63 protein-coding genes, 1 tRNA gene, 1 pseudogene and 1 riboswitch (2 of these 66 only partly in view) are annotated in these 57671 nt (G+C 40.8%); of the genes and pseudogenes, 49 read left to right on the forward strand and 16 right to left on the reverse strand.

The window, feature by feature from the left end:
* A protein-coding gene (locus tag ES017_RS05405) for a Nif3-like dinuclear metal center hexameric protein (RefSeq protein WP_042894008.1) crosses the window boundary here: on the forward strand, positions 1-615 show its 3' portion. 504 nt of this gene lie to the left of the window's left edge; 615 of the gene's 1119 nt are visible here — the last part of the coding sequence; its start codon lies off the left edge, out of view; it ends in the stop codon at positions 613-615.
* Positions 616-624: 9 nt separating this feature from the next.
* Here the strand turns inward: ES017_RS05405 and ES017_RS05410 are convergent, their stop codons facing one another.
* Both ES017_RS05410 and vrrA read right to left on the reverse strand, forming a co-directional pair.
* A complete protein-coding gene (locus ES017_RS05410) occupies positions 625-1572 on the reverse strand; it encodes a 4-hydroxy-3-methylbut-2-enyl diphosphate reductase (protein ID WP_009374006.1) in 948 nt (315 codons plus the stop codon).
* A gap of 67 nt (positions 1573-1639) precedes the next feature.
* Positions 1640-2095: a VrrA/YqfQ family protein gene (gene vrrA, locus ES017_RS05415; RefSeq protein WP_021095178.1), complete on the reverse strand. Its 456-nt coding sequence runs from the start codon at positions 2093-2095 to the stop codon at positions 1640-1642.
* 157 nt (positions 2096-2252) lie between these two features.
* On the opposite strand from vrrA, the gene ES017_RS05420 reads away from it, so the two are divergent.
* Both ES017_RS05420 and ES017_RS05425 read left to right on the forward strand, forming a co-directional pair.
* Positions 2253-3530, forward strand: coding sequence for a DEAD/DEAH box helicase (locus tag ES017_RS05420; RefSeq protein ID WP_042534264.1), 1278 nt, complete (start codon positions 2253-2255; stop codon positions 3528-3530).
* Between the two features lie 13 nt (positions 3531-3543).
* Positions 3544-4431, forward strand: a complete 888-nt coding sequence (locus ES017_RS05425) for a deoxyribonuclease IV (RefSeq protein ID WP_021095180.1) — start codon at positions 3544-3546, stop codon at positions 4429-4431.
* Positions 4432-4454: 23 nt separating this feature from the next.
* Here ES017_RS05425 and ES017_RS15900 read toward each other — a convergent pair whose 3' ends face one another.
* Positions 4455-4709, reverse strand: coding sequence for a DUF2624 domain-containing protein (locus tag ES017_RS15900; RefSeq protein WP_021095181.1), 255 nt, complete (start codon positions 4707-4709; stop codon positions 4455-4457).
* A gap of 66 nt (positions 4710-4775) precedes the next feature.
* Between ES017_RS15900 and ES017_RS05435 the strand changes: the two genes are divergently transcribed.
* From ES017_RS05435 to ES017_RS05450, 4 genes are read left to right on the forward strand one after another with little or no spacing between them, the layout of a single operon-like run.
* The gene (locus ES017_RS05435) at positions 4776-5669 is read left to right on the forward strand and encodes a YitT family protein (protein WP_035063293.1); all 894 of its coding nucleotides are present in this window, start codon (positions 4776-4778) and stop codon (positions 5667-5669) included.
* Positions 5670-5727: 58 nt separating this feature from the next.
* On the forward strand, positions 5728-6483 hold the full coding sequence (locus tag ES017_RS05440; RefSeq protein WP_021095183.1) for a metal ABC transporter ATP-binding protein: 756 nt from the start codon (positions 5728-5730) through the stop codon (positions 6481-6483).
* A gap of 14 nt (positions 6484-6497) precedes the next feature.
* Positions 6498-7331: a metal ABC transporter permease gene (locus tag ES017_RS05445; protein ID WP_021095184.1), complete on the forward strand. Its 834-nt coding sequence runs from the start codon at positions 6498-6500 to the stop codon at positions 7329-7331.
* Between the two features lie 6 nt (positions 7332-7337).
* Positions 7338-7763: a Fur family transcriptional regulator gene (locus ES017_RS05450; protein WP_009373996.1), complete on the forward strand. Its 426-nt coding sequence runs from the start codon at positions 7338-7340 to the stop codon at positions 7761-7763.
* A 2-nt stretch (positions 7764-7765) separates the two neighbouring features.
* Here ES017_RS05450 and ES017_RS05455 read toward each other — a convergent pair whose 3' ends face one another.
* A complete protein-coding gene (locus ES017_RS05455) occupies positions 7766-8341 on the reverse strand; it encodes a haloacid dehalogenase (RefSeq protein WP_021095185.1) in 576 nt (191 codons plus the stop codon).
* Between the two features lie 130 nt (positions 8342-8471).
* Between ES017_RS05455 and ES017_RS05460 the strand changes: the two genes are divergently transcribed.
* Positions 8472-8831 (forward strand): MFS transporter, encoded by a 360-nt coding sequence (locus ES017_RS05460; RefSeq protein ID WP_021095186.1) that lies wholly within the window; start codon positions 8472-8474, stop codon positions 8829-8831.
* Positions 8832-8853: 22 nt separating this feature from the next.
* On the opposite strand, the gene ispG is transcribed toward ES017_RS05460, so the two are convergent.
* Together ispG and ES017_RS05470 are read right to left on the reverse strand one after the other, a co-directional pair.
* Positions 8854-9948, reverse strand: coding sequence for a flavodoxin-dependent (E)-4-hydroxy-3-methylbut-2-enyl-diphosphate synthase (ispG, locus tag ES017_RS05465; protein WP_021095187.1), 1095 nt, complete (start codon positions 9946-9948; stop codon positions 8854-8856).
* 79 nt (positions 9949-10027) lie between these two features.
* On the reverse strand, positions 10028-10339 hold the full coding sequence (locus ES017_RS05470) for a type IV pilus assembly protein FimV (protein ID WP_021095188.1): 312 nt from the start codon (positions 10337-10339) through the stop codon (positions 10028-10030).
* Between the two features lie 157 nt (positions 10340-10496).
* On the opposite strand from ES017_RS05470, the gene ES017_RS05475 reads away from it, so the two are divergent.
* Positions 10497-12230: a methyl-accepting chemotaxis protein gene (locus ES017_RS05475; protein WP_021095189.1), complete on the forward strand. Its 1734-nt coding sequence runs from the start codon at positions 10497-10499 to the stop codon at positions 12228-12230.
* A gap of 8 nt (positions 12231-12238) precedes the next feature.
* On the opposite strand, the gene ES017_RS05480 is transcribed toward ES017_RS05475, so the two are convergent.
* Positions 12239-13015: a DUF1189 domain-containing protein gene (locus ES017_RS05480; RefSeq protein WP_021095190.1), complete on the reverse strand. Its 777-nt coding sequence runs from the start codon at positions 13013-13015 to the stop codon at positions 12239-12241.
* Positions 13016-13144: 129 nt separating this feature from the next.
* Here ES017_RS05480 and ES017_RS05485 point away from each other — a divergent pair.
* The 9 genes from ES017_RS05485 to phoU all read left to right on the forward strand — a co-directional run bounded on the left by ES017_RS05485 (position 13145) and on the right by phoU (position 22069).
* Positions 13145-13218: transfer RNA gene (locus ES017_RS05485), tRNA-Ile, on the forward strand.
* Between the two features lie 167 nt (positions 13219-13385).
* Positions 13386-13994: a superoxide dismutase SodA gene (gene sodA, locus ES017_RS05490; RefSeq protein WP_009373988.1), complete on the forward strand. Its 609-nt coding sequence runs from the start codon at positions 13386-13388 to the stop codon at positions 13992-13994.
* Between the two features lie 89 nt (positions 13995-14083).
* Complete coding sequence (locus ES017_RS05495; RefSeq protein ID WP_021095192.1) at positions 14084-15298, forward strand: MFS transporter; 1215 nt, start codon at positions 14084-14086, stop codon at positions 15296-15298.
* 61 nt (positions 15299-15359) lie between these two features.
* Complete coding sequence (locus tag ES017_RS05500; RefSeq protein ID WP_021095193.1) at positions 15360-17513, forward strand: peptidoglycan D,D-transpeptidase FtsI family protein; 2154 nt, start codon at positions 15360-15362, stop codon at positions 17511-17513.
* Between the two features lie 120 nt (positions 17514-17633).
* Positions 17634-18605, forward strand: a complete 972-nt coding sequence (locus tag ES017_RS05505; RefSeq protein WP_021095194.1) for a PstS family phosphate ABC transporter substrate-binding protein — start codon at positions 17634-17636, stop codon at positions 18603-18605.
* Positions 18606-18680: 75 nt separating this feature from the next.
* The gene (gene pstC / locus ES017_RS05510; protein WP_021095195.1) at positions 18681-19631 is read left to right on the forward strand and encodes a phosphate ABC transporter permease subunit PstC; all 951 of its coding nucleotides are present in this window, start codon (positions 18681-18683) and stop codon (positions 19629-19631) included.
* Positions 19632-19633: 2 nt separating this feature from the next.
* Positions 19634-20515 carry a phosphate ABC transporter permease PstA gene (gene pstA / locus ES017_RS05515; RefSeq protein ID WP_021095196.1) on the forward strand — a complete coding sequence of 294 codons (882 nt, stop codon included), beginning with the start codon at positions 19634-19636 and terminating at the stop codon, positions 20513-20515.
* A 26-nt stretch (positions 20516-20541) separates the two neighbouring features.
* Positions 20542-21354: a phosphate ABC transporter ATP-binding protein PstB gene (pstB, locus tag ES017_RS05520; protein WP_021095197.1), complete on the forward strand. Its 813-nt coding sequence runs from the start codon at positions 20542-20544 to the stop codon at positions 21352-21354.
* A gap of 55 nt (positions 21355-21409) precedes the next feature.
* The gene (phoU, locus tag ES017_RS05525) at positions 21410-22069 is read left to right on the forward strand and encodes a phosphate signaling complex protein PhoU (RefSeq protein ID WP_021095198.1); all 660 of its coding nucleotides are present in this window, start codon (positions 21410-21412) and stop codon (positions 22067-22069) included.
* A gap of 30 nt (positions 22070-22099) precedes the next feature.
* Here the strand turns inward: phoU and ES017_RS05530 are convergent, their stop codons facing one another.
* Complete coding sequence (locus tag ES017_RS05530; protein WP_021095199.1) at positions 22100-22516, reverse strand: endolytic transglycosylase MltG; 417 nt, start codon at positions 22514-22516, stop codon at positions 22100-22102.
* A complete protein-coding gene (locus tag ES017_RS05535) occupies positions 22513-22830 on the reverse strand; it encodes a hypothetical protein (protein WP_021095200.1) in 318 nt (105 codons plus the stop codon). Before ES017_RS05535 ends, ES017_RS05530 begins: the two co-directional genes overlap by 4 nt.
* Before the next feature lie 144 nt (positions 22831-22974).
* On the opposite strand from ES017_RS05535, the gene ES017_RS05540 reads away from it, so the two are divergent.
* The 6 genes from ES017_RS05540 (at position 22975) to ES017_RS05565 (ending at position 29181) form a co-directional block, all read left to right on the forward strand.
* Positions 22975-25365, forward strand: a complete 2391-nt coding sequence (locus ES017_RS05540; RefSeq protein WP_021095201.1) for a sugar phosphate nucleotidyltransferase — start codon at positions 22975-22977, stop codon at positions 25363-25365.
* Positions 25366-25445: 80 nt separating this feature from the next.
* Positions 25446-25595, forward strand: a complete 150-nt coding sequence (gene rpmG / locus ES017_RS05545; protein ID WP_021095202.1) for a 50S ribosomal protein L33 — start codon at positions 25446-25448, stop codon at positions 25593-25595.
* Positions 25596-25649: 54 nt separating this feature from the next.
* The gene (locus ES017_RS05550; RefSeq protein ID WP_021095203.1) at positions 25650-26222 is read left to right on the forward strand and encodes a 5-formyltetrahydrofolate cyclo-ligase; all 573 of its coding nucleotides are present in this window, start codon (positions 25650-25652) and stop codon (positions 26220-26222) included.
* 157 nt (positions 26223-26379) lie between these two features.
* Positions 26380-27330, forward strand: a complete 951-nt coding sequence (locus tag ES017_RS05555; protein ID WP_021095204.1) for an L-lactate dehydrogenase — start codon at positions 26380-26382, stop codon at positions 27328-27330.
* Between the two features lie 76 nt (positions 27331-27406).
* Entirely contained in the window at positions 27407-27592 is a 186-nt protein-coding gene (locus ES017_RS05560; protein WP_035063295.1) for a hypothetical protein, read from the forward strand.
* Positions 27593-27627: 35 nt separating this feature from the next.
* On the forward strand, positions 27628-29181 hold the full coding sequence (locus ES017_RS05565; protein ID WP_051157493.1) for a rhomboid family protein: 1554 nt from the start codon (positions 27628-27630) through the stop codon (positions 29179-29181).
* On the opposite strand, the gene ES017_RS05570 is transcribed toward ES017_RS05565, so the two are convergent.
* Positions 29152-30012: a hypothetical protein gene (locus ES017_RS05570; RefSeq protein ID WP_021095207.1), complete on the reverse strand. Its 861-nt coding sequence runs from the start codon at positions 30010-30012 to the stop codon at positions 29152-29154. The genes ES017_RS05565 and ES017_RS05570 overlap by 30 nt on opposite strands.
* Positions 30013-30127: 115 nt before the next feature.
* Between ES017_RS05570 and ES017_RS05575 the strand changes: the two genes are divergently transcribed.
* From ES017_RS05575 to ES017_RS05595, 5 genes and pseudogenes are all read left to right on the forward strand, one after another.
* Entirely contained in the window at positions 30128-31579 is a 1452-nt protein-coding gene (locus tag ES017_RS05575) for a spore germination protein (protein ID WP_021095208.1), read from the forward strand.
* Positions 31580-31688: 109 nt separating this feature from the next.
* Entirely contained in the window at positions 31689-31922 is a 234-nt protein-coding gene (locus ES017_RS05580) for a YqgQ family protein (RefSeq protein WP_009373964.1), read from the forward strand.
* On the forward strand, positions 31907-32872 hold the full coding sequence (locus tag ES017_RS05585) for an ROK family glucokinase (RefSeq protein ID WP_021095209.1): 966 nt from the start codon (positions 31907-31909) through the stop codon (positions 32870-32872). The genes ES017_RS05580 and ES017_RS05585 overlap by 16 nt, the downstream gene beginning before the upstream one ends.
* 266 nt (positions 32873-33138) lie before the next feature.
* Entirely contained in the window at positions 33139-35001 is a 1863-nt protein-coding gene (locus ES017_RS05590; RefSeq protein ID WP_021095210.1) for an LTA synthase family protein, read from the forward strand.
* A gap of 73 nt (positions 35002-35074) precedes the next feature.
* Positions 35075-35966: pseudogene (locus tag ES017_RS05595) on the forward strand (M14 family metallopeptidase).
* A 26-nt stretch (positions 35967-35992) separates the two neighbouring features.
* Here ES017_RS05595 and ES017_RS05600 read toward each other — a convergent pair.
* Entirely contained in the window at positions 35993-36178 is a 186-nt protein-coding gene (locus ES017_RS05600) for a DUF2759 domain-containing protein (protein ID WP_021095212.1), read from the reverse strand.
* 130 nt (positions 36179-36308) lie between these two features.
* Between ES017_RS05600 and ES017_RS05605 the strand changes: the two genes are divergently transcribed.
* Together ES017_RS05605 and ES017_RS05610 are read left to right on the forward strand one after the other, a co-directional pair.
* Complete coding sequence (locus ES017_RS05605; RefSeq protein WP_021095213.1) at positions 36309-36941, forward strand: MBL fold metallo-hydrolase; 633 nt, start codon at positions 36309-36311, stop codon at positions 36939-36941.
* A gap of 114 nt (positions 36942-37055) precedes the next feature.
* Complete coding sequence (locus ES017_RS05610) at positions 37056-38159, forward strand: class I SAM-dependent methyltransferase (RefSeq protein ID WP_051157495.1); 1104 nt, start codon at positions 37056-37058, stop codon at positions 38157-38159.
* 27 nt (positions 38160-38186) lie between these two features.
* On the opposite strand, the gene ES017_RS05615 is transcribed toward ES017_RS05610, so the two are convergent.
* Both ES017_RS05615 and ES017_RS05620 read right to left on the reverse strand, forming a co-directional pair.
* Entirely contained in the window at positions 38187-38429 is a 243-nt protein-coding gene (locus tag ES017_RS05615) for a DUF2626 domain-containing protein (protein ID WP_003394032.1), read from the reverse strand.
* 69 nt (positions 38430-38498) lie between these two features.
* Positions 38499-39197 (reverse strand): helix-turn-helix transcriptional regulator, encoded by a 699-nt coding sequence (locus ES017_RS05620; protein ID WP_021095215.1) that lies wholly within the window; start codon positions 39195-39197, stop codon positions 38499-38501.
* 189 nt (positions 39198-39386) lie between these two features.
* On the opposite strand from ES017_RS05620, the gene ES017_RS05625 reads away from it, so the two are divergent.
* The 10 genes from ES017_RS05625 (at position 39387) to ES017_RS05670 (ending at position 44530) form a co-directional block, all read left to right on the forward strand.
* On the forward strand, positions 39387-39758 hold the full coding sequence (locus ES017_RS05625) for a Spx/MgsR family RNA polymerase-binding regulatory protein (RefSeq protein ID WP_021095216.1): 372 nt from the start codon (positions 39387-39389) through the stop codon (positions 39756-39758).
* 113 nt (positions 39759-39871) lie between these two features.
* Positions 39872-40942: a competence type IV pilus ATPase ComGA gene (comGA, locus tag ES017_RS05630; protein ID WP_021095217.1), complete on the forward strand. Its 1071-nt coding sequence runs from the start codon at positions 39872-39874 to the stop codon at positions 40940-40942.
* The gene (comGB, locus tag ES017_RS05635; RefSeq protein ID WP_035063299.1) at positions 40926-41957 is read left to right on the forward strand and encodes a competence type IV pilus assembly protein ComGB; all 1032 of its coding nucleotides are present in this window, start codon (positions 40926-40928) and stop codon (positions 41955-41957) included. Before comGA ends, comGB begins: the two co-directional genes overlap by 17 nt.
* A 6-nt stretch (positions 41958-41963) precedes the next feature.
* A complete protein-coding gene (gene comGC, locus ES017_RS05640) occupies positions 41964-42266 on the forward strand; it encodes a competence type IV pilus major pilin ComGC (RefSeq protein ID WP_042893999.1) in 303 nt (100 codons plus the stop codon).
* Complete coding sequence (comGD, locus tag ES017_RS05645; protein ID WP_021095220.1) at positions 42259-42696, forward strand: competence type IV pilus minor pilin ComGD; 438 nt, start codon at positions 42259-42261, stop codon at positions 42694-42696. The genes comGC and comGD overlap by 8 nt, the downstream gene beginning before the upstream one ends.
* On the forward strand, positions 42680-42988 hold the full coding sequence (comGE, locus tag ES017_RS05650; protein ID WP_021095221.1) for a competence type IV pilus minor pilin ComGE: 309 nt from the start codon (positions 42680-42682) through the stop codon (positions 42986-42988). The genes comGD and comGE overlap by 17 nt, the downstream gene beginning before the upstream one ends.
* Entirely contained in the window at positions 42985-43419 is a 435-nt protein-coding gene (gene comGF, locus ES017_RS05655) for a competence type IV pilus minor pilin ComGF (RefSeq protein WP_021095222.1), read from the forward strand. The genes comGE and comGF overlap by 4 nt, the downstream gene beginning before the upstream one ends.
* A complete protein-coding gene (gene comGG / locus ES017_RS05660) occupies positions 43379-43795 on the forward strand; it encodes a competence type IV pilus minor pilin ComGG (protein ID WP_021095223.1) in 417 nt (138 codons plus the stop codon). Before comGF ends, comGG begins: the two co-directional genes overlap by 41 nt.
* 13 nt (positions 43796-43808) lie before the next feature.
* Positions 43809-44315, forward strand: a complete 507-nt coding sequence (locus ES017_RS05665; RefSeq protein WP_021095224.1) for a shikimate kinase — start codon at positions 43809-43811, stop codon at positions 44313-44315.
* 26 nt (positions 44316-44341) lie between these two features.
* A complete protein-coding gene (locus tag ES017_RS05670) occupies positions 44342-44530 on the forward strand; it encodes a YqzE family protein (protein WP_019416934.1) in 189 nt (62 codons plus the stop codon).
* A gap of 14 nt (positions 44531-44544) precedes the next feature.
* Here ES017_RS05670 and ES017_RS05675 read toward each other — a convergent pair whose 3' ends face one another.
* Positions 44545-45315: a YqhG family protein gene (locus ES017_RS05675; RefSeq protein WP_021095225.1), complete on the reverse strand. Its 771-nt coding sequence runs from the start codon at positions 45313-45315 to the stop codon at positions 44545-44547.
* The gene (locus tag ES017_RS05680; protein WP_021095226.1) at positions 45302-46945 is read right to left on the reverse strand and encodes a DEAD/DEAH box helicase; all 1644 of its coding nucleotides are present in this window, start codon (positions 46943-46945) and stop codon (positions 45302-45304) included. Before ES017_RS05680 ends, ES017_RS05675 begins: the two co-directional genes overlap by 14 nt.
* Positions 46946-47131: 186 nt before the next feature.
* A riboswitch (glycine riboswitch) is annotated at positions 47132-47220 on the forward strand.
* Positions 47221-47358: 138 nt separating this feature from the next.
* Between ES017_RS05680 and gcvT the strand changes: the two genes are divergently transcribed.
* The 3 genes from gcvT to gcvPB are packed head-to-tail and all read left to right on the forward strand — an operon-like array spanning position 47359 to position 51264.
* Positions 47359-48453 (forward strand): glycine cleavage system aminomethyltransferase GcvT, encoded by a 1095-nt coding sequence (gcvT, locus tag ES017_RS05685; protein WP_075038971.1) that lies wholly within the window; start codon positions 47359-47361, stop codon positions 48451-48453.
* 17 nt (positions 48454-48470) lie between these two features.
* Positions 48471-49817, forward strand: a complete 1347-nt coding sequence (gcvPA, locus tag ES017_RS05690; protein WP_021095228.1) for an aminomethyl-transferring glycine dehydrogenase subunit GcvPA — start codon at positions 48471-48473, stop codon at positions 49815-49817.
* Positions 49810-51264, forward strand: a complete 1455-nt coding sequence (gene gcvPB / locus ES017_RS05695) for an aminomethyl-transferring glycine dehydrogenase subunit GcvPB (RefSeq protein ID WP_021095229.1) — start codon at positions 49810-49812, stop codon at positions 51262-51264. The genes gcvPA and gcvPB overlap by 8 nt, the downstream gene beginning before the upstream one ends.
* A 31-nt stretch (positions 51265-51295) precedes the next feature.
* Here gcvPB and ES017_RS05700 read toward each other — a convergent pair whose 3' ends face one another.
* Positions 51296-51667 carry a rhodanese-like domain-containing protein gene (locus ES017_RS05700; protein ID WP_009373925.1) on the reverse strand — a complete coding sequence of 124 codons (372 nt, stop codon included), beginning with the start codon at positions 51665-51667 and terminating at the stop codon, positions 51296-51298.
* Between the two features lie 125 nt (positions 51668-51792).
* Between ES017_RS05700 and ES017_RS05705 the strand changes: the two genes are divergently transcribed.
* The 5 genes from ES017_RS05705 to ES017_RS05725 all read left to right on the forward strand — a co-directional run.
* Positions 51793-52629: a lipoate--protein ligase family protein gene (locus tag ES017_RS05705; RefSeq protein WP_021095230.1), complete on the forward strand. Its 837-nt coding sequence runs from the start codon at positions 51793-51795 to the stop codon at positions 52627-52629.
* Positions 52630-52788: 159 nt separating this feature from the next.
* On the forward strand, positions 52789-55350 hold the full coding sequence (locus ES017_RS05710) for a vitamin B12-dependent ribonucleotide reductase (RefSeq protein ID WP_171334836.1): 2562 nt from the start codon (positions 52789-52791) through the stop codon (positions 55348-55350).
* Positions 55351-55447: 97 nt separating this feature from the next.
* A complete protein-coding gene (gene splB, locus ES017_RS05715) occupies positions 55448-56473 on the forward strand; it encodes a spore photoproduct lyase (RefSeq protein ID WP_021095233.1) in 1026 nt (341 codons plus the stop codon).
* A 69-nt stretch (positions 56474-56542) separates the two neighbouring features.
* Entirely contained in the window at positions 56543-56971 is a 429-nt protein-coding gene (gene mntR, locus ES017_RS05720; RefSeq protein ID WP_009373920.1) for a transcriptional regulator MntR, read from the forward strand.
* A gap of 75 nt (positions 56972-57046) precedes the next feature.
* On the forward strand, positions 57047-57671 hold the 5' portion of the coding sequence (locus ES017_RS05725; protein ID WP_021095234.1) for a patatin-like phospholipase family protein. The gene runs 254 nt beyond the window's last position; only the first 625 of its 879 coding nucleotides appear in the window; its start codon is at positions 57047-57049; its stop codon lies beyond the right edge, outside the window.

Raw genomic sequence — 57671 nt, forward strand, 5'->3', positions numbered from 1 at the left:
TGTACATTTAATAGCGAAGGAATCGGAACGTTTCGACCAGAAGAAGGAGCTAATCCGTTTATCGGTCAACAAGGAACGTTAGAAACAGTGGAAGAAGTGCGCATAGAAACGGTTGTTCCTGCGCGTCTGCAAAGAAAAGTTGTTCAAGCGATGTTACAAGCACATCCGTACGAAGAAGTGGCATATGATATATATCCGCTTGAAAATAAAGGAACGACATATGGGCTTGGACGAATTGGGACGTTAAGCGAAGAAATGACATTGCAACAATTTGCTGAACATGTCAAACTTGCATTGCGTGTACCGGCTGTTCGTGTCGTTGGCGAATTGACGAGTCGTGTACGAAAAGTTGCAGTTATCGGTGGAGATGGAAATAAATATATTCATCAAGCAAAAATGAGCGGTGCGGATGTGTACGTCACTGGCGACTTATATTATCATGTCGCCCATGATGCGTTAATGTTAGGTTTGAATGTCGTTGATCCGGGACATCATGTCGAAAAAGTGATGAAAGAAGGGGTGGCGAACGTATTAAAAACGATGTTTACGCAACAAAAATTTGATGTCGATATATACGTATCACAAGCTCATACGGAACCGTTTACGTTTATATAGAAAAGAGGCTTATTCGCCTCTTTTTTTTACTTTTGGTAAAATTTTTGTAAGCGGAACTTTTCGTTCTCTTTTCCATGTTTCAGGATTGTTCGGGTCAAACTGTTCCAAAAAGTCAATGACTTCTTTTGTAATCGGTGTCGGTGTAGATGCGCCGGCAGTAACTGCTACTTTTTTGGCGTCTTTAATCCATTCGATGTCGATTTCAGTCACATCCGCTACACGATATGCCTTCGTTCCAGCAATTTCTTCAGATACTTGAGCAAGTCGGTTTGAATTATTGCTTCTCGGATCACCGACAACGATCGTGACATCTGCTTCTTTTGCTTGTTCAGCGACTGCTTCTTGCCGCACTTGTGTCGCTAAACAAATCTCACGATGCATTTCAACATGTGGATATTTTTCTTTTACTTTTTCCATAATATGTGCAACGTCCCATTGGCTCATTGTCGTTTGGTTCGTCACAATAATATGTTTTGCTTGAATATTTAGTTGTTCTACATCTTCAGGTTTTTCAATTAAATGAACGGCGTGTGGCGCAACGCCGACAGCCCCTTCTGGTTCAGGGTGCCCTTTTTTTCCGATGTAAATGACTTCGTATCCGTTCGCTACTTTTTCGCGAATAAGCTCGTGTGTTTTTGTCACATCTGGGCATGTAGCGTCAATAGTGACAAGCCCTTTTTCTCTTGCTCGCTGTTTTACTTCAGGTGAAACGCCGTGAGCAGTAAAAATGACTGTGCCGCGATCGATGTTTTCTAAAATTTCAAGTCGATTCGGACCGTCAAGTGTAATAATTCCTTCTTCTGCAAACGCATCTGTCACATGTTTATTATGAACGATCATGCCTAAAATGTAGATCGGTCTTGGCAGCGTCGGATCGAGAGCGGCGTTGCGGGCGATGACCATCGCATCAACGACTCCGTAACAATATCCGCGTGGCGTAATTTTAATGACTTCCATATGGATCGCTCCTTCTTGGCGTGTTTGTCGTATTCATTATATAAAAGAAGGAGCGAACATACAAAAGTTAAATATATAGTTTTGGCACAGATTTCCCTTTTTCATTCGTTTTTTCTTGTTTTCGTTCGCGTTTTTGTTTTTTTAGGGGTTGTTGCTCTGTCGTTGCCGCGCTCGTTGCGCGTGCTGTTTCGTTTGTTTCGCTTGCTGTTTTAGTTGTTTCGTTTGTTGTGTCTGATTGTTTAAATTCGCGAAAAAGGCGCATCATCGACGGAACGCTTTTAATGAGTGGACCGTATTGTTGCACCATTGGTGTAATCGTTTGGACCATGTTTAACATTTTTTGTACATTCGTTAACATTGAATCGATACTTGGCAATGCACCGCCAGCACCAAACGTTTGAGCAGGAAATTGGCTGCCAAACAATCGGGAAAACATGCCCCCTTGTGCTTGGCGCATCATCGGTTGCTGCCACATAGGCGGCATAGGCGAACGGGAAGGTGGAAACATAAATGGATGTCGCAATGAAGTTCCTCCTTTCTGTATAAAGTGAAGGTTTGCGCTTTTCTTATCTATACTACGATATGCAGAAAAGCTCATATAGTTGAATGAACCGTTTATGTTCGTATATAATATGTAACTGGTCTATTTTTTTACTGAAGAAGAAAGGGGATGAGAAACTATGTTTGAACGTTTTTCGTTTCATCCGTTTATTATAGAGGCGCTTCATCATTTAAAGTTTCATAAACCAACACCGATTCAAGAGCGTGTCATTCCCGCTGTCTTGCGTGGAGAGAGCGTGATCGGACAATCACAAACGGGAACAGGAAAGACGCATGCATATTTATTGCCAATCATCGAGCGCATTGATCCACACGTTGAGGAAGTACAGGCGGTTATTACAGCGCCGACGCGTGAGTTAGCTACACAAATTTATCATGAAGTGTTAAAAATAACGAAATTTTGTCCAAATGATCATCGCATTACAGCGCGTTGTTTTGTCGGTGGAACGGATAAATTACGATCGATTGAAAAGTTGAAAACACAACCTCATATCGTCATTGGCACGCCGGGGCGCGTGTATGATCTCGTTCGCGAACAAGCGCTATTTGTTCATACGGCTCGGATGCTTGTTATTGATGAGGCAGATGTCATGCTTGATATGGGATTTATTACAGATGTCGACCAAGTGGCGGGACGAATGCCAGAAGATTTACAAATGCTCGTCTTTTCAGCGACGATTCCAGAAAAGTTAAAGCCGTTTTTGAAAAAATATATGGAGCACCCAACACATATTCATATTGCTCCGAAACAAGTGGCGGCACCAGCCATTGAACATATTTTAATCCCGCTTCGCCATCGTGATCGTTTGCAGCTTTTACACGATATATTAGTTAGTTACAACCCATATTTAGCGATTGTTTTTGTAAACACGCGTAAAACGGCCGATGAAGTAGCGAACGGTTTAATTGAAAAAGGATTAAAAGTAGGCGTGTTACATGGAGATTTAACTCCACGCGAGCGGAAAAAGATGATGAAAGCGATTCGTGATTTACAATTTCAATACATTGTCGCAACAGATTTGGCGGCGCGTGGAATTGATATTGAAGGCGTCAGCCACGTCATCAACTATGAACTGCCAACGGATTTAGATTTTTACGTACATCGTACGGGCCGAACGGGCCGTGCAGGTTATGCTGGTACGGCAACAACGATTTACGAACCATCTGATCAACATGCGCTAGTGAAGTTAGAGAAAAAGGGAATTCATTTCCTTCATCGCGATTTCCGTCATGGCGAATGGATTGAGCTCGATGCATGGAACGGGCGGAAAAAAGAGAAAAAAGATGAAGTTGAGCAACTTGTTGAAAAAATAGCGAAAAAACAAAAGAAAGTCAAACCGGGATATAAGAAAAAATTGCGAGAACAGTTGAAAAAACAAAGAGCGAAAAAGAAATAAGGGAGAGAAAGACGTGTTAAAAATCGGTTCACACGTATCGATGAGCGGAAAAGAAATGTTGTTAGCCGCAAGTAAAGAAGCAGTATCATATGGAGCAAATACGTTTATGATTTATACCGGTGCGCCACAAAATACGAGACGTAAACCAATCGAAGAACTAAACATTGATCAAGGGCTTGCCCATATGAAACAACATGGGATTGAAGAAATTGTTGTGCACGCCCCTTACATTATTAATATCGGCAATACAATCAATGCAGACACGTTTTCGCTTGGCGTTTCTTTTTTACGTTCGGAAATCGAACGAACAGAAGCGATTGGTGCGAAGCAGCTCGTCCTCCATCCTGGTGCGCACGTCGGTGCAGGCGCGGAAGCAGGCATTGCAAAAATTATTGAAGGGTTAAACGAAGTCATTACCAATGACCAACAAGTGCAAATTGCTTTAGAAACGATGGCAGGAAAAGGGTCTGAATGTGGCAGCCGCTTTGAAGAGTTAGCAAAAATCATCGACGGTGTCACGCATAACGATAAGCTTTCTGTTTGTTTTGATACATGTCATACACACGATGCGGGATACGATATTGTGAACGATTTTGATGGCGTATTAGAACAATTTGATCGCATTATCGGGCTTGATCGTCTAAAAGTATTGCATATTAATGATAGTAAAAATCCGTGTGGAAGTCGGAAAGACCGTCATGAAAATATCGGTTTTGGTTATATCGGTTTTGATGCGCTAAATTATATTGTTCATCATCCACAGCTTATGCACGTGCCAAAAATTTTAGAAACGCCATATGTTGGGGAGAAAAAAGATGCGAAACCGCCATATCAATTTGAAATCGCGATGTTGCGTGCGCAACAGTTTGACCGAAACGTTCGAGAAAAAATTATCGAGTAGAAGGCTGTCTGTAGGCAGCCTTCTTACTGTATAAATTGTCGAATGAAGTCATTAGCTTGTTTAGCAAGTTGCGGTGATGTGCGCTGGGCGAGTTCGCGAATCCAATTTTTCCTCGCTTGTTCATTAAACATATCGATCGTTTTTTCGCGCATCATTTGAATGATCGTTTCTGCGTCTTTTTGGGAAAGCGAAACGTTATATTCCTTGGCATACATCATTAATTCATTTGCGGTGATGGATTTCATTTTATGCTGGACGATTTTATGATACACATTCACGTAACATCCCTCCTTATTTACCATATGAGAGGAAAGAAGGAAGGGTGCAATGGTATAATGAAATAGATGAAGGGGGAGATTTGTTTGAAAAGACAACATAAAAAAGAGACAATTGGCCATTTAATGTATCGTGTTGTAATGATGACGATCGGTGCGACGCTTGCTGCGTTATCGATCGAATTGTTTTTAGTGCCTAATGAAATTATTGATGGTGGGGTCATCGGTATATCGCTTATTCTTGATCGCATTCTTCCAAACTACGCATGGTTGAACTTTGCCACGCTTGTCATTTTACTCAATGCGCCGTTTATGTATTTCGGTTATAAACAAATCGGAAAAACGTTTATGCTCTCTTCCCTCTATTCAATCGTTGTGTTAGCTGTGATGGAGCGGTTGTTTCATCATGTATCCCCTTTTACAACAGATTCCATTTTAGCAACGGTGTTTGGCGGAGCCATTCTTGGCGCAGGTGTAGGGCTCGTTATTCGCCACGGTGGTTCATTAGATGGCACAGAAATTTTAGGTATTTTAATGACGAAAAAGTTGCCGTTTTCTGTTGGAGAATTTGTCATGTTTACAAACGTTTTTATTTTTACTTGGGCTGCGTTTGTATTCGGACCGAAGCAAGCGATGTACTCCGTTTTAACTTATTATATCGCTTTTAAAACGATTGATACGGTCATTCAAGGATTAGATGAAACAAAAGCGGTGTTCATCGTATCAGATCGTTATGAAGAAGTGTCAGATGCTATTTTAAATCGACTTGGCCGTGGAACGACGAAGTTGATGGGAAAAGGCGGATATACGGACGAACAAAAAGAAGTGATTTATGCTGTTGTTACTCGTCTGGAAGTGACGAAGCTGAAATCAATTGTATATGAAATTGACCCAAATGCCTTTATTACGATTATGAATACACAAGAAGTGCGTGGAGCGAAATTTAAGTCTGCTATTCATTAATGAAAACAAATGCGTTATACTATGAATCGGAATCATTTTGAATTAAGGTGGTCAAACGATGGACGATATTTTACGGATAGAAGACGTATCGTTTCGATATGATGATGAAGATGTACTGCAACATATTCATTTTCGCGTTCCGAAAGGCGCTTTCGTTGGTTTAGTTGGTCCGAACGGGTCAGGGAAATCAACGTTGTTAAAATGCATTTTGCGGTTGTTAAAACCGCAAACAGGGCGCATTTTTTTATTCGGCACGCCGATTGAGCAGTTTAAAGATTGGCATAAAATTGGCTTTGTCTCCCAAAAGGCAAACAGTTTTAATACCGGGTTTCCTGCGACAGTATATGAAGTCGTAGCGAGCGGTTTAGCTGGAAAGCTCGGTTTATTTCGCCGATTAAAGAAAAGCGACGAAAAAGCAGTATATGAAGCGATTGATGCGGTCGGCATGAGCCCTTTTATTCATCGAAACATTGGCGAACTTTCAGGAGGTCAACAACAACGCGTATTTATTGCACGTGCGATCGTGTCGCAACCTGAATTTTTAATTTTAGATGAGCCAACTGTCGGGGTCGATGTGCATCATGTACAAAGCTTTTACGACATGCTTGAACGATTGAATAAACAACATCATATGACGTTGCTTCTTGTGACGCACGATATCGGAACAATTACGGAAAAAGTCACGCATGTCGCTTGTTTAAACAAACATTTGCATTTTCATGGAAGCGTGCAACAGTTTGCGCAGCTGAAAACAGAAGATTTAGCATCATTTTACGGGCATCATCTTCACCTACTTGCCCATGACCATGCATAGAAAGGGGGGAGATTATGCTAGAGGCGTTATTTCAATATGAATTTTTACAAAATGCGTTTATTGTTGGCATATTCATTGGGCTCATCGCTCCTCTTTTAGGTGTGTTTATTGTCGTACGGAGATTATCGCTTATTGCGGATGCGTTGAGTCATGTCACGCTTGCAGGAATTGCGGCCAGTTTACTTGTACAAAAAACGTTTGTCATGGGAGCGACATTCAACCCGATTTATTTGGGCATGGCGTTTTCGGTTGCTGGTTCGTTATTTATTGAAAAGTTGCGTACCGTATATAAGCATTATCAAGAATTAGCTATTCCGATCATTTTATCAGGAGGCATCGGCTTAAGCGTCATTTTTATTTCACTTGCGGATGGCTTCAATACCGATTTGTTTTCATATTTGTTCGGAAGCGTTAGCGCGGTAAGCCGAACAGATGTATGGACAATTAGCATCATTTTTTTCATCGTGTTTGCTGTTATTTTTCTGCTCTATAAAGAGTGGTTTATTTTATCATTTGACGAAGAATATGCACAAGCATCGGGAGTAAAGGTAAGGGTGCTTCATTTTGTTTTCATCGTGCTCGTTGCTCTCGTCATTGCCGCATCGATGCGAATTGTCGGCATTTTGCTCGTCTCATCACTCATGACGCTTCCTGTTGCCGCGAGCATTCGAATCGCAAAAGGATTTAAACAAGCGTTATGGTTGTCCGTTCTATTTGGTGAGCTTGCTGTCATTGTTGGCTTATTTCTTTCTTATTATTTAAATTTAGCTCCCGGCGGGACGATTGTGTTGTTAGCTGTCTGTATATTAATTGGTGCGATCGTGTGGAGAAAATGGAAGAGAGGATGACGAAGCGTGAACGTTTCTGAAGCGCTACGGTTAATGAAAGAAAAGGGGTTTAAGTATACAGGAAAGCGCGAAGAAATGCTTGAGCTGTTTGCAAAAACAGATAAATATTTAACGGCAAAAGATGTGCTTGATGTCATGAAAGATCGGTATCCGGGACTTAGTTTCGATACAGTTTATCGCAACTTAGCGTTATTTGTTGAGCTCGGCATTTTAGAAATGACTGAGCTGTCTGGAGAGAAGCGCTTTCGGTTTACATGTAATGTGCATCATCACCATCACCATTTTATTTGCATGTCGTGCGGAAAAACGAAAGAACTTGTAACGTGTCCGATGAATGAATTAGTGGAAGATTTGCACGGATATACGATTTCAGGGCATAAGTTTGAAGTGTACGGAACATGCCCGATGTGCCAACAACAAGCTGACGTGTAATGTCAGCTTGTTGTTGTGAGTAATTGTTCTACTTGTTTTTTCGCTTCATACCAATTGTACACGCGAATAACGCCTTTTGGGAGCGGACCGCGATTGTAAGGAGTATCAAATAAAATGACAGGAATAAGGCATTGTTCAGCAATATCGCAAGCATTATCGTATTTATCTTCGAAAAACATGTCGATTTTATATTTCTTTACTGCTTCAATTTTATCGTGTGAACCGATCAGTTCGATATGATGGTAATGAACACCTTGTTGTTGAAACCATTTTTCTGTTATTTCATATAAGTGACGGCCTCGAGCGCTAATATAATATAGCTCATATTCATCTTTCCAACTATTAATGACCTCTAATGCTCCGTTCGCAAGCGGTGCTTCGCTGTAAATGATCGGTTCGTATTGTTCCATCCATTCATTTAATTTTTCTTCCGTTGTATCCAAAAAAGGAACTAAATCGTAATCGGTAATATCATCAAGCGTTAAGTTTTTTTGAAACGACTTGTTTAAATATGGAATAAACGTACTTGGACATGTTACTGTTCCATCAATATCGATACCAAATCGCCGTTTGATCATGTTTGTTCATCCTTCCTATGATGTGCTTTTCTTGCCCATTATATCATTGACATAAAGTAACATCTATAATGACGTATCGCTTATTGCATAATAATAGTGCTCCTCATTTTACGAAAGCGAGGGAATGGTCATGGACAATGAACATCAGCGTCGATCATATGACAACGAACGAATAGATACTGTTGTGAATCGAGTGGATACTGTTCCAAATGTTGAACGAGATTTTATGGAAGAAACAGCAGGTGAAATTGCTGAGCCGATTCGATTTTCTGAAAAAGAAGTCGATCGTGAACAAAACGGTCGTGGCATTGGCTGGCTTGCACTTGCGTTATCGGTTGTTTCTCTTTTCTTAATGCCAGTCATTATGGGGGCAGCCGGTATTATTTTCGGATTCATTGCCCGACGTCGAGGAGCAGAAACGTTAGGGGCTTGGGCGATTGGAATTGGGGCTGTTTCCATTATTTTAAGCTTTTTCGTCCGATTTTGGTAAATAAGAGGGGAATATTCCCCTCTTATTTTTGCTTTCCTTTCAATGCATATTCTTCCGCTAATTTGTCAATTTCTTTTTTCAATTCTTCAACCATTGTTTCTTCAGGCACTTTCCGGACAATCTTTCCGTGGCGGAACAATAATCCTTCGCCGCGTGCCCCTGCAATGCCGATGTCAGCTTCGCGCGCCTCTCCTGGCCCGTTGACCGCACAACCGAGGACCGCTACTTTAATTGGCGCTTTAATTTGGGCGATATATTCTTCAATTTCATTTGCAATACGAATTAAGTCAATTTCAATTCTTCCGCATGTCGGACAAGAAATTAATGTCGCAGCGTTTGCCGCAAGACCGAATGTTTTCAACAATTCACGCGCTACTTTTACTTCTTCGACAGGGTCAGCGCTAAGGGATACACGTACCGTATTGCCAATTCCTTTACTTAAAATGGCACCAAGCCCCGCAGCACTTTTTACTGTTCCGGCAAATAGCGTACCCGATTCCGTAATGCCAAGATGGAGCGGATAGTCGAATGTGCGCGCAGCTTTTTCATATGCTTCAATCGCTAAACGAACATCGGAAGCTTTCAGCGAAACGATAATGTCATAAAAATCAAGGTCTTCTAAAATGCGAATATGATGTAATGCGCTTTCGACCATACCATCCGCAGTTGGATAGCCGTATTTTTCTAAAATGCGTTTTTCAAGTGAACCAGCGTTTACCCCGATGCGAATCGGAACTCCACGTTCTTTTGCTGCTTTCACAACCGCTTCTACTTTTTCTCGCTTTCCGATGTTTCCGGGGTTAATCCGAATTTTATCTGCTCCGTTTTCAATCGCTTTTAAAGCAAGGCGGTAGTCGAAATGAATATCGACAACGAGCGGAATATTGATGCGTTTTTTTATTTCAGCAATCGCATCAGCTGCTCTTTCGTCTGGGCAAGCGACGCGAACGATTTGGCATCCAGCTTCTTCGAGTCGATGTATTTGAGCAACGGTTTCTTCTACATCATGCGTTTTTGTCGTCGTCATACTTTGAATGACGACTTCGTTATTCCCCCCAATTGTAATGTTCCCAACGCGAACGGGGCGGGTTTTTGAACGATGAATGATTTCGCTCACGAGTCAATCGCTCCTTTAACGTATTAATCGAATCATTTTTTATTGTAGCAATGTTTCTTGTTTGTTGACAACGTTTTTGCTATTTCTGCTTATAGTACGGAATGCGGTACGTTTTTCCGATTTGAAGCGAATGGGCGTTAACATGTGGATTCAACGTTTGAAAATCAGCAATGAGCTGATCGATGGATACGGGTAATTTCCCATTCATCTCACGCTCGACGATCGAAAGGAGCGTATCGCCTCGTTGGATCATGACTTCACGATATGGAAGCTCCTTTGTTGGTTTGAATGTTTTTTCTGCACGAATTGTATGAATTGTCCCTTCTGTTATATCATGATAAGCAATCGCACATATCGCAATGCATACAAGAAAGATGAAAACTTTTTTCATGGCATTCCCCCGCTTCATTCTTCTGTTTTATCCATATGGCTTGTCCAAACGATATATGCGTAAAAATTACATTCTCTTTACATTGCTTTACATGTTCTTCACATCACGTTGACATGTTTTTGGTATTCTTTGTCTGTATTTGTCGAAGGGGGGATATATGTTGAGACAGCGATTAAAACATATAAAAAAGCTTGTCCGAGTGCCTGTATTTCAACCATCACCGAAAATAAAGCAATGGTTATTAAAAATTAGTTTACAAAACCGTTTATTTATTTTATTTTTGGGTGTGTTAATTATTTCGTTAAGTGCCGTTGGGATGATTGCTTATCATCAAGCGAAACAAACGACGGTAAAAGCGATCGAAAATCGCCTTGAGCGAGAGGCGACGATGATGTTTGAAGTGTCACGTAATCTTATGTACATTCATGCTGGAAATGAGCAACTGCTTGAAAAAAGTTTACGGTCTGCAGTAAAGCAACAAAAGGCGGAACTGATGCAAGATGGATTAAGCGTAGACATTTTTTTAATTGGAGATAGACAAGTAAAAACGTTTGAGCGAAATGAACAGCTCAATGTACCAACATCCGTCCAACAAACAATTACGAAACAAAAAAATGGTGTGTCGCATTTGGAATGGAACGGGCGTACATATACATTTGCCTATAAAACTATTCAAGAATTGAAAGGAACATATGTCGTTGCTGTGCCGGATGAACAGTTTATGAAGCCGATCCAACAGCTTGCATATTTAACCGTCGTAGCGATTATGATAAGCGTCATTATTTCAACGATCATGATTAAATGGTTAGTAAGTGGATTAACGAAGCCGATTGCCCAACTTCGTCATGCGATGAGCCGATTGTCACGTGGAGATTTAACGGTTGACGAACATATTTATTCGACAACGCCAGAAATTGATTCGCTTGCGCGTAGCTTCCAACGGATGTTGACGAGCATGAAAAATGTCATTCGTGAAATGGACGAAACAACAAAGCAGCTAGCTATCACAGGAGGCGACTTAGAGCATGTGTCTGAACATGCCATTGAATCAAACGATCAGCTCTTGGCAGCGATTTCTACTGTGAAACAAGGGGCAGAAGAAACGGCCAATGCTTCAGACGAAAGCATTCATCGCGTCGATGAGATGAAAAAACGGATGCAACACGTATTAGTAAGTGTGAAAAACATTTCAGCCAGTGCGACTGATATGAACGAATCTTCAAAGGGTGGGGAAAAGCGGCTGACGCATTTAATTGCTGATATTCATTCATTTGCTGAGCAATTTAAAAAAGTAAACGATACGATTCAAAGTGTAAAACATCATTCGACGTCGATTACAAAAGTTGTGGATGTCATTCGACAAATTGCCGAGCAAACGAAGTTATTGGCGCTCAACGCAACAATTGAAGCGGCGCGCGCTGGAGAAGCTGGAAAAGGATTTGCGGTCGTCGCCACAGAAGTGAGAAAGCTGGCGGAACATGCTTCAAAGGCAACGGAAGAAATTACATCGTCCATTTTTGCGATGGAAGAAGTATCAATTCATGCGACAAACCAGTTTGAAGGGATGGTCACACATTTACAACATCAACTCACGTCCGCAAATGAGGCAAAGCGTTCGTTTGACCATTTGTTAAAAGAAATTCAGCGCGTCAATCGCAACGTGGCGCAAATGGAAGGTGAATTGGAGCAGTTTCAGCAATTATTGCCGATGATTGAGACGGTGACGGTGGCATTTGCTTCTGTTGCTCAACAAACGCTAGCAAGCGCAGAAGAAATGATGTCTGTTTCGTACGATCAAACGAAGCAGATGAATGATATGCATCGTGTTGGTGAACGATTAAATGAATTATCGCAATCATTATCCGCACTGACTGCAGCATTTAAACTATAAGAAGCAGGCTAATGGCCTGCTTCTTTCATAGAAGGAAGTTCTTTGATGGAAGCGAACAAAATCGTGACAGAAACGAACCAATCTAAAGCGACAGCATAAGGCACGACAATTTGTAGAGTTTCCATTATTGTAAAAAAGATGGTTGATAATGTAATTGAATAAGCAGAGATACTCCACATATGGCGGTACGTTCCACGCTTATTTAACGTGCCGCGAAAAATAAGCCCGATGAATGCAAGAACGGTAACATAAAGAAATTTGCTTGTGCATGTGAAAAAGTATAACACGAGAAACGATAATGAAATCACAATAGGAAGCAACGATTGAAGCGTGCGGGCAAATTCATATACATCTTCGTTTGTGAAACGTTCCGCTTGCATGAAAGCATACGGATATGACTGAACGTGCCCATTAGCAACAAGTGCAAACTCTTCCTTTAAAAATGCCACCGCGTTTGTGTAACGTTCTGCATCATCTGTTGTGAGTGTACCTGTGCTATCAAATAAAATGGTCACGTTTGGATGCGTAAGTTCAATCGGTTCTTGTATGTTTGATGTCAATACTCCATCGACGACTTCAAATGGAGGAAGCTCTTCTTTTAATAGTTGATGCGTTGAGCCGATCATTTTGTTTATGCTCATTGTAAAGTAAATGGCAATCGGTAACGTTGCAATAAGCGACAAAAAAAACACGTAGCTAATCGCCTTTCCGATTGGATGAAAACGAAAGCGTGCAATATGTACAGGAGAATAAAGACTTTGTAACAACCGTTTCCACATAATCATTCACATCCTTTATGCGTCATCATTTCTCATTCTACTTCTTTTTCTATTTAGTACACAACCTTTTTGTTTCGTGTGTTGCACGTATTGACGCTTTCCGCCTTTTTTGCTAAAATTACCATCGGATATGGCGGACCCTTAGCTCAGCTGGTTAGAGCGGACGGCTCATAACCGTCTGGTCGCAGGTTCGAGTCCTGCAGGGTCCATTTACCTCGCTAAGTAAATTAGCGAGGTTTTTTTGCAAATAATTTGAAACATTCGATGTATTTTGGTACTCTTAAGGTAGGTTCACTTATGAAACTTTTCTGTTTCTTAATCCAGTTAATCGGTTTCATTTGTGAACAATTACATAATGAATGAGGAGGAATGAAACATGGCATTTGAATTACCACAATTGCCTTATGCTTACGACGCGTTAGAACCACATATTGACAAAGAAACGATGAACATTCATCACACAAAACATCATAACGCGTATGTGACAAATTTAAACGCAGCGCTCGAAGGTCATCCAGAATTGCAAAACAAAACAATTGAAGAGTTAATGGCCAATTTAGATGCGGTACCTGAAAATATTCGTACAGCTGTTCGTAACAACGGAGGTGGACATGCGAACCACTCGCTCTTTTGGACTATTCTTTCGCCAAATGGTGGCGGTGAACCAACAGGTGAACTAGCTGAAGCAATCAATCGTACGTTTGGAAGCTTCGAAAAATTTAAAGAAGAATTTTCGAAAGCGGCAGCAACACGTTTCGGTTCTGGTTGGGCTTGGCTTGTCGTCCATAATGGTCAACTTGAAGTGACAAGCACACCAAACCAAGATACACCGTTGATGGAAGGAAAAACACCAATTTTAGGATTAGACGTATGGGAGCATGCGTATTACTTAAAATATCAAAACCGTCGTCCAGATTATATTTCAGCATTTTGGAATGTTGTTAACTGGGACGAAGTGGCCAAGCGTTACGCAGCAGCGAAATAATGAAGAAGGGCTCGACAATTTGTCGAGCTCTTTTTGTATATCGTTGTAAAAGAGTAGGCAAACTACTTGTCAAGAAAGGAAGTTTGCCTATGAATAAATGGAAACGAATGGTGGCGCACGTTCGCACACATCGACAATTGTTTCTTTTGTTAGCAATTGGCGGATTATATTCCCTTAGTATCGCCTTGTCGAATACGTTTGTAAACGTATACGTTTGGAAAAAAGTGAACAGTTTTCAAGCTCTAGGTGTGTATAATTTAGCCATTGTCACATGGCAGCCGCTTGCATTTATCGTAGCCGGTCAAATCGCAAAAAAGATCGATCGTGTCATTGTGTTACGAATGGGTGTGACGTTTTTAGCATTCTTTTTTTTAGTCGTATTATTTAGCGGTGATCGAGCGATGAACCATTTATTTTTACTCGGCGGTTTGCTTGGTATTGGTTACGGCTTTTATTGGCTCGCATTTAACGTATTAACGTTTGAAATCACTGAACCAAATACGCGTGATTTATTTAATGGATTGCTTGGTGCGATGACATCTGTCGCAGGAATGATCGGTCCACCGCTTTCAGGGTGGGTTATTGCTTCAAGCGAGAAGTTCACCGGGTATATGGTCATTTTTTTAGCTTCTTTATGCTTATTTATTGCGGCTGTCATTTGTAGCTTTTTTTTACAGCGACGGCGTTCAGCAGGACAATTTGCACTTCGTTCTGTATATGACGAGCGAAAGAAAAATAAAAATTGGCGAATGATTACAAACGCTCATTTTTTTCAAGGATTTCGTGAAGGAACGTTTGTGTTTATTGTTTCCATTTTTTTATTTATGGCGACAGGAACTGAAAAATCTCTCGGTGTATTTGGATTCGTCAATGCAGTTGTTTCGTTTATGACGTATTCTTTTGCGTCGAAGTGGATGAAGCGACAATGGCGGTTGCGTGCCATTTTATTCGGTGGTGTACTGTTGTATGCTTCCGTCTTTTTAATTATTTTTGATTTATCATATGTAAAGTTAATCATCTATGGCGCATTAATCGCCATCGGATATCCTATTTTACTCGTTCCATATTTGTCGCTTACATTTGACGTTATTGGTCAAAGCAATCATGCGAAAGAATGGCGAATTGAATATATTGTTATGCGTGAACTATTTTTAAACGGGGGACGTGCGACGTCTGTTTTATTGTTTTTATTAGCCATTACGTTGTTTGATGCAAAGGAGGCCATTCCAGCATTAATGTTAATTGTTGGAGCTGGTCATTTCATTATTTATTTTTTTGTGCGACGTATTCGACTTTCGATGTAGAAATTTGCGAGCGTTTCTTTTACAATGAGGAAGGAGCAAGTAAAGGAGGTGCTCGCGCGTTTTGAAACAAATACAACATGCTCACAAAGCGAAGAAAAAGAAAAAACGAATGCAGTTGCCATTTCGGTTAAACGTGCTATTTTTTGTTGTGTTTTTACTTTTTTCTGCGCTTATTTTACGGTTAGGTGTCATTCAAATTGTTTATGGTGAACAATATCGAAAAGAAGTCGAGCGCACAGAAAATGTCACAGTTCATACACCAGCACCGCGCGGAAAAATTTATGACCGTAACTATCAAGTCGTCGTCGATAACGAGCCGCTTCATGCGATTACGTATACACGCACACAAACAACGAAGCCATCGGAAATGATTGAAGTAGCTAAAAAGTTAGCCACATATATTGAAAAGTCGACCGAACGCGTCACAGAGCGAGATATAAAAGATTATTGGATTTTGACAAACGAAGAGAAAGCAAAAGAAAAAATTACTGAAAAAGAATGGAAGTTGTTTCGAGAAAAAAAATTAAAAGATAAAGACATTTATCAATTGCAACTCGAGCGCATTACAGAAGAAGATGTAAAAACGATTAAAGAACGTGAGCTTGAGGTTGTTGCTATTTTTCGGGAAATGAATAGAGGATACGCTTTAACCCCGCAAATGATTAAAAATGAAGGAGTAACGGACGAAGAATATGCTGTTGTTAGTGAGCATTTAGAGGAGCTACCAGGTGTAGATGTGACGACAGATTGGAACCGTCAATATGCACATGGTGATACGTTTCGTACAGTGCTTGGAAATATAACATCGTCAGAAGAAGGGTTGCCGCGCGAAAAGCTTGACTATTACTTAGCGCGCGATTATAACCGAAATGACCGAGTAGGAAAAAGTTATATTGAAGCACAATATGAAGATGTATTGCGTGGGCAAAAGGCGAAAATAAAAAATGTGACTGATAAAGCAGGAAACATTATTGAAACGATTGAAATATCGCAAGGACAACGTGGAAAAGATATCGTTTTAACGATTGATATGGAATTACAAAAACGCGTCGAGCAAATTATTGAGGAAGAATTAATGACAATGAAGCGACGCAGTGGAACAGAATTGCTTGATCGTGCTTTCGTCGTCATGATGGATCCAAATACAGGAGAAATTTTATCGTTAGCTGGGAAACGATATACACGCGATGAAAACGGAAAAGTTGTATTAAAAGATTATGCCCTTGGGACGATTACATCTGCTTATGCGATGGGTTCGGCGGTAAAGGGTGCGACCGTATTGACAGGGTTTCAAACCGGTGTCATTCAACCTGGCACGGTGCTGATTGACGAACCGTTATATATTAAAGGGACGCCGACGAAAAAATCGCATAGCGGTATTCGTCCAGGACCGATGAACGATTTAAAAGCGCTTGAAATGTCGTCAAACGTTTATATGTTTAAAACAGCGATTGCTATTGCCGGTTCTACGTATCGCCCACATCAAGCGCTACCGATAAAAAAAGAAGCGTTTTCCATTATGCGACGCTACTTTAATCAGTTCGGTTTAGGGGTGAAAACAGGCATCGATTTGCCTGGGGAAATTATCGGATGGCCGGGACAAAGTACGCTTCCAGGACACTTGCTCGATTTAGCCATTGGACAGTTTGACGTATATACACCGATTCAAATGGCGCAATACGTCTCAACGATTGCGAATGGTGGATATCGCATTCAACCGCATGTTGTCAAAGAAATTCGTGAACCAATTAGCGAAAAAGATCAAATAGGTAACATCATCTACTCGTTCGAGCCGAAAGTGTTAAACCGAATTGATATGAAAACAGAATATATTGAGCGTGTGCGTGAAGGCTTTTATCGCGTCATGCACGGTTCAAACGGAACGGCTCGTGCCTTTTTCGCAAATGCTCCGTATGATCCAGCAGGAAAAACAGGAACGGCACAGGCGTTTTATGATGGACCGATTAAATCAAGACGAATGACGCCAACATACAATTTAACGTTAGTTGGCTTTGCACCTTACAATAATCCAGAAGTGGCGTTTGCTGTCGTTGTGCCATGGGTATATCAAAATGCGAGAAACCATTATCCGATTAATAACTATATCGGAAGAAAAATTTTAGATGCGTATTTTGAGTTGAAAAAGCAACGTCAATCTGGTCAACCATCTCCTACTGAACCGTTGAATAATGAGGAACAAACAATGGAAAGATAAAAGAAAGCGAATTTACAAAAGCTTAACATTCGTTTAAAACGAATTTAATACCTTTCCATTATTCTATAACTCGTGGCACAAAACAAAAAACAAATTGAAAAAGTAGGGGGAAATCAAAAGATGAAGAAAAACAAATGGTTTGCACTCGCAGGTGTAACAAGCGCTGTACTAGCATTCACAACAGCATGTGGTGGTGGCGCTGAGCAAGGCGGCGAAAATGCGGAAGGTAACGCAGAAAAATTGAGCGGAAACGTAGTTGTTGATGGCTCATCAACAGTGTACCCAATCGTTGAAGCAGCCGCTGAAGCGTATGCGGGTGAACAACCAGATGTGAAAGTATCTGTTGGTTTATCTGGAACAGGTGGCGGATTTGAAAAGTTTACAAAAGGCGAAACGGATTTTTCAAACGCTTCTCGTCCGATTAAAGATGAAGAAAAACAAGCTGCTGAGCAAAACGGTATTGAATTTGAAGAGCTTCAAATTGCGTTCGATGGTCTTTCCGTTTTAGTGAATAAAGATAACGACTGGGTTGATTATTTAACAGTCGATGAGTTAAAGAAAATCTTCACATCAGGTGCAGTAAACGGCGATGACAAAGTGAAATGGTCAGACATTCGTCCAGAATGGCCAAACGAAGAAATTAAATTGTTCTCACCAGGACATGACTCTGGTACGTTTGACTACTTTGATGAAGTTATTTTAGATGGACAACCGTTAAACAAAACAGCTCAATTATCTGAGGATGACAACGTGCTTGTTCAAGGTATTGCAGGGGATAAAAATGCTCTCGGTTACTTTGGATTCGCATACTACGTTGAAAATAAAGATAAATTACGTGCTGTGCCAATTGATAACGGAAACGGTCCTGTTGAACCAACACACGAAACAATTCAAAGCGGTGAATATGCACCACTTTCTCGTCCGTTATTTACGTATGTGAACACAAAGGCGTTAAAAGAAAAAGCGCAAGTGTATGATTTCGCGAAATTCTTGTTAGAAAATGGTGCAGAGTTTGCTGAAGAAGTAGGTTATGTCGCACTTCCACAAGAAAAATATGAGGAGCAATTGAAAAAGATTGAAGGATTAAAATAACGACACGTAAAGATGAGAAGCGACTCCACGATCGCTTCTCATCTTGCCATGAATTTGGAAAGGGGTTTTCATATTATGGCGATGACAGATGGGAATCGTTCATATTCCGTCCGTGATATGATTAAAGAAAATAAGAAAAAACAAAACGGACAACAATTTGTTGAATGGTTGATGCCAAAGTTTCTATTATTGACAGCGATCATTTCCATTTTGACGACAATCGGTATTTTATTTACATTGCTATTTGAAACGTTTATTTTCTTTGAACGAGTGTCGATCGTTGAATTTTTAACGAGCAAAGAATGGCTTCCATGGGATGAAAAAACAGGTTCGTTTGGTGTCGCTCCGCTTGTGACGGGTACTCTTTTAACGACAGCGATTGCCATGGTCGTTGCGATTCCAATCGGTTTAGCTTCAGCGATTTACTTGAGTGAGTATGCGTCTGAAAAAGCAAGGAAAGTATTAAAACCGATATTAGAAGTGTTGGCGGGAATTCCAACGATTGTGTACGGATTTTTCGCATTAACGTTCGTTACACCTCTTTTACAAAAGGTCATTCCGAACTTAGGGATTTTTAACGCATTAAGCCCAGGGATTGTCATGGGTATTATGATTATTCCAATGGTTGCTTCTTTATCTGAAGATGCGATGAGTTCTGTGCCAAACTCCATTCGTGAAGGAGCGCTTGGTCTCGGTTCAACGAAGTTAGAAGTTGCTTTAAAAGTTGTCCTCCCCGCAGCGACATCAGGTATTGCAGCATCGTTTATGCTTGCGATCTCTCGTGCTGTCGGTGAGACGATGATTGTAGCGGTAGCGGGTGGTTCCTCTCCGGTCTTTACATTTGATGTCACGAAATCGATCCAAACGTTAACAGCATACATTGTTCAAGTCACAACAGGAGATGCCGGATACGGTACAACGGTTTATTACAGCATTTATGCAGTCGGTATGACGCTGTTTGTATTTACGTTAGCTATGAACTTACTCGCACAATACATTTCTCGTCGCTTTAGGGAGGAGTATTAATCATGGAGAAGTTAATTGATAAACAACGTGTCGTTCAGCATATGAACGGTCGCCTATTGAGAAATAACGTGTTAAAATTTTTATTTTTCTTAGCGACGTTGTTTGGACTTATTGTTCTCGTCGTCCTTCTATATCGGATATTCACTCAAGCAATTGGCTGGCTAAATATCGACTTTTTAAATAACTTTCCGTCTCGCCGTCCTGAAAACGCGGGGATTAAAGCGGGGTTAGTCGGTTCGTTATGGCTAATGGTGATCGTTGCCCCTGTTTCGCTCATTCTTGGAGTTGGAACAGCGATTTACTTAGAGGAATATGCGAAAAAAAATCGTTTTACAGATTTTATTCAAACGAATATTTCGAACTTAGCAGGTGTTCCATCAATCGTATTCGGCTTACTTGGTTTAACACTTTTCGTTCGTGAACTGAATTTAGGTCGTAGCGTTCTTGCTGCGGGTTTGACGATGAGTTTGCTTGTTCTTCCTGTCATCGTTGTTGCGGCACAAGAAGCAATTCGTGCCGTGCCGAATCAATTGCGCGAAGCATCATATGGTATGGGAGCAACGAAATGGCAAACGATTTATGGCATCGTTCTCCCAGCAGCGATCCCAGGTATTTTAACAGGTAGTATTTTAGCTTTATCCCGTGCGATCGGTGAAACAGCACCGCTTGTCGTTTTAGGTATCCCGACATTTTTAGCGTATTTGCCACGCGGTATTTTTGATACATTTACAGTTATGCCGATGCAAATTTATAACTGGACATCGCGTCCACAAGCTGACTTCCAAAACGTTGCAGCAGCTGGAATCGTTGTCTTGCTCGTTGTGTTAATCTTTATGAACTCGATTGCCATTTTCATTCGCAACAAGTTTCAAAAACGTTATTAATTGCGCGTTGAAAGGGGAACTTATTAATGGAATTAACAGTTGTGAAAGAACGTAAAAATAAACAAGCTGAAGAACGAAGTGAAAAAAATGTTGTGTACCGGACGAAAAACTTAAATTTATGGTACGGCGAACATCATGCGTTAAAAAATATTGATTTAGATATTTACGAAAATGAAGTAACAGCGATTATCGGTCCGTCAGGATGCGGAAAATCAACGTATATTAAAACGTTAAACCGAATGATTGAACTTGTGCCGGGCGTACGTACATCTGGAGAAATTACGTATCGTGGTCGCAACATTTTCGATAAGTCGTATCGTGTAGAAGAATTGCGTACGCAAGTTGGAATGGTATTCCAAAAGCCGAACCCGTTCCCGAAATCGATTTACGATAATGTCGCATACGGTCCGCGCATTCACGGTATTCGTGATAAGAAAATTTTAGATGAAATCGTTGAGAAAAGTTTACGTGGTGCAGCCATTTGGGATGAAGTAAAAGATCGCTTGCATACGAATGCATATGGATTATCAGGCGGTCAACAACAACGTTTATGTATCGCGCGTTGTTTAGCGATTGAGCCAGATGTTATTTTAATGGATGAACCAACATCTGCGCTTGACCCTATTTCAACATTAAAAGTAGAAGAGCTTGTGCAAGAATTAAAGAAAAACTATAGTATTATTATCGTCACACATAACATGCAACAAGCTGCTCGTATTTCTGATAAAACGGCCTTCTTCTTAAACGGTGAAGTGATTGAGTATAGCGACACAGATAAACTATTCTCGAATCCAGACGATAAACGAACAGAAGATTACATTACAGGTCGATTTGGATAAAAAAATCGTGCGGGCGTGCTCGCACGATTTTTTCAAAATAAAAGGGGGAGTCAACATGGCTGTACGTGAAAAATTTGATGACGATTTACAAACGTTGCGTGATCAACTATTACAGCTCGGAAGTCTGGCAGAAATTGCATTAACTCAATCGTTTGAAGCGTTAAAAACAAAAAATAACGATTTAGCATTACAAGTGCTTGAAAACGACACAAAAATTGATTTGCTTGATGAGGAAATTAACGATTTTGCCATTTTATTAATTGCAAAACAGCAGCCAGTTGCCATTGATTTGCGCCGCATTATTGTCGCCATTAAAATTGCCACAGATGTTGAGCGCATGGCAGACTTTGCAGTCAATATTGCAAAATCAGCTATTCGCATCGGTGAACAGCCGTTTGTCATTTCGCTAAATAAGTTAGAAAAAATGCACGACATTGCGGTAAATATGCTTTCGTTAACGTTAAAAGCATATTATGAGGAGGATGTCGTCGCGGCGAAAAAAGTAGCAGATATGGATGATGAAGTCGATCGTCTGTACGGTGAAACGATTCGGGAGTTGCTTGAGCGCACAAAAGCACATCCAGATGCGATGTCACAAATTACTCAACTCTCGTTTACAGCACGTTACATTGAGCGCATTGCAGACCATGCAACAAACATTGCGGAAAACGTATTTTACTTAGTGAAGGGAAAACATTACGACTTAAACGATTAAAGCAAAAAGGATGTCCAATGTTGGACATCCTTATTTTGTTATTTTTCGTGCAATTTGTTCATATGACATGTCGCTTGTTATGACGTATGTGCCAGGGCGTACCGCGCGCGTTAATTGATGTGCATCTAAATATGTTAAAAACGACTGGGCGTCATCAATAATATGCGCTTGTTGTAGACGCTCTGCAATGTCACGACTTGCTTCCCCTTTAGCGATTGTTAACGTATAAATGTACGTTTCTTTTTGAGGTGGTGTCGTTTTTTTCGTTTCTTTTTTTAATTTTTCTAGTGCATTCGCTAGTTCGTTTCGTTCAGCAACGAGCTGTTCATATTGTTTTTCGCTTACGGTATTATTTTTTGATTCGTTATGATTTGTATAGTAAATTGTAGCGATTACCGTTGTAGCAAACAATATCCCACCCGCAAAGGCACGCGTTGTCCGTTTCATCGTTCATTCCTCGCGATCATTATATTCACTTCATCGATCGGCATGTTAAGCTTGCGAGCAATTTGCTCTTTTGTCCACCCTTGTTTATATAAGTGAGCAATTTGCTCTTCATTCGAAAATGGCTCGATTCCGACAAGCAACTCTTCTTCAAGTGCTTTCACTCGCTTTTTTACTTCGTATAATTGTTGCATCGTCGATAATGTTAGCTGTTCTACTTGTTCTTCTACTTCTTTGACGGGATCTTTTTGGAAGAAAGAAATAAGCAATAGTATGATAGCAAAAGAAACGAGTCCAATAAATGTATATTCGATCATGTTTTTCACCCCACTTTATTATACATAGGAATGTAGCGATCATGCATCATTTTCGTGTCAAATCGACAATTTTCATCTATTGTCCGCAAGTAGCTGTCATGATATGATAGAAAAAAGTGTGCTTTCACTTGGGGGGGATATGTTGTGAAAGCGGTTATTATGGCAGGGGGAAGAGGAACGCGGTTACGTCCGTTAACTTGCCATGTTCCGAAGCCGGTCGTACCGATTATGAATAAACCTGTGATGGAGTATAGTATTGAGTGGTTAAAACAATATGGTATTACACATATTGCTGTAACTGTTGAATATTTAAGTGAAGAAATTATTGAATATTTCGGGGATGGACAGCGGTTTGGTGTGCATCTTCATTATTTTGAAGAGGCGACGCCGCTTGGGACGGCAGGAAGTGTAAAACATGCGCAGTCGTTTTTAGACGATACGTTTGTCGTCATCAGCGCAGATACGTTGACGACGATCGATTTACAGCAAGCGATCGATTTTCATTTCTCCAAACAATCATTAGTTACCGTTCTTATGCACCACGAAGCGACTCCTCTTTCATATGGTGGAATTGTAACAGATCGATACGGGAAAATTATTCATTTTGTAGAAAAACCAAAATGGAATGAAGTATGTACCGATTTAGTGAATACAGGCATTTACATTTGTCACCCAACTATTTTTGATTATATGCCACAACATCCACCTTACGATTTTAGTCAACATCTTTTTCCATATCTCGTTCAACACGAATATCCGATATACGGATGGCAAGCAGATGGGTATTGGTCCGATATTGGCGTCATTGAGCAATATCATCAAACACATATCGATTTACTGAATCAACGTTTCGTTCCTTCTCACTATAAAGAAATTGCCCCTGCTATATGGGTTGGTAAAGGGGTTAAGATTGCGCAAGGGGTTAAATTAGAAGGACCGATTATGATCGGAGATGGTGTACGTATTGATGACTACGCAACGGTTGGACCTTACACGGTCATCGGCCCACGTTCAGTGATCAGTAAACATGCATCGTTAAAACGATCGATTGTTTGGCCTGACGTATATGTTGATCAACATAGTGAATTACGCGGGGCGATCGTTGCTAATGATGTATACATCGGCAAAAAAAATGAAATATTTGATTATGCGGTCATCGGAGCAAAATGTAAATTAGAAAATAAAGTGAAAGTGCAACATGGAGTGAAAATTTGGCCGAATAAAACAATTGCCGAAAAAACGAAAGTGAAACATTCGATTGTATGGGGGGAACAACATACGAAAACGTTGTTCAGTGAACAAGGAATAAAAATGCGGGCATATATTGATGCCCATCCGCTATTTATAACGAGGCTTGCTTCCGCGTACAGTAGCCTATATGAAAAGGATAGTCGCATATTAATCGGCTTTGACGGCCATCCATTTTCGAGAGCAATGGGTATGCTATTTGCCGAATGTTTACACATGTATGGCATGCATACAAACATATATGAAGGTGGATATTTGCCAGCTTTTCGTTATATTGTCCCTCATAAACAGTATCATGGCGGTGTATTTATTACGATGGATGAACATGATGAAGCGATTGTTGACATCTATGACGGATATGGCTACCCGATCGATCGAGCGATGGAACGAGCTATTGAGCAACAAATGAAGCATGAACATGCTTGTTATGTGTCATTGACACAAATCGGTGAAGCGATGAAACAAAAAGAAAAAGACGAATTGTACGTTCGTGCCTTACGACAATGGATTCCTTTTTCGTCATCGGAACAATGGAAAGTAGTCGTTTGTAGCTCGCCTTTACTGCGGGAAATCATTGAACATACACTTCAGTCGTTTGCCATTCAAGTTGTTTGGACAGATCATCAAGACGACGAACATATTCGCAAGCAAATTAAACGTGAGCACGCTCATTTTGGGATCGTATTTGATCGTTCAGGCGAACGTTTTCGAATTTTTGACGGACAAGGAACGGCATTGACGAATGAGGAAGTCATTTCATTGCACGTATTAGTATCGCTTTTATTTAGTGAAACGAAAAAAGTGGCTGTTCCCTCTTGGGCCCCATCGATGTTGCATACATTAGCGGAACGTTTATATGGGGACATTGTGTATGTGAAAGATGCGAGACGAGATTTTTTGTTTGCTCATCACCATGAACCATTTCATTTTTATTTTGATGGACTGTATGCGTGTGTACAACTGTTTCATTTGTTAGCTATTGAACGTTGTTCTCTCCGCACGGTTATTTCGTCCATCCCAACGATTCATTTATCATGCCGCGATGTTTATTGCCCATGGCATGAACGAGCAGCTGTCATGCGCAAATTGTTAGAAGAATGTTATGACAAACATGTTGATTTTACAGATGGCATAAAAGTGTATCATGAAGATGGGGCATGGACACTCATTTTACCAAAGGTAGATGAACCGACGTTAACGATTTATTCCCAAGCGACAAATGCTCAAAAAGCAAAAGAATATACGAAATACTATATAAAGAAAATTCGGCAATATCAAAACGTATAAAATTCATATGGAAATTGTTTAAGAAAAATGATATGATGGAAAGGTGTGATTATAATACTTTTGTTTGGAGGGAAAGAGCGATGCGTGTAAATATTACGTTAGCATGCACAGAATGCGGCGAACGCAACTATATTTCAACAAAAAATAAGCGCAATAACGCAGAGCGCCTTGAATTGAAAAAATATTGCCCACGAGACAAAAAAGCAACAGTTCATCGTGAAACGAAGTAAGCAGTAGGATTTTTTTCCTGCTGCTTATTTTTTTATGAAATAGGGGGAAGGATAATGGAGAAGAAACAATTACGACAACAAATGAAACAACGTCTCTTACATATGACAAAAGAAGAGCGGAAGAACAAAGAGAACGTCATTCACGACATATTATTTCAACAACATAGTTGGCAAAAGGCACACATGATCGGTATAACGATTTCAAGACAAATCGAAGTAGACACGATTTGTATTATTGAACGAGCTTGGCAAGAAGGGAAGAAAGTTGCGATTCCGAAATGCAATGTAACAACAAAACAAATGACGTTTCGAGAAATTGATTGTTTTCAACAAATAGAACGCACTTTTTTTGATTTATATGAACCGATTGTAGAAGAAACGAAAGAAGTACAAAAACATGAAATCGATTTGCTATTCGTTCCAGGCCTTGCTTTCGTTCGAGGCGGATATCGTCTTGGCTACGGTGGAGGATATTATGATCGTTATTTAGTCGATTTTCCTAATGACACCCTTTCACTTGCATATGATTGTCAAATCGTTTCTGCGTTGCCGATTGAAAAGCATGATATTTCTGTCAAAATGATCATTACGAATGAAGGAATAATCATTTGTGAAAGCGAATTATAAAACAGCATAAGCGTTTTCATATTATACAGGAGAAAAAATTAACAAAATGTTAATAATTCATGCCCCATAAACTTTGTGAAACAGTGTACAATGCAAGTGTGAAACAGATAAACAATGCACATATTGTAAAATGACATATACGAAAGGTGGAAAGAACATGTCAAATAAAGTAAATCGTGTTGTTTTAGTTGGGACAGGTTTTGTCGGTTCAAGTTATGCGTTTGCCCTTTTAAACCAAGGGGTGACAGAAGAACTCGTTCTTATTGACATTAATAAAGAAAAATCTGAAGGGGATGCGATGGACTTAAACCACGGTATGCCGTTCGCTCCATCGCCAACAAAAATTTGGTTCGGTAATTATGAAGACTGCAAAGATGCAGACATTGTTGTGTTAACAGCAGGGGCAAATCAAAAACCGGGAGAAACACGATTAGATTTAGTGGAGAAAAACACGAAAATTTTCAAAAACATTATTGATCAAGTCATGGCGAGTGGATTTAATGGGATTTTCCTCGTTGCAACAAATCCAGTTGACATTTTAACATATGCAACATGGAAGTTCTCTGGCTTACCGAAAGAGCGCGTCATCGGTTCAGGAACGATTTTAGATACAGCTCGTTTCCGTTATTTGCTAGGGGAATATTTCGATGTCGATACACGTAACGTACATGCTTATATTATTGGGGAACATGGTGATACAGAATTGCCGGTTTGGAGCCATGCGTTTATCGGCTGCCGTCCAATTGCTGATATGATGAAAGAAAAACCACAATATAAACAGGAAGATTTAGACAACATTTTTGTGAACGTGCGCGATGCTGCGTATCAAATTATTGAACGAAAAGGTGCAACATATTACGGTATTGCGATGGGACTTGTTCGTTTAACAAAAGCAATTTTACAAAACGAAAATAGCGTGCTTACTGTTTCAGCTTACTTAGAAGGACAATATGGTCAAAACGATATGTACATCGGCGTACCAGCGATCGTAAACCGTAACGGTATTCGTGAAGTCGTCGAATTGCAATTGAATGAAGAAGAAAAAGAAAAATTTACTCACTCTGCCAATGTGTTAAAAGATGTAATGAAACGCGTTGGGTTGCAATAGGTTGTCTCATGATGAGGCAACCTTTTTATAATTTTAATGAGAAAAGGGAACGGTAAGCATGAGGAGGGTGATCATATTGAATGGAAAAACATTGATTGTCACTTTAGTCGCTGGGCTTGTTCTTTATCGGTTTCGCTATCGATTGTTGAATGAAATATTGAAGCGGGAAGCAGTTCAAAAGCGAGTAGTTCAATGGGGAATGTCTATTCCGTTTATTCGCCAACGTCTTGTACCAACATTGTTTTTACAAAAGTACAAATAGTTGCGCTTTGTAAAAGAGTGTGGTAAAAGAAGGGTATGATAGCGAAGGGAGAGGGAAGGTTGAGCATTCGCTTTGATTTTGTATATTGGCAAATGACGTTTCAATTTTTGCAGGCGAACTATGAAATCGTGTATTTATCGCCCGATGAACGAGAAGTTTGGTTGCAGTCTACGCGTGAACGAAAAGCACCAATCGTTCGTCTCGTTCGTACGGACATCGATTGGAGCGTATCGTTAAAAAATGATATGCAGCGCGCCATGACTGCCGTTGATGAATGGCGGAGGCGGCAATTTCGCCGTCATCTTCAAGTCGTTAACATATATGTCATGATGTACCCTCCTGTTGACGATTGGGAACTGTACGTTCATCGCCCGTTAACGACTGAACGAGTACATATGAAAACATTTGTGATGCATATAAACAATATGTATGCCGTACTACGTGAACTAAACATGTTGTTTCATCAATCATTGAAAGTATATGTGCCTGATGATTCTCCGATGTTACAACACGAATTACAAGCATTTAAACAACACGTGTTGTCGTTTGCCGAGCGATTGTATGAAAATGAACGGCGCATATTTGAACGTGGAAAAGCGAGATTTACATACGTATTTATCGCCTTGCAAATTGTGATGTTTTTTGTTTTAGAATGGAACGGTGGAAGTACAAATACGTTGACACTTATTGAATACGGTGCGAAATTTAACCCGCTCATTTTACAAGGAGAGTGGTGGCGCTTTTTCACTCCGATCGTTTTGCATATTGGTTTTGTACATCTGCTTATGAATACGTTTGCACTATATTATTTAGGCCCGCTTGTTGAAAAATTGTACGGTTCGTTTCGCTTTTTAGCCATTTATCTTTTTGCTGGTTTTTCAGGCTCGCTCGCTAGCTTTTTATTTTCGCCGTCTGTATCTGCAGGAGCGTCTGGGGCGATTTTCGGATGCTTTGGGGCTTTATTATATTTTGGAAAATCACATCCACATTTGTTTTTTCGAACAATCGGCATGAACGTATTGACGGTCATTGGAATTAATTTAGCGTTTGGTCTCGTTGTTCCAAATATCGATAATGCCGGCCATATTGGTGGCTTAATCGGTGGATTTTTAGCTGCAAGCATTGTCCATCTCCCGAAAGAGCGCGCCCGTCTTGGACAATGGTTGGCTGCTTTGTTCACAGCGGTCGTTACGGCAATTTGTTTATATATTGGCTTTCAACGACCGCCAGCAGATCAAGCGCAACTCATTCTTGCATTGTCCAAACAGTATATTGATGAACGGGAATACGGTCAAGCCGAACAAATGTTGACAATCATCAATGAACGAGATGAGCAAGCATACAAAGCAGATTTTTTACGTGCGTATATTCGTATTCAACAAAAAGATTACGATGCTGCGAAACAGTATTTATATGCTGCCATTGAAAAAAACGACCGTTTTCATGAAGCATTTTATTATTTAGCGTTATTGTATGCAGAAGAAAAAAATTACGAAAAAGCAAAACAAGCAGTAGAACGTGCATTGCACATTCATCCAGACGATGAACAATATAAACAATTATTGTTTGAAATCGAGCAATTGCTTTAATATGATCAGTTCTCCATCTGCTGTTTCTGTCACGACAAACAGCTGGCTGTAATCTTTTTTAATTAAAATAAGCGGAACGGTGCTACCGATTGGGGATTCCATCGAACCGTTCTGTTTTTTTATGCCTAAAAAATAATTTTTGTATAGTCCTTCCCATAAGTTTCCGATCATCGTCTCTGTTTCATTTGTCGTTAAATCCATAAACGGCTGTTCATTATATTGAACAAGCTCAGTTAAGTACAAATGGTAATAATCGTTCTTTGATAAGATGGTTGCCATTTGGTTAGCAGCTTTGTTGACAATGGCTTGTGTTTGTTTATTTAATGTGCTAGCCCATTTTTTTTGTTCGTTTGTCGCTGGCTTGCGAAACGATTGAAGCGGGGCAAAGGATGAGTCTATCACATATAATGCATCTCCGCTCATTTTTTGACTACTTCGAATATCATTGCCGTTATGCAACTCTCCTTGATGGTATGAAATAGCTTGAAATAATCGACTTCCTTTTTGTTCGAGCTGTTTTTGTTGAATAAGTTTTTTTCCGTTTTCTTTCCATTTCGATTGGAGAGCAATAAGCCGCCCATTAGCAAATAACAAAGAAATATCTTGTCGTAAGTAAGCGGTTCGATCGAGCGATGAAGTGACGATCCAATCGATGATGTAGCGTGTTTCTTTCTTTTTTGGGTGCAACGATAATTTCGTTTGAGCCTGTGTAAAGCGAACAGTTGGATCGATCGGAAAAAACATAATCGTCTCACGAGCTGGTCGCTCAAGCGTTTGGATAATAACGACAAACACGAACAGCAATATAAAAAGTGATAATAGACGTTTCATCTCATTCCTCCGGTCAAGCTTACATTTATAAAAAATGTATGTGTGCATAAAAGGAAATATGTATGAATGAATGGCGATATGTCAAAGATGGATGGTAGTAAATGTAAGGTAGGTGATGGAAGTGAATCAAGTATCTTCACGTCTTTCAGAAAACGTTTCATATATGAAAGAAAAGCTTGGGATAGGGAAAAGTTTTGACGTCATTTATTTAGATGTGCATTATGCTGGAAAAGATATGGCATTATTTATGATTGACGGATTTGTCAAAGATGATATTCTCCATTACTTAATGAAATTGTTATCTGAATTACCGGATGGGGCGTTAGATGAGCAACCGTTAAATAAGTTATTAAGAACGCATCTTCCATATGTTGAATTGGATGAAACAGATAATTTCGAGCGAGTCATCGATGGCGTGCTTGCAGGACCGACAGCTTTGTTCGTAGATGGGATGGCAAAGGCAATTTTAATTGATGCACGCACATATCCAGTACGCGGACCGCAAGAACCAGATATGGAACGTGTCGTTCGGGGGGCACGTGATGGGTACGTGGAAACTATTGTATTTAACACAGCATTAACGAGACGACGAGTACGCGACCGTTCATTACGGATGGAATATATGCAAATTGGCCGCCGTTCAAAAACAGATGTATGTGTTTGTTATATTGAAGATATTGCAAATTCGACGATTGTTGAAGAAGTAAAACAATCATTAGCGAAAATTGATACAGACGGTTTGCCGATGGGAGAAAAAACGGTGGAGGAATTTATTTCGGGAAGGCACTTCAATCCGTATCCTGTCGTTCGATATACAGAAAGGCCAGATACGGCTGCTGCTCATTTATATGAAGGGCACGTGCTTATTTTTGTGGATGGATCTCCGAGTGTATTAATTACACCAGCAACGTTTTGGCATCATTTACAACATGCAGAAGAATACAGAAATAAGCCGATTGTTGGCGCGTATTTGCGCTTCGTCCGTTTTCTTGCGGTATGGCTCTCCATTTTTTTATTACCGCTTTGGTATATGTGGATGAAAACGCCACAACTCGTTCCAAACGCTTTATCGTTCGTTGCAAAATCAAGTGAAGGAAACATTCCGTTGTTTGGACAAATATTGCTCATCGAATTTGGACTAGATATGTTGCGGATGGCAGCTATTCACACTCCATCTGCCTTAGCCACGGCGCTTGGACTCGTTGCTGCGTTAATGATTGGTGGAATTGCAGTGGAAGTTGGCCTGTTTTCTAACGAAGTCATTTTATATTTTGCGATGGCCACGATCGGGACGTTTGCAACACCGAGTTATGAGCTTGGACTAGCGAACCGGCTCGTTCGCCTTGCGTTGCTCATTGTAACAGCACTGTTTGGCGTCATTGGCTATGTCGTTGGAATTACTGTATGGTTAATGATGCTTGCGCGCATGCAATCGTTCGGTGTTCCGTATTTATGGCCGTTTATTCCATTTTCGTATCGCGGAATGCGCGATGTACTTATTCGCTCACCAATTCCGTTAAAAAATCGTCGTCCAACTGTCTTACATCCGAAAGATCCAGACCGGTAAAAATGTGAAAAATATCGCAAAGTCATTGTTCAGTTCTTGACGACCTTTTGTTTTCCTTATACATTTAGAATATGTGGATTGAAAACGCTTATACGTATAGGTGAAGAAAATGAAATCTGTATATGATGTGCAACAGTTGTTAAAAAAATATGGAACGATCATTTACGTCGGTGATCGCCTTGCTGATTTAGAGTTGATGGAAGAAGAAGTGAAAGAATTATTTCAAGCGCAGCTCATCGACGTGAAAGATTATCAAATGGCGCTCCTTATTTTGCGCCATGAAGCGCAAATTGAACGAGAAAAAAGAGAAAAAGGGATGAAGGAACAATGGAACAATGGTTAGTCGGTGTAGATTTAGGTGGAACGACGGTAAAATTAGCGTTCGTCAATATGTATGGGGAAATCATTTGTAAGTGGGAAATTCCTACAGATAAATCGGAACAAGGAAAACATATTACAACACATATTGCAAAAGCGATTGATGAAAAGTTGCGCGAATTAGATGAATCAAAAGAACGTCTTGTCGGTATTGGCATCGGTGCACCGGGGCCAGTCAACATGGCGACAGGAGACATTTATGAAGCAGTAAATTTAGGTTGGAAAAACTTCCCTCTCAAAGATCGATTAGAAATGGAAACAGGACTTCCTGTCGTCGTTGATAACGATGCCAACATTGCAGCAATCGGAGAAATGTGGAAAGGAGCGGGCGAGGGTGCGAAAAATTTAATTCTCGTTACGCTTGGCACAGGCGTTGGTGGCGGTGTGATTGTAAACGGTCAAATCGTTCACGGCACAAACGGTGCTGGTGGAGAAATTGGACATATCACTTCCATTCCAGAAGGAGGAGCGCCTTGTAATTGCGGCAAAACAGGATGTTTAGAGACGATCGCTTCAGCCACAGGTATCGTTCGCATTGCGACAGAGCGGTTACAACAAACGGACGAACGAAGCCGTTTGCGTGATGTATGGAACGAAATGGGGGGCGTGACAGCAAAAGATGTGTTTGATGCAGCGAAAGAAAACGATGCATTCGCGCTACAAATCGTCGATGAAGTGACATTTCATCTCGGCTTAGCGCTCGCTAACTTAGCGAACGGTTTAAATCCAGAGAAAATTGTAATTGGTGGCGGTGTTTCCAAAGCGGGAGATTTATTGGCGCAAGCGGTTGCTCGTCATTTTAAACGTTTTGCGTTTCCGCGCGTGGCTGAGGCTGCTGACATCGTCATTGCTACGCTTGGAAACGATGCGGGCGTGATTGGCGGGGCATGGCTAGTAAAAACAAATATATTGTAAAAGCAGACGAGAAAATCGTCTGTTTTTTTGTCGAAAATTTGTCGGTAAAAAACGTCTTGCATTTTCATAAGAAAAGGTGTAAAACAGTCATATGTGGATGCGCGGCCTGTCTATTATATCGTTTATCGTTTAAGAAACAGTTGCTTTTTTGTTAAGAAAGTATTAATATTGTCTTTGGTTAAGATAAAAAAATGTAAAAAAACGGATGTTCCTCATACAGCATAGAATAAGCATCGGATGTGAGTGGATTAAAGGAGGGAGAGTATATGAAAAATTACCGTTTCGTTCTTTTAACGGTATTGCTTTTATGGTTAAAGACGTATTTAGTTTATAAAAATAGTTTTGATATAAAAATTGAGTCATGGAAGCAGGAGTTCATTTTATTTATTAGTCCATTAAGCTTCCTGTTATTTATTTTTGGGCTTGCTTTATTTATGAGCGAAAAACGACGGAATCGCTATATTGTAATTACAAGTTTCATTGTTTCATTCGTTTTGTATGCGAACGTCATGTTTTACCGCTTCTTTAGCGACTTTATTACCATTCCTGTGCTGTTCCAAACGAACAACATGGGCGACTTAGGAAATAGTGTATTTGAATTAATGAACGTTTCTGACATGTTCTTTTTCCTCGACGTTGTGTTGCTTGCTTGGATGGCGTATAAAAAAGTATCGATTGCACAGTATGTGCCTGCGACAAAACGATTCCGTCGCACATATTTTATTGCGACCGTGGCACTTGCGTTGTTTAACCTAGGATTAGCGGAAACGGAGCGCCCAGAATTATTAACGCGTACGTTTGACCGGGAAATGTTAATTAAAAACTTAGGTATATACAACTACCATGTGTATGATATTATTTTGCAGTCGCGTTCAAAAGCGCAGCGTGCATTAGCGGATAGTAGCGAATTAGCAGATATTCAAAACTACATTAATGCGAACGAAAAAGCACCGAATAAACAATTGTTTGGTATTGCAAAAGGTCGCAACGTCATCATTGTTTCGATGGAGTCGTTACAAAGTTTTGTCATTAACAACACTGTAAATGGACAAGAAATTACGCCGTTTTTAAATGACTTTATTAAACAAAGTTATTACTTTGATAATTTCTATCATCAAACAGGACAAGGAAAAACATCTGATGCTGAGTTTCTCATTGAAAACTCGTTATACCCACTTGGTCGTGGTGCTGTCTTTTTCACACATGCGACAAATGAGTATAACGCGACGCCAGAAATATTGAAAAACTACGGTTACTATTCAGCCGTATTTCATGCAAATAATAAAAGTTTCTGGAATCGTGATGTGATGTATCAATCAATGAAATATGATCGCTTTTTCTCGATGACGGACTATCACATTACGGAAGAAAATTCAGTTGGTTGGGGTTTGAAAGATATTCCGTTTTTTGAACAATCTGTCGAGCATTTAAAAACGTTGCCACAACCATTTTATACAAAGTTTATTACATTAACGAACCACTTCCCGTTTGAATTAGGGGAAGAAGATAAAATGGTTCCGGAGTACACATCAAATAGCCGAACGTTAAACCGTTATTTCCCAACGGTTCGGTATATGGATGAGGCGTTAAAAGTATTTATTGAGCAGTTGAAAAAAGAAGGATTGTATGAAAATTCTATCATCATCCTTTACGGCGACCACTACGGCATTTCGGAAAACCATAATAAAGCGATGGCTCAATATTTAGGCAAGGATGAGATTACGCCATTTGATCACGTTCAATTACAACGTGTTCCGTTGATCATCCATATTCCAGGTGTGACAGATAAAAAGCCGAAAGTGATTTCAAAAGTGTCTGGACAAATTGATGTGAAGCCGACATTGCTTCATTTGCTAGGCATTGATACACGTAATCAAATTCATTTTGGCGAAGACTTATTCTCAAAAGACAAACTTGATTTCGTCGTTCTTCGTGACGGTAGTTTTGTGACAAAAGATTATGTATATACGAAAAACGCATGTTACGATAAAAAAACAGGAACAGAAGTCGATGTATCTTATTGCGAGCCGTATATGGAGAAGGCGCGACAAGAGCTCGATTACTCTGACAAAATTGTATATGGTGACTTGTTGCGCTTCTACAATAAACAACAAGAAAATAAACAATAAGCTAGCTCTTAAGACAGGGCTAGCTTTTTTCTTTTAGCTAGCTATACATACGGACAAAAGTATCGTTCATACAATGTAACAAGGGGGAGAGAGCGATGTACGATTTTTCGACATTGATGCGTGATATCGAACAACTGCAACATCATTCGATTGTTCGTATACATGAAATTGGACGAAGTGTGCTAAACAAACCGATCATTGAATTGCAAATTGGCGAAGGAGAAACATATGTGCACATGAACGCGTCGTTTCATGCCAACGAATGGATTACATCAGCAGTTGTGATGGCGTTTGTGCGCGACTATGTGCAAGCATTGAAGGATAAGCAACATCTGTTTGGATACGATGTACAACCATTGTATAAAAAAACGACGTTATCAGTTGTGCCGATGGTCAATCCAGATGGAGTCGATCTTGTGTTACATGGAAGGAAAGCGGCTCAACATTATGAAGAGGAGGTATTAAGCATAAACGAAGGAAGCGAAGATTTTTCACAATGGAAAGCAAACATTCGGGGGATAGATTTAAACAATCAATTTCCTGCGAAATGGGGAGTAGAGAAAGAAAGAAAAGTTCCAAAAGCCCCTGCTCCCCGCGATTTTCCTGGTTTTTCTCCATTAACAGAACCGGAAGTGCAAGCGATGGCAACGTTGACAATGGAGCGTGATTTTTTAAAAGTATTGGCTTTTCATACGCAAGGAAAAGAAATTTATTGGGGATATGAACAATGTGAGCCACCCGAAGCGGAAGAAGAAGTGAATGAATTTGCGAAGTGGAGTGGGTATGTACCTGTTCGTTACATTGACAGCCATGCAGGATATCGCGATTGGTTTATTTTCAATTGGAAGCGACGTGGGTATACAATTGAGCTTGGCGAAGGGGTGAATCCGCTTCCGTTTTCTCAGTTTCATTCTATTTACAATGAAAGCATCGGTATTTTTATGACCGCCCTTGCTCGTACGTAAAAAGACGCCGATACGTTGGCGTCTTTTTAATGGGCAACTGGATATCCGTGATAAATAACAGTCATAATTGTAAACCAACCGAATACGGCAACTGTTCCGATCCCGAGCAATACGCCGAGGAAATTTTTCTCGCGCAACGAACGGATCACACCGTAAGCAGCGAGCAATGTGACTAACGTAAAAATCACGACTAAAATAATTCCTGTTGGCATAACTTCCCCTCCTTATGTATACCGATTATTCCTTTTTCATTGTAAACGTTTTTGTTACGTTTGTCGAGGTGCAAAACGTATGTTGTTCGTGTACAATGAGGATAGAATATACAGAAAGCGGGGAAATGAGATGAAGTGGGAGCGAATTCCTTTAGGTCCATTGCAAACAAATGCGTATGTGCTCGTTCATGAAAATGGGACGTGTTTAATTTTTGATCCAGGTAGCGAAGGAGAAAAATTAATTAAACATATTTTGGAAAACCGTTGGACACCGTTAGCTGTGTTGCTTACACATGCTCATTTTGATCATATTGGAGCTGTGGACGATGTAAGAAACCAATGGTCGATTCCTGTATATGTACATAAAAAAGAACAACATTGGCTCACAGATCCAATGAAAAATGGCTCTTTATTATTTATGGGAGAAACGATCATTGTAAACGAAGCTGACGTGTTGCTTGAAGAAGAGAAAACGTTGACGATTGGTGATTTCTCGCTTCAAGTGCTTGAAACACCGGGACATTCACCAGGTAGTGTATCGTACTACGTAGAAGATGCTCAAGCGATCGTGTCAGGAGACGTATTATTTTCAGGAAGCATCGGTCGCACCGATTTACCAGGAGGAAATTACGAACAGCTGTTGCAAAGCATACATCGTCAGCTCCTTGTTCTTCCTGAAGAAACGGTTGTGTTATGCGGTCATGGTCCAGAAACAACGATCGGAGCAGAGATGGATACAAATCCGTTTTTAAACGGTTTTTAGGCAAAAAAAATCCCTTCTCCATACAGAGAAGGGGGTTTGGGGGATGTTTTTATTCCTATAATGGGAGGGGATATAGTTAAGCTACTAACTTAACAATATAACAAATTAAACACTATGTCAATAGTGAAAAAGGGGGCAGATAAAAAAATGTTAGAAAAAATGAGAAATCAACGTTTGTCATACGCAGATTACATGAAGTTAGCGTTGTATGATGAACAATACGGATATTATATGCAACGAAAAGAAAAAATCGGACGTGCAGGAGATTTTATTACAACGAGCAACGTCGGACATATTATTGGGCATGTATTCGCGAGCGTGTTTATTCGTTTAATAGAAACATATGATGTTCCGCCATTTATATGTGAAATCGGTGGAGGGACAGGTCGATTTGCTTATGCCGTTTTAGAACAGTGGAAGCGCCAATCGCCAAACACGTTTGAAAAAGGCAAATATACGATCGTTGAAACAAGTCCGTATCATCGAGAAAAACAAGCGGAAACACTCGCTTCATTGATCGATCACGTACATATTGTTTCGAGTTTTGCTGAGCTTTCTTCCGCTTTTTCCGGCATCGTATTTAGCAATGAATTATTTGATGCTTTTCCTGTTCATGTCATTGAAAAACGGAACGGTCAAATATATGAATGTTTTGTTGCAGTAGAAGGCGATCAGCTTATTGAACAGTGCGCTCCGCTTGCAAACGAAGAAATTGTTGAATATATCGTAGAGCGGAACATTCAGCTCGTTGACGGGCAACGATTTGAAATCCCGTTAGCGATGAAAAAGTTTATTTTTCAGCTTAATCAAGCGATTGATGAGGCGATCATTTTTACAGTTGATTATGGGTACACTGATGAAGAGTGGAAACATCCAGCACGAAAACAGGGCAGTTTACGTGGTTATTATCGCCATCAGCTCATTGATGATCCGCTTCGTTATCCGGGAGAAATGGATCTCACGACGCATATTCAGTGGGATGCGTTACGTTTTTATGGGGAACAAGCGGGCTGGTCATTTACTCATTTATGGCGTCAAGATGAGTTTTTATTGCAGGCAGGTATTTTGAATGAACTCATTGAACATCATGATCCGAATCCGTTTTCTGAGCAAAGTCGACACAACCGCGCCATTTGCTCACTCGTTATGGGCGATATTGGAAGAGCATTTCAAGTGATGGTTCAACAAAAGAAGATGAATGTTCCAATTTTTACATAAAAAGCGATGAGTGCACTCATCGCTTTTTTATTCGCCCACGCCAGGGACCATCATAAACGTCGTCCAGTACGTAAATCCGGCAAAAAAGACCGTTAAATACGCACCGAAAATGTAAATGTACATTCTTTCTGTTAATTTTAAGTAGCTTAACAAAAGAAAGAATCCTGTTTGGCCGAGGAACAATAATGACGTTGTATGCATATGGCCAAGATAAAACATGACAGCAAAAATTCCTGTCCAAAATGACAAGACGCGGAACATACGATCCATATGTATCCCTCCTTTTCTGACCGTTTCCCTTACTTATTATAATGTACTTGAAATGGTTGTGTAAACGTTCTATTTTTTTAGGATGGCTTGATACGTACATGAATTACAGCCTGATGGCATAATTTCTTCTGTGACTAGTTCAGCGTTTGTAAACAATACTTCTAACATCCCTTTTAAAAAGGCGTTATGCATATAACAGACGGAATCTGGATGTGCAAATGCAAGTTCTTTAAACGGACAGTTGAAAATTTCAAAATAAATTTTCCCTTGATTTTCGCTATAATGGAACGTCGGATAAAATCCTGCTGCTTCGGCCGCTTTTTGTAAAATGTTCATTTTTTCTTCCACACTTAACTGGTCAAGCGCTTGCATTGATTGAACGTGTTGTTGTACAAGTTCTTGACCGAATAACTTTCCTGTTTCATACAACGCTTGTTTCCCTGCTTCTCCGAGTTTCATCATCGCATGGATCGCAATTTTTGATAACAGCTGGTAGTCGCGAAACGGAAAATGAAGCTGAATGACATCATCAGATAGGCGGTATAGTCTGCTCGGTCTGCCGCCTTTTCCTGTTTTTTTCGTTTCGGATACAAGCATATTGACATCTTCAAGTTTTGTTAAATGAAGACGAGCGACGTTCGGATGAATATGAAAAGCATCAGCAATTTCTTGAACGGTTACTTCTTGATGTTTTCTAGCAATATACTGATAAATTTCGTAACGAGTCGGATCGGCAAGGACGCTTGTGATTTTTAATACTTGGTCCATTATGTCTCACTCCTATATGTTCATTCATTTACATTATAATACATGTATTTCCACAATGGAAATGCATATATAGGCCTTTTTCCCTATCTTTTTGTAACGTTCACAAAGTTTTAAAACAAATTACTGTACAAATATTAAACAAACATTATACAATATGTATAACATGAGTGGAGAGAGGAGTGTGTTGTCATGCTGACTGTATATATGCACCCGAGTTGTACATCGTGTCGAAAGACAAAAAAGTGGTTATGCGCCAACAATATTGAATTTCGTGAGCGTCATTTGTTTCGTGAAACACCGACCTATGAAGAATTGTTGCACTTATTGTCATTAACGACGGAAGGAATCGATGAAATTTTAGCAACGCGTAGCCAATCATTTAAGCAACTTGTTGAAAATGTTGAAGAGTGGCCGTTATCGAAAGTCGTTGAGCTACTTGTGAAAGAACCTCGTCTCCTTCGCCGTCCAATCATCACAGATGGCAAACGGCTCGTTGTTGGCTATAACCCTTCAGCGTTAAAAAACATCGCAAAAAAATATCGGCGCGTATGTGTTTCATGACGTTCACCCGCACATGGGTGAATATTTTTTTGAATTTTTTACGAATGAAGAAGGAATTTGACGAAACATGTTGAATAATGAAGGCGAAAAAAAATAGGGAAAGGGGGATGACGTTGCAGGCAATTGAACAGTTAGCTGATCGCTTAATTGAAGAAGCTTATATGCTTCAAGCTTCCGACATTCATATCGTTCCGCGTAAACAAGATGCGCTTGTGCAATTTCGCTTAGGGGGAATGCTCGTTACAAAAAATGTGTTATCGAAACAGACGTGTGAACGTTTGCTTGCCCACTTTAAATTTCTCGCTGATATGGATATTGGAGAACGTCGTCGTCCGCAAAGCGGAGCGATGGAAATGAACCTCACCCACACGACGATACATCTTCGTTTATCAACGTTGCCTACCATCTATGATGAAAGCTTAGTTATCCGCTTGCTTCCGTTACACTCATTTCTTCCGCTGAAACAACTCGCGCTCTTCCCTTCAATGGCAAAAAAGTTGCTCGCCTTATTAAACTATTCTCATGGGCTTATTATTTTTACAGGACCGACTGGATCCGGAAAAACGACAACGCTATACAGTTTGTTAAACGTATGTCGTCACCATTTTCAACGAAATGTTATCACGCTAGAAGATCCGGTTGAAAAGCGGGCGGAAGATGTATTGCAAGTGCAAGTAAACGAAAAAGCTGGTATTACGTATGCAGCAGGGTTGAAAGCGATTCTCCGCCATGACCCAGATGTCATTATGGTTGGGGAAATTCGTGATGCGGAGACTGCGCGAATTGCCGTTCGCGCCTCGTTAACAGGACATCTCGTGCTAACGACTATGCATACGAAAGATGCCGTTGGAGCGATTTATCGTCTTCTTGAGTTTGGTGTGCCATTTCAAGAAATGGCACAAACATTAGTCGCTGTAACAGCGCAACGTCTCGTACAATTGAAATGTCCGTTTTGTGAAGGAGAATGCTCACCTTTTTGTCGACAGTATCGACCTGTTCGACGAGCAGCTGTTTATGAACTGCTATATGGAAATGAACTGGCACAAGCGATGCGAGCAGCGAAAGGAGAGCAAGCGACATATATGTACACTCGGTTAAAAGATGTCATTAAAAAAGGAATTGCGTTCGGTTTTTTACATGAAAGCGTCATTGAAAGTTGGTTGTTAGATGAAGCGACGTTGTAATTGGTCGTTACAGGAGCAAAGTATGTTTTTCCTTCAACTCGGTAAATTGCTTAGTAAAGGGTATTCGCTTGCTCAAGCGATTGAGTTTTTGCAAATTCAACAACCTCCTGCAAAGCAACGCGATCTGGACGACTGTGTACACGCATTGCGATCAGGTGTGCCGATTCATGAAGTTTTTTCTCGCATCCAATTTCATTCTCATCTTTTAGCATATGTCTTTTTTGCCGAGCAACATGGACAACTTGCTCACGGATTGATAGAAGCAGGGGAAATCGGACAAATGAGGGCACGTTACGTTGAGCAAGTGAAACGTATGTTGCGTTATCCGTTATTTCTTTTTAGTTTTTGTATCATGATGTTTTTCATGTTTCAGCAAGTATTGGCTCCCCAGTTTTCTCATCTTCTTTCTTCGTTTCATGCTCGTTCATCTTTTTCTACTTTCATGTTTACTGCTACAGTATGGTTTCCGCGTATACTTTCTGCTGTGCTCATGATGTTCGTTTTCTTAGGCTTGTTTTATTTGTTTTTCATTCGCTCATGGCCCATTCATAAGCAAGTAGATTTGTTTATGAAGCTCCCGCTTGTCCGTTCATGGATTGTGTCATTTCATACGCAAGTATTTTCTTTACAATTAAGTCACTTGTTAAAAGGAGGGCTGTCTATTTATGAGGCGCTACAAATTTTTGAGCATCAATCCCACCTCCCATTACTGAAGGAAGAAGCGAAAATCATGAAACAGCAACTATGCGCAGGTGAAAAGCTAGATGAAATGATTCAGCAGCGGAAGTATTACGAAAAGGAACTGTCATTTGTCATTCGTCACGGGCAGTCGAACGGAGAATTAGTGCAAGAATTATTTCATTATAGCCAGTTTTCGTTGCAAAAATTAGAAAATCGTCTAAAAAAAATTGTATATATTACGCAACCACTTTTGCTTAGTTGTATTGGCGTTTTTGTTGTTTTGATGTATGTTGCTATGCTATGGCCTATTTTCCAACTGTTAAATCATATATAGAGGGGGATGTATATGAGAAATGAAAAAGGATTCACATTAATTGAAATGTTAATTGTATTAATGGTCATTACCATTTTAATTTTAATTACGATCCCAAATGTGACAAAACATAACAGTATGATTAATAACAAAGGATGTTCAGCGTTTTTAAAGATGGTTCAATCCCAAGTGAAAGCATATGAAATGGAGCATGGAACGATCCCGACGGTGCAACAGTTAGTAGATGGAAAATATATTGAAAGTAACCGCTGTCCAAATGGAAAAGCGATTGTCATCACGAGTAGAGGAGACGTTTTAGAAAGTGAATGAACGAGGGTTTACGTTGATCGAAATGTTAATCGTTCTTTTTGTTGTAACGAGCATCATGTCGTTTACCGTTCCACCGTTTCAGCACGTGTTAGCTGAGCGGCAGTTGCAATATTTTTTAGAACAGTTTAGGAATGATATGTTATATGCACAACAATATGCAATGAGTCGGAAAAAGACGGTAGCGATTATATTTTATTTCGACACATGTCGTTATCAAGTGAAAGAAGGAGGGACGTTTGGGAGGGAGCTCCTCGCTCGTTCCTTCCCTTCCCCTTTTCAATTTCAAATGGCTACGTTATCTCCGCCACTTTATTATTATCCGAACGGCAATGTGAATAAAGCAGGGACGCTTCTTGTTGCATACGGACATAAAAAATATAAAATCGTTTTTCAATTAGGGAAAGGGAGATTGTATGCACAAAAATTGTAACGGTTTCACGTTTGTTGAACTGCTCGTTTCGCTTAGTTTATGGAGCGGTTTAATCGCTATGTTACTCGCTCATTGGACAATTGTTGTTATAGAACGGGAAAACAAAAAAATAGAGACGATTGCGAATGAAATTTTATATGAGGCAATGATGAATGAACCTCGTGTAAACGAAACGGTCGTTGTTCGGGGAAAACGTACATTTTTATTATTTTTGCGGTCGAATGAGCGATGCGTTCGTTGGGAAGATTGGCTAAAAAGAACAAAGGAAAGATGTGAGCCATTGTTGCAATGATTCGAACAGAAAAAGGCTTTACGTTAATTGAAGTATTGATGTCGCTTACCGCCTTTTTAATCATTTTATCTTTATTGGCAACGGCATTTCATTTATCGTTGAACTATACAGCAAAACGCGGGAACTTTCACTATTTTGAATGGCTTGTTTTTATTCAACAAGCAAAAATGGAACTAAGGGAATCAAAAGACGTTCGGATATACGGGACAACGATTCAATTCGATAAATGGACGGGTGAGCGCGTGACGTACGAAAAGTATGGAACGATCATTCGTCGGCGTGTAAATGCTACCGGTCATGAAATTATGCTTCAATCTATTCAACATATATCGTATGAAAAAGAACAAACGGGCATTCGCATGCGAGTATTCACAGATAAGGGGGATGTATATGAAGCGTTTATCCCGTCTTTTCGATCATATGAAAAATGAACAAGGTGTTATTTTGCCGTTTACGGTCATGTGTGCGTTGTTTATAAGCGCTCTTTTTCTCCACGCTGTGGCATTGTATCATACAGACATACAGTTTTTTGAAGAAGAGAAAAAGTGGTATGAAGCAGATTATTTAATGAAACAAACGCTCATTCATGTGAAACAAACGCTTGCCAATGCACCGGAAAACGTGCCATCATTAAGCCAAACGATTTCATTTCCTCGCGGTCGGGCAACGTATCATGCAACGAAAAACGGAGCGGATGTTTGGTTTGTCAATGTATCATGTATAACGAATGCTCAATTTCGCTATGACGTTCAGTTTCAATTTCATGTATTAACAAACGACATTTCGGGGTGGAAAGAACTATACTAGAAAGGGAGAGAATATGAGGGCGATTTACTTAACAGGGTTTATGGGGGCGGGCAAGACGACGATTGGCCAACGATTAGGAGAAGTATTACAGCTACCTGTGATCGACACGGATGCATATATTGAGCAACAAGTTGGAAAAACGATTACGGAAATTTTTGAGGAAGAGGGGGAGGAGGCATTTCGAACGTACGAGCGTGAAACATTAAAAAAGCTTCCAACAGAACATGTCATTATTACAACAGGTGGCGGGATTGTCATTCAAGAAGAAAATCGTCAATTTATGCGCGAGCATGGAATCGTCATTTATTTACATTGTGAGTTACATGAATTGTTTCGTCGTTTAGCTGATGATACGACCCGACCGCTACTGATGGAAAATAAACAAAAACAAATAAAACAGCTATTTGAACAAAGACTTCCGTGGTATCGTGAAGCTCATATGACGATCGATACAACAAATCGTACGATTGATGACATCGTAGAAAACATCGTATCTTTGCTTAAATCACCTCGTTTTTGACGATACTAGCATCGAGGTGATGAACGATGGCAGGAAACGACTATGTTAAATTTATGACCGAACAAGTTGTGAAATATTTAGATCAACCAAAAGATGAACGGAAAAGACAAAGACAAGAGAAGAAACAGTTAAAAAAACAGCAAAAGCAGCCATTTTTATATCGTTGGTTCGGTGTCATTCCGTATGCCATTATGCTTTTATTTAAGCGAAAATAAGGCTAATACTAGCCTTATTTCGCTTGCAAATAAAATAACCCACCGTTAATAACTGAAATGTGAATTCTCGGTTCATATCTTTGTCGCAACGCTTCCTTTTCATTTTCATATTCTTCTTGTTTCTCCTCGACACCTTCATAAAAATGTTGCAGTAACGCTAAGTCTTCTTCCCAACGGGCGCGCGCTCCATCTGCCCACTCATGCGTTTCGGAGGCGATGAGACGTTCAACAAACGCTTCAAGACGTGCAAGTCCACTCATTGGCTTAATCAGTGGAGAAATCGTAAAACAATAATCTGGCACAGTGACGCCCCATTGTTTTTCTTTTAATACGTCGTAAAATGACTCGACGATTGTTCCGCTAATGAGATGAATACCTAATGATAATAAACGATCTTGTTTCCGATCGCATTCATATGAAAGCAATATGTTTGTATGAAGCCACGGATGAAGAGCGACAGATCGTTCGAATACTTGTTCATAGAGCCGAACGAACCGCCCGTTCATTTTAGCAATCGAAAAAATTTGATGAAGGCGTGGAGAACCAAAATGAATATACTCTCCTTGTTCGTGAATGGATCGTTTCGTGATGAGCGATAGTTGCAATGGTTCACCTACAGCACCGATGCGCTCAACATAATGCCAATAAAACGGGCGATTCATTAATTGTTTATCCATTTCGGTCGTGAGCTGAACACGTATATGTCCATCGCTACGTTCGAGAATTGGGCAATGGGTAGCGATAAAAAAACGTTCAAGAAAAGATTGGATGTCATCTTGCTGCATGTGTCCGTTCCTCCGTATTTGCTAAAATTTCTACAAAATTTTGCATTTTAATTTTCAGTTCTCCTTCGCTTTTTGATTGAGCAATCATGCGCTCCAAATGGTTCGAAAACGTTGGGGATTGTAGCTTCATTAAAATGTCATCTAATTCACCGACGACCCGTTCAAATAAACGAATTTTTTCGTACAGTAATGCAAATACATGTTCTTCGACCGTGTTGCGCACAACAAAATTATAAATGTGCACATCTTTTGTTTGTCCGAGACGATGAACACGCCCGATTCGTTGTTCTAGACGCATCGGATTCCAAGGCAAATCGTAGTTAATCACATGGTTGCAAAATTGTAAGTTAATCCCTTCTCCTCCTGCCTCTGTCGCGATAAGCACTTGAGCGCGATGTTGAAACAGCTCTTTCATCCAATCTTTTTTACTTCGTTTAAATCCGCCACGAAACGGTACAGAAGAAATACCGTGTTGTTTAAAAAACCATTGCAAATACAATTGGGTCGCTCGGTATTCTGTAAATACAATCACTTTATCGTTTATTGTTTGAATAAGTTCCAGCGCTTTTTTTGCTTTTGTATGTTCGGTGATTTCATTCATTTTTTGTAACAATGCACCAATGGTCGTTTCGATGTCCGGATGTCGCTCCATCATGCTTTTTAACGTGCAAAAAAGCGCTTCTTTACTACTACATATTTCACGCAATAACGTAATGTGTGACAACGATGTATCGGAAAAATGGGGCTTTGATTGTCGAATCGTCTCATATACGTTTCGTTCTGCTTCCGAAAAATCAATAAACATCGTTTCGACGTGCCGCTTCGTCCATTCAATTCCTGTATCGTGGCGACGATGTCGAATCATTACTTTTCGAATAAGTTCTTTTAAATGGGCATCATCATGTAATGTGCGTAGCTTTCCGTACCTTTTTTGAAATTGTTCGGCATTCCCTAAATGCCCAGGTTTCAGTAGAGAAACGAGATGAAAAATTTCTTCCACGCGGTTTTGAATCGGTGTCGCCGTCAACAGTAAGCAAAACTTCTTTTTTAATCCTTGGACAAATTCATAGTTTTTTGTTTTATTGTTTTTCAATTTATGTGCTTCGTCAATAATGACAATATCGTATGTTTGTTCATAAATGATATCCCGATGCGGTTGTTTTTTCGCTGTATCGATTGATGAAACGACAACGTCACATTGTTCCCATACGTAGCTTTTCCTTTGAGCAACGGCAGGAATAAAAAATTTTTCATTTAATTCTTGCACCCATTGCGAGACGAGAGAAGCGGGAACGAGAATAAGCGCCTTTTTCACAAGTCCACGAATCATATATTCTTTTAAAATTAATCCTGCTTCAATCGTTTTTCCCAGCCCGACTTCGTCCGCTAAAATGGCTTTTCCGTTCATTTGCTCGACAACTTGACGTGCAACATCGTATTGATGAGGTAAAATCGTTATATGTGGCAAATGTTTTGGCGCTTGTAGTCCATCAAACTGAGGAATAGTTAACGCTTTGGCTGATTCAAGCGCCAACTCGTACAATTCCCAGTTTGACCACGGACCGTCACGTTCGATGCGCGTCATAAATTCTTCCTTCCAACTTTTCTCCCAATGTACTGTGACGTTCATAAGTATCCCTCATTTTCCGAACATTTTCGTTTGAAATAAAAAAGAATTTACGTATTTTATTTATAAAAAGATGTTGCGACAAAAGAGAAGTTATAAGATAATAAAAAACGTAAGAAAGTTTATAAAATTGTTTTATTAAGTTCTTACATGTAGTGTGGCTCAAGAACGACAATTGTATACGGGCGGATGAGAACAAGGGGAGAGACTACGGAATGTAGCGCCGAAGGAGCAAGTGGCAACACGAATCTCTCAGGCAAAAGAACTCTTGTTTGACGCAGCTCTGGAGAGCGTTCACGAATGTGAACCACCCACGAGGACACCTATTACAGGGAAACTTTCAGGTGAAAGGACAGAGACTACCATATGACAATATGGGGGTCGTCTGTCTTTTTTTATGAACAAGGAGGGAGCATATGTTAAAAAGAACACCGCTATTTCCTCTGTATGCAGAGTATGGCGCAAAAACGATTGATTTTGGCGGTTGGGAGTTACCCGTGCAATTTTCTAGCATTAAAGAAGAACATGAAGCCGTACGGACGCGGGCAGGATTGTTTGATGTGTCGCATATGGGCGAGTTTGAAGTGAAAGGAAAAGATAGCCTTGCCTTTTTACAAAAAATGATGACAAACGATGTCGGAAAATTAACAAATGGTCGCGCCCAATATACGCTTATGTGCGATGAAGACGGTGGAACAGTTGATGATTTACTTGTTTATAAAAAAGGAGACGATCATTACCTTCTTGTTGTCAATGCCGCAAATATTGAAAAAGATTTTGCATGGCTTGAAGCGCATGTAGTGGGGGATGTTGAACTTGTCAATATTTCAAACGATATTGCGCAATTAGCACTACAAGGGCCGCTTGCGGAAAAAGTGTTGCAACGATTGACGACTGTTGATTTATCTAACATGAAATTTTTCGCTTTTGCCGATCACATCGATGTCGCAGGCGTTCAAGCGCTCGTGTCGCGGACAGGATATACAGGAGAAGACGGGTTTGAGCTATATTGCCGAGCAGAAGATGCCCAAACGCTTTGGCGAGCGATTTTAGAGACAGGAAAAGAAGACGGAGTGCTTCCGTGCGGGCTCGGTGCGCGCGATACACTTCGTTTTGAAGCGTGCTTGCCGCTTTATGGGCAAGAATTGGCGAAAGACATTACGCCAATCGAAGCAGGGCTTGGATTTGCAGTTAAAACGAATAAAGACGTTGACTTTTTCGGAAAAGAAGTGTTGAAAAAACAAAAAGAAGAAGGAACAACACGTAAACTTGTCGGCATTGAAATGATCGACAAAGGCATTCCGCGTCACGGATATGCAGTATATGTAAACGGTGAGCAAGTTGGTGTTGTGACGACAGGAACTCAGTCGCCAACGCTTAAAAAAAATATCGGCCTAGCACTGATTTCTACAGCGTATTCTCCCCTTGATACAGAAGTAGAAGTAGATGTTCGCGGGAAACGACTAAAAGCGAAAGTAGTGGCAACACCGTTTTATAAACGCACAAAATAATGTGAGGAGAGAGAGTTATGCTTCATCGTTATTTGCCAATGACGGAAGAAGATAAGCAACAAATGTTAGAAACGATTGGTGTGCAATCGATTGATGAACTGTTTTCTGATATTCCAGAAAGCGTTCGTTTTCAAGGCGAATACAACATTAAGCCGGCAAAATCAGAACCGGAACTAATGAAAGAATTAATGGCATTAGCCGCAAAAAATGCCGATATGAAGACATATACCTCATTTTTAGGAGCTGGGGTGTATGATCATTACATCCCGACGATTGTTGACCATGTCATTTCACGTTCCGAATTTTATACAGCGTATACGCCATATCAGCCAGAAATTTCCCAAGGGGAATTGCAAGCAATTTTCGAGTTTCAAACGATGATTTGTGAGCTAACGGGCATGGATGTTGCCAACTCGTCGATGTATGATGGCGGGACAGCGCTAGCGGAAGCAGCGTTGTTAAGCGCAGCGCATACGAAAAAGAAAAAAATATTATTATCAAACGCAGTGCATCCGGAATATCGTGATGTCGTGAAAACGTACGCAAAAGGACCGGGGCTTGAAGTGGTAGACATACCGTATAAAAATGGTGTAACGGATCTTGACGCTCTTCAAGCAGAAATGAATGAAGATGTCGCATGCGTCATTGTGCAATATCCAAACTTTTTCGGACAAATCGAACCGCTAAAAGAAATTGAACCAATCGCTCATGCGCATAAAGGGATGTTTGTTGTCGCAAGCAATCCGCTTGCGTTAGGTGTATTAACACCACCAGGTCAGTTCGGTGCAGACATCGTCGTTGGCGATGCGCAACCGTTTGGCATTCCAGCCCAATTCGGTGGTCCACATTGCGGTTATTTTGCGGTGAAATCGGCGCTCATGCGCAAAATTCCAGGGCGTCTCGTCGGACAAACGACGGATGAAGAAGGGCGACGCGGCTTTGTTTTGACGTTGCAAGCGCGTGAACAACATATTCGCCGCGACAAAGCGACGTCAAATATTTGCTCGAACCAAGCGTTAAATGCGCTCGCCGCATCGGTGGCGATGACCGCGCTCGGCAAAAAAGGTGTAAAAGAAATGGCGACGATGAATATTCAAAAAGCGCATTATGCAAAAGAAGCGTTCGTCAATCATGGATTTGATGTCGTATTTACAGGACCGTTTTTCAACGAGTTTGTTGTTCGACTGAACAAGCCCGTAGCGGAAGTAAATAAAAAGCTGTTGGAAAAAGGGATCATCGGCGGCTACGATCTCGGGCGCGATTATCCAGAACTGCAAAACTGCATGTTAATTGCGGTCACAGAATTGCGCACGAAAGAAGAAATCGACACGCTTGTGAAAGAATTGGGGGATTGTCATGCATAAAGATCAACCGCTTATTTTTGAATTAAGCAAGCCAGGACGAATCGGATATAGCTTACCAGCACTAGACGTACCAGCAGTCGATATTGCACAAGTCGTTCCAACCGATTACATTCGGCAAGAAGCACCGGAGCTTCCTGAAGTGTCAGAGCTTGACATTATGCGTCATTATACAGCGCTATCAAAGCGTAACCACGGGGTTGATTCCGGCTTTTATCCGCTTGGATCTTGTACGATGAAATACAATCCGAAAATAAATGAAAACGTTGCTCGCTTCGCTGGATTTGCCCACATTCATCCGCTTCAGCCGGGAGAAACGGTGCAAGGGGCGCTTGAATTAATGTATGACTTACAAGAGCATTTAAAAGAAATTACCGGCATGGATGCGGTGACGTTGCAGCCGGCTGCTGGTGCGCATGGAGAATGGACAGGACTGATGATGATTCGCGCCTACCATGAAGCAAACGGCGACTACAATCGCACAAAAGTCATTGTCCCTGATACGGCGCACGGAACAAATCCTGCGTCGGCAACAGTTGCCGGGTTTGAAACGGTGACGGTGAAATCGACGGAAGAAGGGCTTGTCGATTTAGACGATTTACGCCGCGTCGTCGGTTCAGATACAGCCGCGCTTATGCTCACAAACCCAAATACGCTCGGTCTTTTTGAAGAAAATATTTTAGAAATGGCAGAAATCGTGCATGCCGCAGGTGGAAAGCTGTATTACGACGGGGCAAACTTAAATGCGGTGTTAAGCAAAGCACGCCCTGGCGATATGGGCTTTGACGTCGTGCACTTAAACCTTCATAAAACGTTTACTGGTCCGCATGGCGGCGGTGGCCCTGGGTCTGGTCCAGTTGGTGTGAAGGCGGATCTTATTCCATTTTTACCGAAACCGACGGTGGAAAAGGGAGAAGATGGATACTATTTCGACTATGACAGACCAAAAGCGATCGGCCGCGTGAAGCCGTTTTATGGCAACTTCGGCATTAACGTTCGCGCCTATACGTATATTCGTTCGATGGGGCCAGACGGCTTAAAAGCAGTGACAGAGTATGCGGTATTAAACGCTAACTACATGATGCGTCGCTTAGCGGAATATTACGACTTGCCATACAACCGTCATTGCAAGCACGAGTTTGTCCTATCAGGAAAGCGGCAAAAGAAATTGGGTGTGCGCACGCTTGATATTGCAAAGCGCTTGCTTGACTTCGGCTACCATCCGCCGACGATTTACTTCCCATTGATTGTCGAAGAGTGCATGATGATCGAACCGACGGAAACGGAGTCAAAAGAAACGCTCGATGCGTTCATTGATGCGATGATCCAAATTGCGAAAGAAGCGGAAGAAACGCCGGAAATCGTCCAAGAAGCACCGCATACAACGGTCGTCAAACGATTGGATGAAACGACGGCGGCCCGCAAACCGATTTTGCGTTATCGGAAATAAAAAAAGGTGCCAGGCGTTTTGGCTTGGCACCTTATTTTTTCTTCACCTTTCCTGTCCACATTTTAAATCCACCTTTTAAGTGGTAAAGGTCGCGATATCCTTTTCGGTAAAGCATTTGTGCCGCACGGCCGCTGCGAAGTCCGCTTTGGCAATATAAATAAATCGGCTGGTCTTTACGCAATTCTTTCATGCGTAAACGCAGTTGTGAAAGTGGAATGTTACGTGCTCCTAAAATGTGACCGGCAGCGTATTCATCTGGTTCGCGAACGTCGATGAGTTGCGCTTTTCGATAACCTGCGCGGAACTCTTCTTCCGTAAGCGTTTTAACGACTCGCTTTTGGTAAAAGTATGTAATTACCGCGTACACAATGATTGCTCCGAGAATAATAAGAACTGTCGTCATGCTTACCCTCCTTTTTCATCGTTGCCACGTCTATTATATAAATGTTTCGTCCAAGAAGCAAAGCATTTTCCATTGACTTATTATGTTTGCTACACTATAAAATGATAGAGGAAAGGGTGGAGTAGATGGAAAAAGAAGTATGGCGATTTATCGACTCAGGCAATTGTTCCCCAGCGTTTAATATGGCGCTTGATGAAGCGTTGTTAGAATGGCATAGTGAAGGACACTTTCCACCGACCATTCGGTTTTACGGTTGGAACCCACCGACGCTTTCGATCGGCTATTTTCAAAAAGTCGAAAAAGAGATCGATATGGATGCAGTAAAAAAATACGGACTTGGCTTTGTGAGACGCCCAACAGGCGGACGTGGTGTGCTTCATGATAAAGAGTTAACGTATAGCGTTATCGTATCAGAAGCGCATCCAGCTATGCCGCAGACGGTGACGGAAGCGTATCGCGTCATTTCACAAGGCATTTTGGAAGGATTTCGTTTCCTTGGGCTTGATGCGTATTTTGCCGTTCCAAAAACAGAAGAAGAAAAAGCGGATTTAAAAAACCCACGCTCAGCTGTTTGTTTTGACGCACCGTCTTGGTATGAGCTCGTTGTCGAAGGAAGAAAAGTGGCAGGAAGCGCCCAAACTCGACAAAAAGGGGTCATTTTACAACATGGCTCGATTTTATTAGACTTAGATGAAGAGATGCTTTTTAGCTTGTTTAAGTATCCGAACGAACGAGTGAAAGAGCGGTTGCGACAAAATTTTAAAAACAAAGCGGTCGCAATCAATGAGCTAACCGATCGAAAAGTGACGATCGATGAGGCGAAAGAAGCATTTTTCAAAGGATTTGAAAAAGGTTTAAACATTCAGTTGGAACGATATGAATTAACCGATGATGAGCGGCTGTACGTTCAGCAACTAGCGAGAAATAAATATGAAACAGATGAATGGAATTTTAAAAGGTAAATTTTCCTCTTGACAAATAAAAAACACTTGACTTAATTATCAATATGTAGTATGGGTTTTGTAAAAAAACATACTACATATTGATTTTTTAATTGATTATTGTTGTCGATATATGGTAGTTTAATGTAGTAAGATTATGTTGGAAGAGGAGAGGTAAACATGACGGTTGCGTTTTCTGAAAAAATGACGGTGAATGTGGACAAGTTGAATGAAGACATTCGCCTATTTCCACAAGTGCACCCGATTACTCCTGAGATGCACATTACATATAAGGGTGTGTCGCGCTTAGTGATGCTTGATCGCTATTCGTTTAAAGATACGGAAAAGTTGACGCTAAGCGTCGGGGATTTTGTCGTTTTAACAGTGAAGGAAGATCCGAAGTTTCCGGCGCGTGGGCTTGGGTTTATTGTCGAGTTGGATTGGGAGAGTAAAAAAGCACACGTGCTTGTGGAAGAAGAATATCGCCATGTGCTAGAAGGGGACGAGGCGAAAACAGGCATTGTCGTTCGTTCTCTTGATGTTATTGAAAAACCATTAGAAATTTATTATGAGCAAATTGCAAAGCGGAACGCAACCGGGCTAGCCGCTGTTGAGCAAACGGAAGAAAAACGGCAAGAGTGGTTCGAAAAGTTTTATGAACAGCTTGTCAGTCTAAATTTCGTTCCAGCAGGGCGCGTATTATATGGAGCAGGTTCTGGAACAGAAGTGACGTACTTCAACTGCTACGTCATGCCATTTGTGAAAGACTCGCGTGAAGGTATTTCTGAACATCGCAAACAAGTGATGGAAATTATGAGCCGCGGTGGCGGTGTCGGAACGAACGGTTCTACCCTTCGTCCACGCAATACACTCGCGCGAGGAGTAAATGGAAAATCGTCCGGTTCAGTGTCATGGCTTGACGACATTGCAAAACTGACCCATCTTGTCGAACAAGGTGGAAGTCGCAGGGGCGCTCAAATGATTATGTTAGCCGATTGGCACCCGGACATTATTGAATTCATTATTTCAAAAATGCAAAATCCACGCATTTTGCGCTATTTGCTTGAAAATACAGAAGATGAAGGCATTCAAAAAGCAGCGAAAGAAAAACTAAAGTTTACACCGCTTACTGAACAAGAGCGCGCGATGTATCAAGGAATTGTTAACTACAAAAACATCCCAGGATACGGCGGCTTTTCAGAAAAAATTATTAAAGACGCGGAAGAAAAGTTGCGGACAGGCGGAACGTATAGCGTGCACAATCCGGACTTTTTAACAGGGGCGAACATTTCCGTTTGCTTAACGAAAGAGTTTATGCAGGCAGTAGAAAACGATGAAGAATACGAATTGCGCTTCCCAGATGTTGAAACGTACTCGGAAGAAGAAATGCGCATCTACAACGAAAAATGGCATGAAGTCGGCGATGTGCGTGAATGGGAGAAAATGGGCTATCGCGTTCGCGTCTACCGGAAAATTCGCGCGCGCGAGCTATGGAAGCTCATTAACATTTGCGCAACGTATTCCGCCGAACCAGGCATTTTCTTTATCGACAACGCCAACGACATGACGAACGCAAGAGCGTACGGACAAAAAGTTGTCGCAACAAATCCGTGTGGTGAGCAGCCCCTCGCACCTTATTCTGTGTGCAATTTAGCTGCAATTAATTTGGCGAATATGGTCGATAAAGAAAAGAAAGTTGTGGATTATGAAAAATTAAAGCGGACGGTTGAAGTCGGTGTCCGCATGCAAGATAACGTTATTGACGCAACCCCGTACTTCCTTGAGGAAAATAAAAAACAAGCGCTTGGGGAGCGCCGCGTCGGTCTTGGCGTCATGGGACTAGCGGATTTGCTTATTTATTGCGAAAAAGAGTACGGTTCGGAAGAAGGAAATCAGTTAGTTGACGAGCTGTTTAAAACAATTGCGACAACGGCGTATCGTGCGTCGATTGAGCTTGCGAAAGAAAAAGGAAGCTTTCCGTTTTTAGTTGGTGAAACAGAAGAAGAAACGATGAAATTGCGTGAAGCGTTTATTCACACCGGTTATATGAAAAAAATGCCGGACGATATTCGCCAAGATATTTTAAAATACGGCATTCGCAACTCGCATTTATTAACGGTTGCTCCGACTGGATCCACAGGGACCATGATCGGCGTGTCCACAGGACTTGAACCATATTTTTCCTTTTCTTATTATCGAAGCGGCCGTCTAGGTAAGTTTATTGAAGTGAAGGCGGATATCGTTCAAGAATATTTAGATAAACATCCAGAAGCAGATCCGAACAACTTGCCGCATTGGTTTGTAACCGCGATGGATTTATCGCCAGAAGCGCATGCGGATGTACAATGCATTATTCAACGTTGGGTCGATTCAAGCCTCTCGAAAACGGTGAATGCACCGCGCGGCTATACGGTCGAGCAAGTGCAAAAAGTGTACGAGCGTTTATGGCGAGGTGGTGCAAAAGGTGGAACAGTCTATGTTGACGGTAGCCGTGATGCGCAAGTATTAACATTAAAAGCAGAAGAACATGCGGTCGAAGAGCAGCTAGAGCTTCTGCCAGAAGAACCGAAAAAGCGAGCTGTTGCGCTTGTTGAAACGATCCCAGATTTACGCGCAACGGACGTCACAATCGGTTCGGAAGTCGGAAACATTTGTCCAGTATGCCGTGAAGGAACGGTCGAAGAAATCGGTGGCTGCAACACGTGCACAAGTTGCGGTGCCCAATTAAAATGTGGCTTATAACGTAAAAAGGGACGGGAAAACCCGTTCCTTATTTTATTACAAAAATTGTATTTCATCACCTCATGCGAATAAACCATACTAACATTGAGGTGATTGTATGAAGCCATTTATTCCTCAGCTTGTTTATTTTGAGCCCGAAGCGCTGAATTATCCGCTCGGTAAAGAGCTATATGAAAAATTTACGAATATGCATATCGACATTCGCGAAACGACATCGCATAACCAAGTGCGCGGCATTCCGGGAGATAACGAGCTTCAGCAATATCGCAACGCAAAATCAACGCTTGTTGTCGGTGTTCGGCGCACATTAAAATTCGATACGTCTAAACCGTCCGCCGAATATGCGATTCCTCTTGCGACGGGGTGCATGGGGCATTGTCATTATTGTTATTTACAGACGACGCTTGGAAGCAAGCCTTACATTCGTGTGTACGTCAATCTGGATGATATTTTCGCTCAAGCGAAAGCATATATTGATGAACGCGCTCCAGAAATTACGCGCTTTGAAGCAGCTTGTACGTCCGATATTGTCGGCATCGACCATTTGACACATGCTTTAAAAAAAGCGATTGAATTTATTGGAGCGACGGAATATGGTCGGCTCCGTTTTGTTACAAAATATGAACATGTCGATCATTTGCTTGATGCAAAACATCATGGAAAAACACGCTTTCGTTTTAGCGTCAATTCACGGTATGTTATTCAAAACTTTGAACCGGGGACGTCTTCGTTTGACGCACGGCTAGAGGCGGCGCGAAAAGTGGCGCATGCTGGCTATCCGCTCGGATTTATCGTCGCTCCGATTTATATGCATGACGGTTGGGAAGAAGGATATTTTGAGCTGTTTGAACGACTGAATACAAATTTGCAAGGCATCGACTTAACGGATTTAACGTTCGAATTAATCCAACATCGCTTCACTAAACCGGCGAAAACAGTTATTCAAAAACGATATCCGAAAACGAAGCTCGATCTTGACGAAACGAAACGAAAATATAAATGGGGACGATACGGCATCGGGAAATATGTGTATCAGGATGAAGAGGCGAATCGGTTAAATGACACGATTCGCTCGTATATTGCACAATTTTTTCCCGAAGCGACAATTGAATATTTTACGTAAATAGTTGTCATGCTTGGTAAACATGTTATAATCATAATGATTGCGGATGTTTGTTTAGGAGGGGAACGTATGCCAACACCAAGCATGGAAGATTATATTGAACAAATTTATATATTGATCGAAGAAAAAGGATACGCTCGCGTGTCAGATATTGCTGAAGCGTTATCTGTTCATCCCTCCTCTGTGACAAAAATGGTTCAAAAGCTTGATAAAGACGAATATTTAGTATATGAAAAGTATCGCGGGCTTGTGCTTACTCCAAAAGGAAAAAAAATCGGTAAACGACTCGTGTATCGTCATGAGTTGCTTGAACAATTTATGCGTCTCATTGGCGTCGATGAAGAAAACATTTATCGCGATGTTGAGGGAATCGAACATCATTTGAGCTGGAACGCGATTGACCGCATCGGTGACTTAGTACAATACTTTGAGGAAGATCGGTCACGTCTTGAAGCGCTTCGCAACATTCAAAAGCAAAACGAGCAAGAACAGGCATAAACGCTTGTTCTTTTTTGTTTTTTTATGCTCAATCTCTCCCATTTTTCATACATATATGGCGAGGGAGGGAAGGGCATGGAGATTGACGGTGTGTTTTCTGGTGGAGGAGTCAAAGGTTTTGCGTTAATTGGAGCATATGAGGCGATCGAAGAAAAAGGTTTTCGTTTTAAACGGCTTGCTGGTACGAGCGCAGGGGCGCTTATTGCTTCGTTTATTGCGGCGGGATTTACAAGCAAGGAAATTGTGGACATGATCGAAGAAATGAATTTAATGGACTTTCTCGATGAGAGACATACAATCATCCCGTATGCATGGTTAAAATGGCTCGTCCTTTATTGGAAAATGGGGTTATATAAAGGAGAAAAGCTCGAACGATGGATCGCAGAGCAGTTAAGTAAAAAAGGTGTGTACACGTTTGCTGATTTGCCGCATGAACGATTGCGCGTCGTCGCTTCCGATTTAACGAATGGGACGATGCTTATTTTGCCAGATGATTTGCCGAAATACGGCATTGATCCTCTCCGCTTTTCCGTCGCAAAAGCAGTAAGAATGAGCGTCGGCATTCCTTATTTTTTTGAGCCTGTACAGTTAAAGACAGATGAAGGAAAGCATATTGTCGTTGATGGCGGCTTACTAAGCAATTTTCCGATTTTTTTATTTGATGAAGAGCGAAAAAAGCGGCCTGTTCTAGGCATCAAAC

This window comes from Anoxybacillus sp. EFIL, from assembly GCF_013096955.1.
Classification (GTDB): domain Bacteria; phylum Bacillota; class Bacilli; order Bacillales; family Anoxybacillaceae; genus Anoxybacillus; species Anoxybacillus ayderensis.

What these genes read in the sequence shown, in the direction of transcription:
- ES017_RS05555 (WP_021095204.1), top strand. Translation starts at nt 26,380, where the DNA reads ATGTCAAATAAAGTAAATCGTGTTGTTTTAGTTGGGACAGGTTTTGTC.
- ES017_RS05460 (WP_021095186.1), top strand. Translation starts at nt 8,472, where the DNA reads ATGGACAATGAACATCAGCGTCGATCATATGACAACGAACGAATAGAT.
- ES017_RS05590 (WP_021095210.1), top strand. Translation starts at nt 33,139, where the DNA reads ATGAAAAATTACCGTTTCGTTCTTTTAACGGTATTGCTTTTATGGTTA.
- ES017_RS05665 (WP_021095224.1), top strand. Translation starts at nt 43,809, where the DNA reads ATGAGGGCGATTTACTTAACAGGGTTTATGGGGGCGGGCAAGACGACG.
- ES017_RS05575 (WP_021095208.1), top strand. Translation starts at nt 30,128, where the DNA reads ATGGAAGTGAATCAAGTATCTTCACGTCTTTCAGAAAACGTTTCATAT.
- ES017_RS05470 (WP_021095188.1), bottom strand. Translation starts at nt 10,339, where the DNA reads ATGAAAAAAGTTTTCATCTTTCTTGTATGCATTGCGATATGTGCGATT.
- ES017_RS05570 (WP_021095207.1), bottom strand. Translation starts at nt 30,012, where the DNA reads ATGAAACGTCTATTATCACTTTTTATATTGCTGTTCGTGTTTGTCGTT.
- mntR (WP_009373920.1), top strand. Translation starts at nt 56,543, where the DNA reads ATGCCAACACCAAGCATGGAAGATTATATTGAACAAATTTATATATTG.
- gcvPB (WP_021095229.1), top strand. Translation starts at nt 49,810, where the DNA reads ATGCATAAAGATCAACCGCTTATTTTTGAATTAAGCAAGCCAGGACGA.
- comGE (WP_021095221.1), top strand. Translation starts at nt 42,680, where the DNA reads ATGCACAAAAATTGTAACGGTTTCACGTTTGTTGAACTGCTCGTTTCG.
- pstC (WP_021095195.1), top strand. Translation starts at nt 18,681, where the DNA reads ATGGCGATGACAGATGGGAATCGTTCATATTCCGTCCGTGATATGATT.
- ES017_RS05620 (WP_021095215.1), bottom strand. Translation starts at nt 39,197, where the DNA reads ATGGACCAAGTATTAAAAATCACAAGCGTCCTTGCCGATCCGACTCGT.
- comGG (WP_021095223.1), top strand. Translation starts at nt 43,379, where the DNA reads ATGAAGCGTTTATCCCGTCTTTTCGATCATATGAAAAATGAACAAGGT.
- sodA (WP_009373988.1), top strand. Translation starts at nt 13,386, where the DNA reads ATGGCATTTGAATTACCACAATTGCCTTATGCTTACGACGCGTTAGAA.
- comGF (WP_021095222.1), top strand. Translation starts at nt 42,985, where the DNA reads ATGATTCGAACAGAAAAAGGCTTTACGTTAATTGAAGTATTGATGTCG.
- ES017_RS05550 (WP_021095203.1), top strand. Translation starts at nt 25,650, where the DNA reads ATGGAGAAGAAACAATTACGACAACAAATGAAACAACGTCTCTTACAT.
- ES017_RS05585 (WP_021095209.1), top strand. Translation starts at nt 31,907, where the DNA reads ATGGAACAATGGTTAGTCGGTGTAGATTTAGGTGGAACGACGGTAAAA.
- ES017_RS05410 (WP_009374006.1), bottom strand. Translation starts at nt 1,572, where the DNA reads ATGGAAGTCATTAAAATTACGCCACGCGGATATTGTTACGGAGTCGTT.
- ES017_RS05615 (WP_003394032.1), bottom strand. Translation starts at nt 38,429, where the DNA reads ATGGATCGTATGTTCCGCGTCTTGTCATTTTGGACAGGAATTTTTGCT.
- ES017_RS05610 (WP_051157495.1), top strand. Translation starts at nt 37,056, where the DNA reads ATGTCAATAGTGAAAAAGGGGGCAGATAAAAAAATGTTAGAAAAAATG.
- ES017_RS05600 (WP_021095212.1), bottom strand. Translation starts at nt 36,178, where the DNA reads ATGCCAACAGGAATTATTTTAGTCGTGATTTTTACGTTAGTCACATTG.
- ES017_RS05670 (WP_019416934.1), top strand. Translation starts at nt 44,342, where the DNA reads ATGGCAGGAAACGACTATGTTAAATTTATGACCGAACAAGTTGTGAAA.
- ES017_RS05535 (WP_021095200.1), bottom strand. Translation starts at nt 22,830, where the DNA reads ATGATCGAATATACATTTATTGGACTCGTTTCTTTTGCTATCATACTA.
- ES017_RS05700 (WP_009373925.1), bottom strand. Translation starts at nt 51,667, where the DNA reads ATGACGACAGTTCTTATTATTCTCGGAGCAATCATTGTGTACGCGGTA.
- ES017_RS05435 (WP_035063293.1), top strand. Translation starts at nt 4,776, where the DNA reads ATGAAGGGGGAGATTTGTTTGAAAAGACAACATAAAAAAGAGACAATT.
- ES017_RS05495 (WP_021095192.1), top strand. Translation starts at nt 14,084, where the DNA reads ATGAATAAATGGAAACGAATGGTGGCGCACGTTCGCACACATCGACAA.
- splB (WP_021095233.1), top strand. Translation starts at nt 55,448, where the DNA reads ATGAAGCCATTTATTCCTCAGCTTGTTTATTTTGAGCCCGAAGCGCTG.
- ES017_RS05580 (WP_009373964.1), top strand. Translation starts at nt 31,689, where the DNA reads ATGAAATCTGTATATGATGTGCAACAGTTGTTAAAAAAATATGGAACG.
- phoU (WP_021095198.1), top strand. Translation starts at nt 21,410, where the DNA reads ATGGCTGTACGTGAAAAATTTGATGACGATTTACAAACGTTGCGTGAT.
- ES017_RS05420 (WP_042534264.1), top strand. Translation starts at nt 2,253, where the DNA reads ATGTTTGAACGTTTTTCGTTTCATCCGTTTATTATAGAGGCGCTTCAT.
- gcvPA (WP_021095228.1), top strand. Translation starts at nt 48,471, where the DNA reads ATGCTTCATCGTTATTTGCCAATGACGGAAGAAGATAAGCAACAAATG.
- ES017_RS05505 (WP_021095194.1), top strand. Translation starts at nt 17,634, where the DNA reads ATGAAGAAAAACAAATGGTTTGCACTCGCAGGTGTAACAAGCGCTGTA.
- comGC (WP_042893999.1), top strand. Translation starts at nt 41,964, where the DNA reads ATGTATATGAGAAATGAAAAAGGATTCACATTAATTGAAATGTTAATT.
- rpmG (WP_021095202.1), top strand. Translation starts at nt 25,446, where the DNA reads ATGCGTGTAAATATTACGTTAGCATGCACAGAATGCGGCGAACGCAAC.
- ES017_RS05445 (WP_021095184.1), top strand. Translation starts at nt 6,498, where the DNA reads ATGCTAGAGGCGTTATTTCAATATGAATTTTTACAAAATGCGTTTATT.
- comGB (WP_035063299.1), top strand. Translation starts at nt 40,926, where the DNA reads ATGAAGCGACGTTGTAATTGGTCGTTACAGGAGCAAAGTATGTTTTTC.
- gcvT (WP_075038971.1), top strand. Translation starts at nt 47,359, where the DNA reads ATGTTAAAAAGAACACCGCTATTTCCTCTGTATGCAGAGTATGGCGCA.
- ES017_RS05705 (WP_021095230.1), top strand. Translation starts at nt 51,793, where the DNA reads ATGGAAAAAGAAGTATGGCGATTTATCGACTCAGGCAATTGTTCCCCA.
- pstB (WP_021095197.1), top strand. Translation starts at nt 20,542, where the DNA reads ATGGAATTAACAGTTGTGAAAGAACGTAAAAATAAACAAGCTGAAGAA.
- ES017_RS05710 (WP_171334836.1), top strand. Translation starts at nt 52,789, where the DNA reads ATGACGGTTGCGTTTTCTGAAAAAATGACGGTGAATGTGGACAAGTTG.
- ES017_RS05680 (WP_021095226.1), bottom strand. Translation starts at nt 46,945, where the DNA reads ATGAACGTCACAGTACATTGGGAGAAAAGTTGGAAGGAAGAATTTATG.
- ES017_RS05675 (WP_021095225.1), bottom strand. Translation starts at nt 45,315, where the DNA reads ATGCAGCAAGATGACATCCAATCTTTTCTTGAACGTTTTTTTATCGCT.
- ES017_RS05530 (WP_021095199.1), bottom strand. Translation starts at nt 22,516, where the DNA reads ATGAAACGGACAACGCGTGCCTTTGCGGGTGGGATATTGTTTGCTACA.
- ES017_RS05480 (WP_021095190.1), bottom strand. Translation starts at nt 13,015, where the DNA reads ATGATTATGTGGAAACGGTTGTTACAAAGTCTTTATTCTCCTGTACAT.
- ES017_RS05565 (WP_051157493.1), top strand. Translation starts at nt 27,628, where the DNA reads ATGATAGCGAAGGGAGAGGGAAGGTTGAGCATTCGCTTTGATTTTGTA.
- ES017_RS05625 (WP_021095216.1), top strand. Translation starts at nt 39,387, where the DNA reads ATGCTGACTGTATATATGCACCCGAGTTGTACATCGTGTCGAAAGACA.
- ES017_RS05475 (WP_021095189.1), top strand. Translation starts at nt 10,497, where the DNA reads ATGTTGAGACAGCGATTAAAACATATAAAAAAGCTTGTCCGAGTGCCT.
- ES017_RS05605 (WP_021095213.1), top strand. Translation starts at nt 36,309, where the DNA reads ATGAAGTGGGAGCGAATTCCTTTAGGTCCATTGCAAACAAATGCGTAT.
- pstA (WP_021095196.1), top strand. Translation starts at nt 19,634, where the DNA reads ATGGAGAAGTTAATTGATAAACAACGTGTCGTTCAGCATATGAACGGT.
- ES017_RS05455 (WP_021095185.1), bottom strand. Translation starts at nt 8,341, where the DNA reads ATGATCAAACGGCGATTTGGTATCGATATTGATGGAACAGTAACATGT.
- ES017_RS05440 (WP_021095183.1), top strand. Translation starts at nt 5,728, where the DNA reads ATGGACGATATTTTACGGATAGAAGACGTATCGTTTCGATATGATGAT.